Below are 50,979 nucleotides of genomic sequence, written 5' to 3'. Positions count from 1 at the left end.
GGCTCCGGCGCGGGTCGCCCACGACGCGTCCGGCGCCGCGACGGCGTCGGCCGCAACCCCCACGGCGGCGTCGGCCGCGGCGGCGGTCAACCACCGACCGGGCAGCTCGGCGACGCCGCGGACAGCAGCCACGCGGACGGGATCCTGTTCGTTCGGCAGGCGGGTGAGCCGGGTCAGCACGACCTCGACGACGGCGGGGTCGCGTGACCCGCGAGCGGCGGTCAGGAGCAGCGCGTAGCCGAGCGCCCGCCGCTCGGCCGTCGGCTCGCGGGTGACGGCGGCGAGCAGGGGTTCGGCTTCGGCGAACGGCAACCGGGCGACGTAGGCGAGGCGCTGGTCAGGGTGGTCGGCGACGTCGTGCCGTGCCAGGGCGGCGCGGGCCAGGAGGTGCCGCTCGGGCCACGGCAGGAGGTCCAGCACCGCCAGGTCGACCGCGCCGGTCGCCTCGCCGCGGGCGATCCGGTGGACGCCCACGCGGCGGTGCGGTGGGAGGTGCCGCAGGACGTTCCCCTGCGCGTGGCGGGCGGTGGCGGCGAGCAGCCGTCCGAGCAGGTCGTCCGGGAGGGCGGCGAGCGCGTCGACCAGCGCCCGCCCGAGACGTACGCCGGCGCCGGGGCGCAGCAGGAGGGCGGCCGTGCGCTCCGGGTCGTGACGGGCCAGGACGGCGAGGCGACCGGTGACGTGCGGCGGGAGGGCCACGCCCGGCGGGCAGCGTTCCAGGACGGTGAGGACCCGGTCCGGGGCGTGCGGTGTGCACGCGGCGAGGCCCGCTCCAAGCCGGCGGAGCTCGTCCGACCACAGCGCCCGAGGCGTCGCCGCCAGCGTCCGTTCGAGGTGGTCGAGCACGACACCGGGGTGGCGGTGGCCGAGGGCCGCCCACGAGGTCACGGCCCAGTCGAGACCGGCCAGGTGCGCCGCGACCACCTCGGGTGAGCAGGCCGGCAGGACGCCGGCCGCGGCGGGGTCGCCGAGGGCGGCGCGAACGGCGGGGAGCAGGGCGTCGGCCACCTCCGGCGTGCTGTCGCGTCGCACCGTCCGGATCATCGCCTGCCGACCGGCCCGGGACAGGCCGGGCAGCAGGGCCTCGAGCTCGCCCGCCGTGAGGCCCAGCCGGATCCCCACCACGAGCGCGTGGACCCGTTCGTCGGGTCCGCCCACACCGAGCGAGGCCCGCACGTGGTCGAGGTCGCGGACCACCCCGGCCATCAGCAGCGCACACCGCCGCTCGTACGCCCCACGAGTCAGCAGGCCGAGCAGCAACGTCTGCCACGACGGGCCGCCGATCTCACGGCGGGCGACCTCGACCAGCCGTCGTTGACGCTCGGGGAAGGGCAGCGGCGCGATCTGGCGCAGGAGGGCGTCGGCGTCCACGCGGGCCCACCCTGCCACCACCGTCGAACGACCACCGCCCGAACCGGCGGGTGCGATCTGTCCGGTTTGGGACGCGAGTCCGAACGCGTTCGGTCGAGACCCTGGTCTCGACGCGTGTCGAGGCTTAAGTTCCCGCCGTGGACAAACCCCCAGGCGCAGTGGAGCGCCCCTCCCGACGCAGGGCTCTCGCCCTCGTCCCCCTTCTCGTCGCAGGATCGGTCGCGGTCATCGCCGTGACGGCGCCGGCCGCCCAGGCGGCGCCCGCGCCGCCCGACCTCGGTCCGAACGTCCACGTCATCGACCCGTCGATGCCGCAGGCCGACATCCAGGCCGAGGTGGACGCCGTCTACACGGCGCAGGCCACCAACCAGTTCGGGGAACGCCGCGACGCGATCCTGTTCCTGCCCGGCACGTACGGCTCGACGGCGGACCCGCTGAACTTCCAGGTGGGCTACTACACCGAGGTCGCGGGGCTCGGCCAGAACCCGGACGACGTCGTGATCAACGGGTCGATCAACGTCTACAACCAGTGCGGCGACACCGGCTGCATCGCCCTGAACAACTTCTGGCGCTCGATGTCGAACCTGACGATCAACGTCACGGACGACCCGAACGACCCGCAGCACAGCGGGTGCTACAGCGGCGAGTTCTGGGCGGTGTCGCAGGCTTCGCCGATGCGTCGGGTCAACATCGTCCCGAACGGCAAGAACGTGACGCTGATGGACTACTGCACCCAACCGTCGTACGCGAGCGGCGGCTTCATCGCCGACTCCCGCATCCCGTCCACGGTGGTCAACGGGTCCCAGCAGCAGTTCCTCACCCGCAACAGCACGATCGGTGGCTGGAGCAACGGGGTGTGGAACGCGGTGTTCTCCGGGGTGTACGGCGCGCCCGCCGAGGGCTTCCCCACCGCCGACTCGAACTACTACACGACGCTCACCGCGTCGCCCGCCACCAAGGAGAAGCCGTACCTGTTCGTCGACGGCTCGGGCACCTGGCAGGTCTTCGTGCCCGTCGCGACGACCGGGACCACGGGCTCGACGTGGTCGTCGGCCAGTCAGACGCGCGGCCGGGCGATCCCGCTGTCGAACTTCTACATCACCAAGCCCGGCGACACCGCCGCGACCATCAACACGAAGCTCGCCAACGGCAAGAACCTCCTGGTGACGCCGGGTGTCTACGACGTGGACACGACGATCGCGGTCAAGCGCGCGGGCACGGTGGTGCTCGGCCTGGGCATGGCGACACTCACGTCGGACACGTCGGCGCCGACCCTGCGCGTCGGTGACGTCGCGGGTGTCGACATCGCGGGCCTCGTGTTCGACGCCGGCACCTCGTACTCCAGCGCGCTGCTGCAGGTCGGGACAGCGGCGCACAGGTCCGTCGCCTCGCGCGAGCTCGGCCCGACCGCCCTGCACGACGTGTTCTTCCGCATCGGCGGACCGCACGTGGGTCAGGCCGCGGTGAGCCTTCTCGTCAACAGCGACAAGGTGATCCTGGACGACATCTGGGCGTGGCGGGCCGACCACGGCGACGGCGTGGGGTGGACCACCAACATCGCCCCGACCGGCGTGGTCGTGAACGGCGACGACGTCACGGCGACGGGCCTGTTCGTCGAGCACTACCAGGGCTACGAGACGGTCTGGAACGGCGAGCGCGGCACGGTCGTGTTCTTCCAGAACGAGATGCCGTACGACGTGCCGAGCCCGACCGCCTGGACCTCCGACGGCCGGAACGTGGGCTACGCGGCGTTCAAGGTCGGCACCAACGTGCGGCAGTTCTCCGGGTACGGCATGGGGTCGTACAGCTTCTTCAACCAGGGGAAGGACATCAACGCCTCCCGGGCGTTCGCGACCCCGACCCGACCCAACGTGCGGTTCCACCACCTGCTGACGATCTTCCTCGACCCGGTCAACGGCAGCGGCAGCATCCGCCACGTCATCAACAACACCGGCGGCGCGTCGTCGGCGGCCAACCCCGGCACGCCGGTGACGGTCCTCGACTACCCGACGCCCGCCACCCCGGCGGCAGCGACCGGCTGACGGGGAGCGGTTCGGCCCGACGGCCGTGGTGACCGGGTCGGACCGGTCGCCACGGCCGTCGTCGTCTGCGGCGACGTGCCAGCACGGACCCGCACGCGGTGGGATGATCTGCCGGTCATGACGGCCGCGCCCCCGCCTTCCGCGATGCCCCTGGTCGGCGGGCTGGTGCTGCTCGTCGGCACGGGTTTCGTCGACGCGTACACCTTCCTCGCGCACGGCCACGTGTTCGCCGAGGCCATGACCGGCAACCTCGTCCTCACCGGCGTCGGCGTCGTCGACCCCACGGTGGTCCCGTTCTGGCGGCCGCTCGCGACGTTCGGTGCCTTCGTGGCCGGGGTGACGGTCGAGTGGCTGGCGCGCCGGCGGTTGCCCGGCCGAGTCCCCCAGGTCGCGACGCTCGCGGTGCTCGTCGTCGTGCTCGGGGTCGCAGGAGCCCTGCCCTCCTCGGTTCCCGACGTCGCGGTCTCGTGCGCGATCGCCCTCGCCGCCGGGATGCAGATCGCCGCCTTCGACCACATCGGGTCGGCGAAGTTCACCTCGACGGTCATGACGAGCAACTCCCGGACGACCGTCGCCTCGGTGCTGACCGCGGTGTCGTCCCGAGCCCGCGCCGACGCCCTGCTCGCCGCTCGCCTGGTCGGGGCGCTGCTCGCGTTCGTGGTGGGCGTGGTCGTCGGCGCCGTGGTCACGCAGGCGTGGGCCGGCCGCGCGGGCTGGGTCGCCGCGGCGCTGTTCGTCGTCGCGGGCGCCCTCTACCTCGCCGCCGACCCCGCGCCGCGCAAGCCGCTCGCGCCGGTCCGGTAAGCTCTCCGAGGCCGTTCGGCGGGACACCGCCCGCGGCCGAGCACGGTCCCCCGTAGCTCAATTGGCAGAGCATTCGACTGTTAATCGAAGGGTTACTGGTTCGAGTCCAGTCGGGGGAGCTTTCTCTTCGGCGCTCCGCCGCGGGCGCTGCTGCGACCCACGGCCGCCCCGTTCCGGATCGGTCGCGGCGGGCGTCCTACCGTGGCTTCGTGGATCTCGAACTGAGCGGCCGGGTCGTGCTCGTCGTCGGAGGCAACGGCCTGATCGGCTCGGCCGTCGTCGCGCGGCTGGAGGACGAGGGCGCGACGGTCGTCGTGGGTTCACGCAGTGCGCCGCGAGGGATCACGCTCGACGCGACCGACGATGCCTCCGTCGAGAGCGCCGTCGCCACCGTGCTCGCCGAACACGGTCGACTCGACGGCCTGGTGGTCACCGCCGCACCCAGCGCGCGGACCCTCGATCCGACCCGTCAGGCCGATCCCGCCCAGGTGATCGGCGCCGTCGACGTCAAGGCCATGGCGTTCCTGCGCATGGCCAACGCGGTGCTGCCCACCATGGTCGAGGCCGGCTTCGGGCGCATCGTCGGTGTCAGCGGACAGAACGCGTTCCTCACGGGCAACGTCACCGGTTCGGTGCGCAACGCCGCCCTCATCATCGCCGCGAAGAACCTCGCCGACTCCGTGGCCGGTTCGGGCGTCACCGTCAACACGGTGAGCCCGGGCACCGTGACCCCCACGCCGGCGAGCGAGGTCCGCCCCGGCGCGGGCGGCGAGTCGAGTCCGGAGCAGATCGCCGACCTCATCGTCTTCCTGGTCTCGCCCCGCACCGCGACCGTCTCCGGTGAGTCCATCGCGACCGGTCACCGCGTGCGCGGGGTCGTCAGCTTCTGACCGGTCCACGAAGGACGCGCTGAGCCACACGCGGTGCGCACAGCTGGCGGGACTGGTGTCAGCACCGTGCGCAGCCGGACGCCCGGGACGGGGTCGACGTCGTCGGGCGGCACCGTCCGGAGGCCACCATGTCACTGACCGGTGCGGGGTTCCTCGCGGTCACCGTCGCGCTCGCCGTGATCACTCTGGCGGCGTGCGTGCCGTGGGAGCAGCGGGCGCGTTGGCGGGTACTCGGCCTGGGCGTGGCCGGTGCGACCGTGACCACGGTCGCCGCCGCACTCGTCGTGAGCCGTACCGGCCTCGCCGACTGGGGACTGCCCTGGACGTTCGACATCTGGTTCGGGCTGGTCGTGCTGGGCGTCACCCTGGGCATCGCGGCGTGGCGTTGGGTCCGCCTGCGGCGGCTGGTGCCGGTCGCGGCCGTCGCGGCGACCGCGCTGCTCGCGGGCACGCTCGTCAACGCGCACTACGGCTACTACCCGACGTTGTCGACGGTGTTCGCCGCGCCGACGCACCAGGTCACCGCCGCGTGGGTGACCCACGAGCAACGTGTCCACGCCCACGTGCGCGAGGGCGTCGTCGAACCGGTCGACATCCCCGGGACCGTCTCGCACTTCCACGCCCGGACCGCCTGGGTCTGGTTGCCGCCGGCATACGTCGACGGCGCGCAGGCCGACCTGCCGGTGCTCGAGCTGCTGCCCGGCTCGCCGAGCACACCCACGACGTGGGTCCAGAGCGGCGGGGCGAACGCCACCGCCGACGCCTACGCGGCGCGCCACTCCGGGCTCGCTCCGCTGGTCGTCATGCCGGACTCGAACGGGTCCCTCACCGCTGACAGCGAGTGCGTCGACGGGCCGGACGGGCGGGTCGAGACGTACCTGACCGTGGACGTCCCGGCCTTCATGCACCGCGTGTTCGACAGCCAGACCGGCCCTCGCTCGATGGCGGTCGCCGGGTTGTCGGAAGGCGGCATGTGCGCGGCCGAGCTGGCGTTGCGTCACCCCACCGAGTACGCGGCGTTCGGCGACTACTCCGGCATCGCCGCGCCCTCGGTGCGTGACGTCGTGGCACCGGAGACCACCACCGCGGCGCTGTTCCACGGGTCGACCGCGGCGTACGAGGCCCACGATCCGGCGAACCTGTTGCGCCACCGGCACTTCCCGATGCTGTCGTCCTGGTACGAGTCGGGCGGTGAGGACGGCCCCGCCATGGCGGCCCTCACCGAACTCTCGGCCCTGAGCCGTGCCGCCGGACTCACGGTCCGCACGCACGTCGTCCCCGGGCAGGCCCACAGCTTCATCGTGTGGCGGGAGGCGCTGCAGTCGTCGTTCCCGTTCCTGACCCAGGCCCTGCGCATGCCGGCGGCCGCGTGAGCGTGCCCGCACGCACGGCCGGCGCCGGCCTCGCCACCGCCCTGGCCGCCGCGACGGCGCTGCTCGCCGGGTGCGCGAGCGGGACCGTGGCAGCACGCACCACGACGGCCCCGGCTCCCACGCCAGGGTCGACGTGGTCACCCACGGACGCGGTCGGTCCCCTGTTCGCCGCGGGGACCTCGCAACCGCACAACTGCACCGCCACGGTCGTGAGGAGCTCCTCCAGGGACATCGCGATGACTGCTGCACACTGCATCAGTGGCACGGCGGCGGGGTTGACCTTCGTGCCGGGTTACGACCGCGGGCACGAGCCGTTCGGGGAGTGGAATGTGGTCGGCGTGCAGGCGCCCGCCGGGTGGCGAGGCGGGGAGAACACCGACGACGACGTCGCGTTCCTCGTGCTCGCACCCCGGCAACGCGACGGTGCGACCGTCCACGTCCAGGACGTCAGCGGGGGCGTCGGCGTCGAGGTCGTACCACCGCTCGGACGCACGGTCACCGTGATCGGGTACCCGGCCGGCATCGACGACGCCCCGCTGCGGTGCACGACCCCGGTGGTCGAGCGGGCCTCGTCGCCGTCCGTCGACTGCAGAGGCTTCGCCTCGGGGACCAGCGGTTCGCCGTGGCTGACCGACTCCGACGGGTGGAGTGCCATCGGCCTCATCGGCGGCCGGCACCAGGGCGGCTGCCTCGTGGACCGGTCCTTCTCCCCCACCTTCGCCTCCGACGTGCTCGACGCCCTCGCGGCGGCGGAGCGCCCCGGCGCGTCCGAGGTGGTCCCGGCCGCGGGCGACGACGGCTGCTGAGCGCCGCGCGGAGAGAGCCGGGTCACGCCCTCACCGCGTGAGGATCCGCCGCCCCGAGGTGTCCAACACCCCATGTCGATCTCGCCACCGTCGGGACCGCATCGGTGGTGCGCCACCGTCGAGGTCACCGGCGACACGACCCAGACCCACGTGGCCACCCTGCTGCGTCAGACCGCCGGCCTGCTGGAGAACCTCGCGCCCGTGCACGTCCACGGCATCGCGATCAGCAGCCACGACGTCGTGAGCCGGCCGTCGGTGACGGCGGCGGTCTACTACTCGCGGCCGGAACCCGAGGCGTAGCAGCGGTCCGTCCGCGCGCGGTCGGGAACCCCACTCGACGACGGCCGGCGGGCCAGGCCCTGTGACGCAGGCCGACAGGTGTCCGAAGTCGACACCGCGATCGCGTCCGTGATGCCCAGTTCGCACCTAGGTTCTGCTGACCGGCGGCGACCACTCGGGTCGGCGCCACGGCTCGCGGATCGGTGTCATGCGCTCTCCCCGTCGGATCACCCCTCTCCTCGCCACGGCCGCGGCGCTCGCGGTCGTCGCCTCCGCCCTGGCCGCCACGCCCGCGGCCGCCGCACCGGCTGCGCCGGGCGCGCTCCCGGCCACGGCGGTGGCCCAGATCGACGCCCTCGCCTCGGCGAAGGCCCACCGCTCGCCGACCGACCGCAAGGTGTCGTCGCAACTGCTCACCGCGGCCACGCAGCGGGCGGGCAAGGCCCCGGCCGCAGGTGTCGGCTCGCTCGCCACCACGGTCACCCTGCAACCCGACGGCCGCACCCACGTGCGCGTGGCGCTCGCCGCCGGCGCCGACCGCAAGGCGGTCGCCGCGCTCGTGACCGCCCGGGGTGGAGAGGTGCGCGGCGTCTGGAGCGACTCGGTCGACGCCGACGTCCCGCTCTCGGCCGTCACCACCCTCGCTGCGTCCACGCTGGTCGCGCGGATCGACCCGGCCGACCGCGCCACGCTCGCCGACGCCGGCCCCGCGGCCCACAACCCGCTGCAGGCCCGCATCGCCCGGACCGCCGCTCCCACCCCCGGCCGGGCCGACGACACCACGGTGTCCGAGGGCGACACCAGCCTCGCGACCGCGCTCGCCCGCAGCCGGTACCACGTGGGCGGCACCGGCATCACGGTCGGCGTGCTGTCCGACGGTGTGTCCTCGCTGCAGCGTTCGATCGAGACCGGGGAACTCCCGGCCGACACGACGGTCCTGCCCGGCCAGCAGGGTCAGGGCGACGAGGGCACGGCCATGCTCGAGATCGTCCACGACGTCGCACCGAAGGCGAAACTGCTGTTCGCGACGGCCTTCGAGAGCGCCGACGGGTTCGCCGCCAACATCCGCGCGCTGCGCGCGGCGGGCGCCGACATCATCGTCGACGACGTCATCTACTACGCCGAGAGCCCGTTCCAGGACGGCCCGCTCGCGCAGGCCGTCAGCGACGTCATCGCCGACGGCGCCGAGTACTTCAGCTCGGCGGGCAACCAGGGCAACCTCGACGACCGCACCTCCGGGACGTGGGAGGGCGACTTCGTCTCCAGCGGCCAGAGCCTGCCGAAGTACGTCGGCAAGGCGCTGGACTTCGCGCCCGGTGCCGTGGTGCAGGCGTCGAACCCCCTGTCGGACTTCGCGGCCGGCACGGTGACCACGCTGTTCTGGGCCGACCCGCTCGGGCGTGCCAAGGACGACTACGACCTCTACGTGCTCGACGCGACCGGTCGGGTCGTCGCGATGTCGAACGACACGCAGGACGGCGACGACGACCCGTTCGAGGCGCTGCAGGTGCCGTACGACTCCGGGCTGCGCCTCGCCGTGGTCAAGTACGCGGGCGCCGACCGGTACCTGCAGGTCACCACCTTCGGTGGCCAGTTCACCAGCGCGAACGGGCTCACCGGGTACGCGACCGCGGGCGCGATCCGCGGTCACGCCGCCGTGCCCGCGGCCTACGCCGTGGCCGCCGCGCCGGCGGCGACGGCCCTGCCGTTCGCCGTCGCCCCGGGGGTGAAGAACCCGACCGGTCCGTTCCCCGGCAGCTACACCCGCACCCAGAAGTCCGAGGCCTTCAGCTCCGACGGTCCGCGTCGGGTCTTCTTCACCCCGGACGGTCGGGCGCTCACGCCCGGCAACACCACGACGACCGGCGGCCAGGTGCGTCAGAAGCCGGACATCACGTCGGCCGACGGCACTTCCAGCTCGATCTTCGGGTTCGACCCGTTCTTCGGGACCTCGGCCGCGGCGCCGCACGCCGCCGCGCTCGCGGCGCTGGTGCTGTCGGGCAACCCCGGCCTCAGCCCGTCCGGTCTGCGGTCGGCGCTGACCTCCAGCGCGATCGACATCGAGGACAAGGGCTGGGACCGCGACACCGGCTACGGCATCCCGACCGGCACCCGCACGCTCGCCACCACCGGTACCACCCCGCAGCCGCTGGTACAGGCGGGCACGCCGACGGTCGCGCCGGCCGGCACGACCCCGCGCTACCTGGAGCCCGGTGAGACCAGCAAGGTGCTGGTCCCGCTGACCAACAACGGTGACGGCGCCGCGGCGAACGTCAACGTCGCGGTGACCTCGACCAACTCGAAGGTCACCCCGGCGCTCGTGCAGGTCGGGTCGATCCCGGCGGGCGCGACGAAGAACGCCGCGGTGACCGTGACGGTGCCGCGGACCCTGCAACCGGGCGACCCGGTGGCGTTCGCCGTCACCGTGCGCTTCACCGGCAGCCTCTCACCGACGACGCACAGTGCAACGGTCGCCGTCGGTCGGCCAGCGACGACGCCCCAGACGTTCGCCTACACGGGACCGGTTGTGCCGATCCCCGACGGCGACCCGACGGGTGTGTCGGTGCCCCTGGTGGTCTCGGGGGTCCGGACGATCTCCGCGATCACGTTCTCCATCGACGGCACCGACTGCTCGACCGACGCCGGTGCGGGCATCCAGCACACGGCGGTCTACGACCTGGTGGCCCGTCTGACCGGCCCGGACGGCCGTTCGGTCTCGCTGTTCAACCGCATGGCGGGCTTCCACGGGCACAACTTCTGCCAGACGGTGCTGGACGACTCGGCTCCGACGTCGATCCAGAACGAGCCGGACTTCGACGCCCCGTTCACCGGCCGGTACCAGCCCGACGAACCGCTGAAGCCGTTCCTCGGCACCAACGGCGACGGCACGTGGACGTTCACCGTCCACGACGACGCCGCGGGTGACACCGGCGTGCTGCACGCCGTGAGCCTGCACCTGTCGGGGTACACCCGCTGACAGCACGCTCACCGCACGTCCGACGCCGCCCGGGTCCACGCCCGGGCGGCGTCGCCGTGTCCGGGGAGGGTCGGAGGGCCGGGAGGGTCGCAGATCCCGGGCGGGCGGCGCCACCCGGGGAGTTGCCGCCGGTGCTCGTGCTCCGACCGCACGCAGCGGGGCAGAGCACGAGCGGCACGGCCGGGGTGCCGTCGGTTCCGCCTTCCGTGCTCTGACCGCACGCAGCGCTGCAGAGCACGAGGAGCGCAGCCGACGTACGGCCGGTCGTACGTGTCGCGGGAACGACGATGCCCGGCCACCACCCCCGTGGGGGCGGTGACCGGGCACCGGTCGTGCGTGACGGTTACGCGGTGACGAGCGTCGCGTTCACGCCGGTGGTCGCCTGACCTGCGGTCAGGTGGACCACCGAGGCACCGTCGCGGGTCGGTGAACCCGTGGCGGTCGCGGCGTACCACTGCGTCGCGTAGCGACCGGTCGGGTCGACGAAGCCGACCTGGTAGTCACCGGGCGCGACCCCGTCGAACTCGTAACTGCCGTTCGTCACCGTGGCGACGGTGGCCGTCTCGGTGCTCGAGCCGACGGCATACAGGTGCACGCCGATGCCGGACACCGGGATCGTGAAGCGGAACGTCCCGAACGAGAGCACCGTCGTGGTGGTCCCGGTGAGGACGGCCGTGGTGGCGGTCGGAGCCTGGTTCAGCACCGTGATCGTCACCGACTGCGTCGGGTTCGGCGACAGACCGTTGTTGGCCGTGACCGTCACCGTGTAGCTGCCCCCGGACGCCGTCGCCGGAGTCCCCGAGATCGTGGCCGTGCCGTCACCGTTGTCCGTGAACGTCAACCCGGACGGCAGCGTGCCCGACGAGGTCAGCGCCGCCGGCGGGTAGGCCCGCGTCGCCACCGTGAAGCTGCCCGCCGTGCCGACCACGAACTGGGCGGTCGACGGGGAGGTGAAGACCGGCGCGGTGCCCACGTAGAGCAGCAGGGTCTGCTGGGTGCGGGGCGAGACACCGTTGCGAGCGGTCACGGTCACCGGGTAGACGCCCGCCTTGGCGGGGGCCGGGCCCGAGATCGTCGCGGTGCCGTTGCCGTTGTCCTCGAACGTCACGCCGGCCGGGAGCGCCCCGGTCAGGGTGAGCTTCGGCGTGGGCGAACCGTGCGTCGTCACCGTGTAGTTCACGGTGCCGCCGACCGGGAAGACCACCGACGGGTTCGAGGTGATCTGCAACGTCGCCACGTCGACCGGGAAGCTGGTCGAGGCCGACTTCCCGTTCAGCGTCACCGTCGCGGTGACGGTGGCGATGCCCGGACCGGCCGCCTTGAGCTTGCCGTTCTGCACGGCCACGACGGCCGGGCGGTTCGAGCTGTAGCTCACGGTCGTGCCCGCGGGCAGCGGCTTGCTCTGGCCCTTGGTCACGTAGCCGTACAGGCTCTGGTCGGTGGTGGACACCGTGAGCTGCGGGTCGATCGTCGTGTTGACGTCGAAGTACACCCGCTGCGCGATCTGCGCGGCCTTGTCACCGGTCTGGATCGGCTTGGCCGTGACGACGGTCGGCGTGGCGGCGAGCTTGCCCGTCACGGTGACCGCGGACGTCAGCTTGATGCTGGCGCTCGACGGCCCGACCTGCAGGCCGTACTTGCCGTTGTCGACGACGAAGGTGTTGCTGGCCTCGTCGAAGAACGCGAGCTTGCTCGCCGGCACGGAGAACGTGACGGTCTTGCTCTGGCCCGGGTTGAGGGTGATCTTGCTGAAACCCTCGAGCCGCTGGGCCGGACGCTCCGCCGACACCGGCGCGAACGGCGTGGTGACGTAGAGCTGCGGGACCTCGGACGCGACCCGGATGCCGTTGTTGCGCACCGTGGCCTTCACCGTGATGGTGTCGTTCGCGGTGACCTTGCTCTGCGACACCGAGATGTCCGAGTACCCGAAGGTGCTGTAGCTCAGGCCGTAGCCGAAGGGGTAGCTCTCCGGACCGTCGAAGTACTGGTAGGTCCGGCCCTTGGTGGTGGCGGTCGGGTGCAGGTTGTAGTCGGTGATCGCGGGGATGTCCGACTCGTTCTTGTACCAGGTGAACGGCAGACGCCCGGAGGCGTCGACCTTGCCCAGCAGGACGTCGGCGAGCGCCTCACCCTGCCGCTGGCCGTTGTAGGAGCTCCACAGCAGCGCGGGCGACGTCGCCTTGAACGGCGTGACGTCGACCTGACCGACGGTCTCGAGGTAGACGACCGTGCGGGGGTTGGCGGCCTCGGCCTGGCTGATCATCTGGGCCTGGGCGCCGGGCAGCGCGAGGCTGGTCCGGTCGTGGTCCTCGGCCGAGGTGCCGCCGTCGGTGCCGGCGACGACGATGACCGCGTCGTAGCCCTTGGCCCGGGCGATGGAGTCGGCGTCGACGGTGGTGAGGCTCGCCGCCGAGGTGCCGCCGGTGACGCCGGGCAGGTAGTCGACGACGGCGTCCGGGTTCACGGCCTGGACGGCCGACTTGATGCCCTGGTACGGGTCGACGTTGTTCGCCTGACCCGCGGCGGCCTGGATGCTCGAGTAGCCACCGGTCTGGATGCCACCGCTGGGGTGCCCGTAGTACCCCATGACCGCGATCTTGTAGGGCTTCCCTGCCGCCGGGACCTTCAACGGCAGGAGGGTGCCGCCCTTGGTCGGCTTGGCGTTGTTCAACAGCACGATGGCCTCGTCAGCGCTCTTGCGAGCCTGCGCGAGGCGCTCCGGCGTCTCGGTGATGGCGTTGTTGCTGTTGTTGGAGGTCCAGGTGACACCGCCGAGGCGCTTGCGGGCGGCCTGCACCCACGGCACCTGCGACTCGGCGTCGAACTCACCGGTCTCGATGCGCGCGGTGAACAGGCGCACGGCCGAGACGTCGACGTCGTTCTCGTTGAACGTGTCGGTCTCGGTCTTGATCTTCTGCGCGATCGCGGTCTCGACCGTGTTGCCGTAGCTGTACTGGTCGGAGTAACCCGCGTTGCAGTCGAGGTCCTCGCCCGCCGTGATGGCGTACGCGGTGCGGCCGTACTGGTCGACCGGCGTGGTCTGGTTCGGCGGGACCCACTGGTGACCGTGCTGGATCTCGTAGACGGCGTCGCAGTCACTGGTGAAGTACCCGTCGAAACTGAAGGTCTGGCGGGCGAGGGTGTCCATGAGCTGCACGCTCGCGGCCGCCGGCACGCCGTTGACCTCGTTGTACGAGCTCATGATCGAGCCCGGGTGGGCCTGCTCGACGATCTGGGCGAACTGCGAGGTGTAGTACTCGCGCAGGTCGCGCTGGCTCATCACGGAGTTGCCGTTGAGGCGGTTGACCTCGCTGTTGTTGGCCGCGTAGTGCTTGAGGGTCGCGATCGCCTTGTAGTAGCCGTTGCTGCCCGGCAGCATCTGGCCGTTCGCGTCCTGACCCTGCAGGCCGTTGACGTACTGCGAGGCGAGCGCGGCGGTGAGGTTGGGGTCCTCGCTCCACGACTCGTCGTTGCGGCCCCAGCGCGGGTCACGCGACAGGTTCACCGTGGGCGCGTAGAAGTCCATGTTCTGGGTGTTGAACGGCTGGACGTCGCGGGCCTCGTCACCGATGAGACCGGCCTCGGTGCGGACCAGCGTCGGGTTCCAGGTGCTGCCCATCGACAGGTCCGACGGGTAGCTCGTCGTGTTGGTGAGGGTGGTGGCGTTGCCCGACGGCGTGAGCGTCGAGGCGTTGACGCCGTGGTTGGACTCGTTCCACCAACCCCACGTCGCCACACCGAGGCGCGGGATCGCCGGCGCGCGGCTGCTGTTCATCTGCTGGGCCTTCTCGCCCAGGGTCATCCGGGCGACCAGGTCGGTCGCGCGCTCGACCGGGCTGTACGCCCGGTTGAGGTAGATCGGGGTGGCGGGGGCGGCAGCAGCGGCGGGGCCGCTCGCGGACGCCGTGGCCGCCACCGCGCCGGCGGCGAGCGTCACGCCCACCACCGCCGAGGTCCATCTGCGCATCGTCGCGCTCCTGTTGTCGGACCGACACGTGTCGGCCGGGGATCGGGTGGGGTGGACCGCGACGCGCGGTTCTCGGCGCCGGGATGTCCGGTCCGGACACTATGAGTCGCGTTTGTGCGAGTCAAGGATGAACTGAGTCCGATATGCCCTTGAGTTGTTGCGAGACTCGGCAGAAGTGGGACGGGGCGGGCTAGGCTCCGCCCCGTGTCCGACGATGCGGGGTCCCTCCCGGGCCTGCGCCTGCGCAACCGTCGGCAGATCCTCGAGGTCGTCCGGCACCGCGGGACGACCAGCCGCCCGGAGATCGCCAAGCGCACGGGTCTGTCCCCCACCACGGTGTCCACCCTCGTCGCGCAACTGCTGGCCGAGTCGGTGGTCGTGGAGCTGGCGGATCGCGCAGCTCCCACGGGCGGGGGCCGGCCGGCACGCCTGCTCGGGTTCAACCCGGCCGCGGGCGGCGCTGTGGGCGTCCACCTCGCCCACGACCACGTGCGCGTCGGGGTGACCGACCTCGGAGGCGCGGTGGTGGCCGAGCACGTCACCGACCTCGACGTCGACCACGAACCCGCCCGCACGCTGGCGGTCGTCGCCGACGAGGCGTTGCAGCTCGTCGACCGCGCGGGCCTGCGGCGCGACGGCGTGGTCGGGCTCGGGGTCGCGGTGTCGGCGCCGGTGTCGGTCGCGACCCACGTGGTCGACTCCGGCGTCATCCTGTCCGACTGGCAGCACGTCGACCTCGCGGCAGAGATCGCCGAGCGGACCGGGTTCACCGTCTCGATCGGCAACGACGCCAACCTCGGGGCCGTGGCCGAGCACCGGTTCGGGGCCGCACAGGACGTCGACGACCTCGTGTGGGTCATGGTGTCCGACGGCGTCGGTGCGGGTCTGGTGGTCGACGGCACGCTCTACGAGGGTGCGTTCGGGGGCGCCGGCGAGCTCGGCCACGTCACGGTCACGCCGGGCGGGTTCGTGTGCCGGTGCGGCAACCGCGGCTGCCTGGAGACCGTCGCGGGCGGCGCGGCGCTACGGACCGCGCTGACCTACACGCACGGCGAACGCATCACCCTGGCCGACATCATCGCGGCCGACCGTGCCGGCGACGAGCGGGCCGGGCGGGCGATGTCCGACGCCGGGGTCGCCGTCGGTCGCGCCCTCGCCCCGGTCTGCACGGTGCTGGACCCCGCGCTGGTGGTGATCGGGGGTGACTGCTCGGCGAGCGTCAGCCTGGTCGACGCCGTACGCCGCACCCTGGCCGACACCGCGACGCCGTTGCGACGTCAGGCGGTACCGGTCCGGGCGAGCGCACTGGGCGACCAGGCGGAGATGCTGGGTGCCGTCGCCCTCGCGACCCAGCGGATGACACTCGCCTGAGCCCGCCCGGACCGTTGCTGCATGCAGCGTTCGATCAGCGGCGCACGGTGTCGTGCTGGACGAACCGCAGGTACAGGAACAGGACGATGACGGCGCCGATGATCGAGCCGATGATGCCGGCCGGCTGGAAGAAGCCGTCCTGACCGTCCTTGTGGAAGATCACGTACCCCAGGAACCCGCCGACGAACGAGCCCACGATCCCGATGACGATCGTCATGGGGACGCTGATGTTCTGCCGGCCGGGGATCAGCAGGCGCGCGACCGCGCCGGCGATCAGGCCGATGATGATGAGACTGACGATCAAGCCGAGCATGGCGACCACCTCGTGTCCGCTGGAGGTCCGGACACGGGGTCGTGTCCGGCTGACCTCTCGAGCCAAACACCCCCGTGGGGGTGGTCGACACACCCCTGGGGGTGTGTCAGGGTCAGCTCGTGCCGGACAGCGGTCAGCCCATCCTCATCGCCCTGATCGACGACTACGACGTCGTCCTCACCGGTGTCGCCACCATGCTCGACCCCTACCGTGACCGGGTGCTGGTCGCCGAGATCGACGCCAACGCCGGGCTCGACGACACCGTCGACATCGCGTTGTACGACTCGTTCGCGCAGCCGGAGTCCGACCACGAGGAGATCGGCGTCCTCGTCCGCAACCCCCGCGCGCACAAGGTGGTCGTCTACACCTGGAACTTCCACCCGGACCTCATCGAGAGCGCGCGGGCGCAGGGCGCGCACGGCTACCTGTCCAAGACGATGCCCGCGGCCGAGCTCGTGGCGGCGCTGGAGGCCGTGCACGCCGGCGAGACCGTCGTGAGTCCGGCGCCGCCGCGTTCGCGGACGCCTCCGGGGCTGGACTGGCCGGGGCGCGGCGAGGGCCTCACCGACCGCGAGTCGGAGGTCCTCGCCCTCATCACCCAGGGCAAGAGCAACGCCGAGATCGCCGCGCTGATGTACCTGAGCCCGAACACCGTGAAGTCCTACATCAAGTCGGTCTACCGCAAGATCGACGCCGGCAGCCGCACCCAGGCCGTGCTGTGGGGCATCGACCACGGCTTCGCGCCGGACCACCACCGCATCGACCACTGGCGCGGCGGGCCGTGATCGTTGCTCAGGGCGTCGATCCGGCCGGGACCGCGTCGTCCGTGGCGCGCGACGGTCGGGTCAGGGACGTCACGACGAGGCGGACCACCTCGAGCTGACCGGCCGGCGAGAGGTGCACGCCGTCGTCGTCGAAGGTCGGCCCGGGTGCGAGTCCCGCGGTGAGGGCGTGCACGTCGAGGTACGGACGGCCGAGCCCACGCACGGCGTCGGCGACGGCCGCGACGTCGTCGGAGTCCCAACCCAGTGACAGGTCGGCGAAGAACTCCGCGGCCCGGCCGGGGTCGCAGGCGGGTGGGGTGAGCAGCACGAGCTCGCTGCCGAGCTCACCGGTCACGAGGTCGGCCAGCACCCGCAGGTTGCGGGCGGTCTCGCCGGGCGAGGCCATGGTCCGCCGGTGCCGTCGCCCGTGCCCACGGGCGTCGTTGGTGCCGAGCATGAGCAGGACGTGCGTCGGCGCCGCCTCCTCCAGGAGGTCGAAACGCTCGACCGCGTCGGCACTGGTGCTGCCGCTGACGGCGAGGTTGACGAACGCCGGGCTGCCGCCGCCGAGCCGGGCCCGGGCACCGGCGAGCAGCTCGAACCACCCCAGGCGGTCGGCGGAGATGGAGTCACCCACCGCCACGACCCGGTCGGTCGCGGCGAACGGCAGACCCCGCACCGCCGCCTCGAACGCGGCGTCGGCCACCAGGGCGTCGAGGTGACGGTCGCGTTCCTCGACGAGGGTGTGCCGCGCGGTCGCGACGTCCCACGCGCCGGCGCCCATCATCGCGGCGAGCAGCTCGTCGACCGTCCGGTCCCCCACCGGGAACCGACCCAGCATCGGCCAGCGTTCCGGATCCGTGTACCGGAGGAACTGGGCGCGCGCGGCTGAGGTCTGAGGTCGGGGCAGGGTCACCCCTTCACCGAGCCCTGCAGCAACGCCGTCACGAACCGCCGCTGGAACACCAGGAAGACCGCGAGCGTCGGCGCGAGGATGAGCAGCGAGCCCGCGCACAGCAGCGGGATGTCGGTGCCGTACTGCCCCTGGAAGGCGCCGAGTGCGCCCGCCATGGTCCGCTTGAGCGGGTCGTCGACCAGCACGATGGCCAGCAGGAACTGGTTCCACGTCCAGAGGAACAGCAGGATCGCGAGCGACGACAGCGCCGGGGTCGCCAACCGGATGTGCACCCGCCAGAACGCCTGCCACTCGTTGGCGCCGTCGATCTCGGCCGCCTCGGCGATGTCCGCGGGCATCGTGACGAAGTGGGCGCGCATCCACAGCACCGAGAACGGCATGAACAACCCGATGAGCGGCAGGATGATCGCCCACCGCGTGTTGAGCAAGCCCATGTCGCGGACCTGGAAGTACAGCGGGGTCAGGATCCCCTCGAACGGCAGCGTGAGGCCGAGGACGAACAGCAGGAAGACCCAGCGGTGCCCGGGCATCCGGACCTGACCGAACGCGTACCCGGCCATCGCCGCGAACAGCAACGACAACGGCACGACGCCGATCACGATGAGCGCGCTCGACCACAGCAGATGCCCCATCTTGGCCGCCTGGAACGCGTCGGCGAAGTTGCCCCACTGCGGGTCGTGCGGCCAGGACACCCCCTCGGGGTACGTGCCCGCCGGCTGCAGCGCGGTGAGGAACAAGCTGATGAACGGCACGATCGTGATGACCATGAGCAGGACGAGCAACACCCGCCCGAGCACGGCTTCTCGCCGGCTGACCCGCATCAGTCACGCTCCTTGGTCAGCCACTGGATCGGCAGGACGCAGATCAGGACGACGAGCATGAGCACGACCGCGAGGGCCGACGCCTGCCCGACCTCGCGCTGCGTGAACGCCAGGTAGAAGATCTCCAACCCCGGCACCATGGTCGAGTTGCCCGGCCCGCCCTGGGTGGAGATGTAGATGATGTCGAAGCTCGCCAGGGCAGCGATCACGGTGACCGTGACGGCCACCCCGATCTCCTGCCGGATGCCCGGCAGCGTGACGGACCGGAACTCGCGGAACCACCCGGCGCCGTCGAGCCGGGCCGCCTCGTAGAGCGCCGGGTCGATCTTGGTCATGCCGGCGAGCAGCAGCAGCGTGCACAGCCCCAGCAGGACCCACGCGCCGATGACCCCCACGGCGGGCAGGGCGAAGTCGAAGTCGCCCAGCCACGCGCGGGTGATGCCACCGAGACCGACCGCGCGCAGGAGCTGATTGACCGCACCGGTCGACGACAGCAGCCAGGACCACATGATCCCCGCGGCGACCAGCGGGATGACCTGCGGCAGGAACACGACGGTCCGGGCGACGACCGCGAGCCGGCTGGCCGCGATCTGACGGATGGTGGCGGCGATGAACAGCCCCAGCAGCACCGGGACGAAGCTGAACGCGACGATCAGCTCGAAGGCGTGCAGCACGGTGGCCCGCAGGTCGGGGTCGGTCAACAGGTTGCGGTAGTTCGCGAGGCCCACGTTGGTCGCCGGGCCGATGCCGTCCCAGTCGTAGACCGAGTACTGGAACGTGAGCACCAACGGCCGCAGCACGAAGATGGCGTAGACGACGATCGCCGGTGCGGCGAACAACCACCCCGACCAACGGCGGCGGGAGCGGCCCGAGCGGCGGGAGCGCCGCGCGACGTTCGCGCGGCGCTCCCGATCGCGGTCGGGAGACACGACCGGGACGACCGCCGGGAGCGGCGTCTCGGTGGACGGCCCGGTCATCGTCAGTTCCCGACCTGACTCTCGTAATCCTTCTGGACGGCGCTGAGCAGGTCGTCGCCGCTGATCTGACCTGCCACCAGCTTCTGCAGGTTCGGGGTCCAGCTCTTGGCGTAGATCGCCCCGGTCGCGTTGGCGATGAAGTCCATCGCCCCGTTGTCGGCGCCGATCTTCGCGCCGGCCGCGAGCGTGCTGGCGAGGACCGTGCCCTCCTTGGTGGCGGGCATGTAGGCGTCGGCCGGTCCCATCGGGTGCGAACCGCCGACGTTGACGTCGATCTCCCGCGCGGTCTGGTTCGTCGCGACCCAGTCGAGGAAGAACGCGGCGCAGTCGGCGTGCTTCGCCTTCGCGCTGATGCCCAGCGTGAGCGGCGCGGACATCGCACCCTGCTTGCCACCCGCCTCGGCCGGCGGCATGAGGAAGAACCCGGCGTTGCCCGGCATCTGCTTGTCGAGGTTGGCCGACTCCCAGTCACCGTCGAAGATGAACAGGCTCTTGCCGCCGATGAAGCGGCTCATCATCGTGGCGTAGTCCATCGAGTTGACGTCGCTCGCGAAGAACCCCTTCTGCACCCAGCCCTGCAGGTGTTCGGCCGCCTGCTTGTTGCTGTCGGTGTCGATCGACGCGCCGTCCTTCTGGAAGATCCAGTCGTTGATGGGGGTCGTCGAGCCGTAGGACGCCATGAGGTCCTGCAGCGGGAACGCGAGACCGCCCGTGGCACCGCCGTTGAACTGCGCGATCGGGGTGATGCCCGCGTCCTTGGCTTTCTGCAGCGCGGAGTCCAGCTCGGCGAGGGTGGTGGGCGCGGTCGTCATCCCGATCTGCTCGGCGAGCTTCTTGTTGTAGAACACGCCGGTCATGCTGAAGTTCAGACCCATCGCGTAGAGCGGGCCGCTGCCGCGGGTGCCGTCGTCGGCGATGCGCATCTGCGACAGCTGCGCGGCGGGCCACTGGTCCCACCCGAAGGCCTTGGCGTACCCGTCGAGGTCCAGGAGCAGCTTGTCCTTGACCAGCTCCGACACCTGCGGCAGGCGCATGAGGTCCGGCGGGTCGTCGGACAGCACGCGGGGCGCGTTCTGGGTGATGACCGCGAACTGGTCCTCGCGGGTGTTCCACGTGACGTTCGGGAACTGCTTGGTGAACTCGTCGGTGAGCGCCTTGTACAACGGGAAACCCGTTTCGAAGTAAGCGTCCATGGTGACCGGCGCGTCACCGCAGGTGGGCTTCTCGCCGGCCGCGAGCGCGGTGCTGCTGGCCGTCGGCCCGGAGTTGTCGCTGCCCGGCCCGCTGCACGCACTGAGCGCGAGTGAGGCGGTGACGGCGAGAACCGCCAGGGTGCCGACGCGGCGGCGTCCCCCGGTCGTCCGTGAGGTGAGGTGCATCGTTGCGGTGCCTCCTGGTGGCGGTTGCCGGGCGTCGAGGACTCGGCGCCCGGTCGAGCGGATCAGCGGTGGCCGGGCGAACCGGTCCCCGAGTCGACGGTGTGGTCAGCGCGGACGCGGACGTTGCGCAGTGCATCGATCACGGTGTCCTGCCAGGTGCGCGCCGGGGACCATGTCCCGGTCAGCGCGAGGGATCCGTGGACGGCGCCGGCCTGCTGCACGTGGGTGACCGGCACGCCTGCTGCCGACAACCGGGCCGCGAAACGGGTGCCGTCGTCCCGCAGCGGGTCGTGTTCGGCGGTGAGCACCGCGGCCGGGGGCAGGCCGGTGAGATCGTCCGCGAGCAGGGGCGACGCGAGCGGGTCGCGCGCCCGTTCCGGTGTGCCGAGGTAGAGCGCGGTGCACCACTCCATCTCGGCGAGCGTGATGCCGTAGTCGTCACTCACGCCCGAGGAGCGCATCGTGTCGAGGGTGAGATCGAGCGGGGGCACCTCGAGCACCTGCAGGCGGAGGGCCGGCCCGCCCTGGTCGCGGCACAACAGCGCCACGGCGGCCGCGAGGTTCGCACCGGCGGAGACCCCGCCGATCGACAGGGCGGACGCGTCGCCGCCGAGCGAGGAGGCGTGGGTCGCCGCCCACTGGAGTGCGGCGTGGGCGTCCTCGACGGCGGCGGGGAAGACCTCCTCGGGCGCGTAGCTGTACTGCACCGAGACCACGACGCACGAGGCTCCGACCGCCCGTTCGCGACAGGTGGCGTCGACGACCAGTTCGTCGACCGAGCCCAGCCACCACCCACCCCCGTGGAGGAACACATGGACCGGGTGGCCCGGCTCGGTGTCGGGGCGGTACACGCGCACGCGGGTCCGGCGGCCGGCGTGCGGGACGACGTGCTCCTCGACCGCGGCCACCGCCGGGCCGGGGGCACCGAACGTCTCGAACAGTTCGTCGGACGCCGCGAGGATCAGCGCGCGGCGGCGCTCGACCGGGTCGGTCTCGAGTCCTGCGTCGGGCTTGGTGTCGAGGAACCGCCGTACGACGTCGTCGAGCACGGCTGCCCCTCCCCACCACGTCCGGTCGACCAGCACGTCCGGCTGTTCGCGTGGGGCACAGACAACCCGGCCTCGGTCCGGGTTGTCAAGCGTTTCACTGAAAGCACTTTACAACGGTTGGGACTCAGGTCGTGGCGCGCTGGACGACCTGGACCTCGAGCACGACGGTCGTGCGCCTCGGCGGTTTCGTCGGGTCGGCGAGCAGCATCGCGAGGGCGACCCGGCCGGACTCCTCGAACGGTTGACGCACCGTGGTGAGGTCGGCCGCCGCGGCCGTCTCGCCGTCGTCGAAGCCCATGACCGCCAGATCGTGCGGCACCGTGAGCCCCCTCGCCCGGGCGGCGCGCAGCACCCCCAGGGCGAGGCCGTCGTGGTGCGCCATGACGGCCGTCGGCGGCTCGGGCAGGTCGAGGAACCGGCCGGCCGCGGCCGCGGCGTCAGCGGTCGTGTTCCCCGAGATCTCGACGTGCACCGCGCCGGGGCCACCCGCGGCCTCGGCCACCTCGCGGAATCCCGCGAGGCGCTTGATCGCCTGCGACTCGTAGTCGCTGACCTGCCGCTCGAGCAGGTACCCGAAGCGTCGGTGGCCGCGGGCGACGAGGTGTTCCGCGGCCAGGCGACCACCGGCGACGTCGTCGATGAGCACGCGGGGGAACAGGTCACTGTCGGCGTCGACGGCGACGGTCGGCAGCGCGCGTTCGTGCAGCCGTTGGGCGATCGCCGTCTCGATGGGGAGACCCATCACGACCAGGCCGTCGAGCCGGCCGTGGACCGGCATGCTCTCCAGGACCGGGGACGTGGCCGAGGCCGCGGACTCGTGGTCGAAGACCACGACGTCCACCCCGGCCTCGGTCGCTGCGGCCAGCACCCCCGCGAGCCGGCGCAGGTACGAGCCGTACGCGGTGAACGGCGCCATGACCGCGAACCGGCCGGTGCTGCGGCGGGCCTGGTGGGCCGCCTGCTCACTCGGGACGAACCCCAGTTCGTCGGCCGCGGCGAGGACGCGTTCGCGCGTGCGCTCGTTGACCCGCCCGGGCTTGTTGAGCGCGTTCGACACCGTCGAGATGCTGACGCCCGCCCGCTCGGCGACCTGGTAGATCGTGACCCGCTGCGTCACCGTCCGGTCCGCCCCGCCGCGGGGTGGGGGCACCTGCGGTCACGGCCGGTCACGTCGGCACCGTACCGGCTGGGGGCGCCCGCTACGCGGTGACGCGGGCGTCGGCCGGGTGCCGTTCGGCCGACCGCGAACGCCGCGCCGACCACGAGACCGCTGCCACCGCGAGCCCCGCCACGAGGTACATCAGCGTGGCGGGCCACCGGGAACGGAGGAGGTCGGCATCGACGTAGGCGGCGATGGTCGGCACCAACGCCACGAGCACCCACTCGTACCGACGCGCGACCACCGCGAGGGCGATGAGCAGACCCGCGTACCAACCGTAGGTCGGGGTCGCGACCAGGAAGGCGGCGCCGACCACCACGACGCCGGTCCGCGCGGGGTTGTCCGGGTCGGTGCGCCAGAAGGCCCACAACGCCACGGCGACGAGCACGAGCGCGCCGACCACGGTGTCGGCCGGGTGTGGGACGAGGACGCCGATGAGTTTGAGCCGACCGCCGGACGCGTAGCCCTCCTCGTCGAGGTAGCCCGGCAGGTACCCGATGACCGCCTTCCCGACCGCGACCACGTGCGGGACGTAGCTCAGCACCACCACGCCCAGCGCGGCCGGCACCACGACCCACGGCCGCCGCCGCGCGAGAGCCGCCAGCAGGAGCGCGGGGTACAGCTTCACCGCGGTCGCAGCACCGATCCACGCCCCCGCGCGGGTGTCGTGTCCTGCAGTCGCAGCGCGGACGGCGAGCAGCGAGAGCAGCACCGCGAGCCAGTCGATGTGGGCGTTGTTGCCGTACTCGGTGACGACGACCGGGCACCACGCCCACAGCGCGACGGCCCAGAGCGGTCGCCCGTCCCGCGCCAGCATCCGCCACAGCAGCACCGCCACCGCGACGGTGCCGAGCGCGGCGTAGACCTGGTAGGAGAGCGTCCCGCCGAACGACAGCAGGTTGAGGACGACGAAACCCGCCTCGGCGACCGGCGGGTAGATGGTGTTGACCGTCGGCCGGTTGATCGCGGTGCACCCGCCGAGGAACCGGTTGCCGCACGCGTCCGGACCGAACAGGAAGTTGTCGCGCAGGGAGGAGAGCTGCGGAGCCGACGGCGGGTACCGGTAGGGGTCGATGCCGTGCAGTTGCACCCGGCCGTCCCAGACATAGCGGAACATGTCCGAGGACGTCAGCGGTGGGTGCGCGATCGCTGCACACTGCAACGCGACACCGAACCCGATGACGAGCAGCACCGTGGCGCGCTCGTCGAGATCACACCGGCGCAGCAGCAGCACCGCTCCCCCGGCCAACAGCACCGACGCGCAGTACCAGACGACGTCACGGTGGGCGAGCGTCGACTGGAACAGCACCGCGGTCAGGGCGAGGTACGCCGAGAGCGTGGCCCCCAGCGCCCAGCGGTACCCCCGCGGTGTCACTGCATCAGCTCGGCGACACCTCGGCCGAAGTCACGGCGCGCGGTCCAGTCGAGCCGCTCGCGGGCACGGGAGGAGTCGGCCGTGATGTGCCGGACGTCGCCGAGGCGGTACTCGCCCGTGACGACCGGGGTCGGGCCGTTCGCTGCCGCGGCGAGCGCGGCGGCCATGTCACCGACGGTGCGGACGTGACCGGAGCCGACGTTGAGGCTCTGCACGCCGGGACCGGTGAGACCGGTCGCGGCGACGGTGGCGCGGGCGACGTCCTCGACGTGCACGAAGTCGCGGCGTTGACCGCCGTCCTCGAACACCCGGGGGGCGTCACCGCTCCGCAGGGCACTGGCGAAGATCGCGGCCACGCCGGCGTACGGGGTGTTGCGCGGCATCCCCGGCCCGTACACGTTGTGGTAGCGCAACGCGACGGCCGACCCGCCGGTGGCGCGGGCCCACGAGTCGGCGAACTGCTCCTGACCGGCCTTGCTGGCGGCGTACGCGTTGCGGGGGTCGACCGGGGCGTCCTCGTCGACGAGCACCGGTTCGAGCGGGCGGCCGCAACGCGGACACGGCGACTCGAACTCGCCGCGCCGCAGGGCGTCCTCGGGTCGGGGGGCGGGCGGCACCTCGCCGTGCACGGGGCACCGGCCGAGGCCCTCGCCGTAGACGACCATCGAGCTGGCCAGCACCAGACGCCCGACCCGCGCCCGGGCCATGCCGGCGAGCAGCACGGCCGTGCCGCGCACGTTGTGGTCGGCGTAGTCGGGCAGGTCCTGGACGTCGACCCCGAGCCCGACCTTCGCGGCCAGGTGGATCACGGTCTCGACATCACGGAGCGCGGTGTCCACCGCTGACGGGTCACGGACGTCACCGACCACGTCGTCGTCGCCGGGCGCGTCGGTGGCGACGAGGTCGAGCACCCGCACCTCGTGGTCCTGCTCGGCCAGGACGTGACGCACGGCCGTGCCGATGAACCCGGCACCGCCGGTCAACAGGATCCTCACGGTGCGGGCTTCCCCCGCCGCGCGGCTCGGTTCACCGCGACGGCGTAACAGACCGCCGACAGCAGGAAGAGCACCCCGGTGACCAGGAGCCACGTCGCCAGGTAGCCGGTGGTGGTCAGCGTGGTCAACGTGTTGACGGTGTCGGTGCTGAAGGCCCCGATCGAGGGCAGGAAGATCAGCAGCAGGACCCCCGAGATCACCGCCGGGAAGCGCACGTAGTTGATCCACGGCACCCGGACCCGCGTCCGGGTGTCGACCTCGACGACCGCACGGTCGGCCAGCGCGTAGAGGGGCAACAACAGCAGGTCGTGGCCCAGCAGGCCGATCGCGAACCACACCACGACACCGACGACGCGGTCCCCGAGCAGGAACCACGCCGCGTAGCCGCCGAGGGCGAAGGTGGCCAGCAGGACGAGCAGGCTCAGTGGGCTCCCGCCGTACCGGCGGCGGAACCCACCGGCGCGACGGGCACCCGGCGCGTCGTCGAGATCGTCGCGGGTGTCGCCGCGGTCGGTGTCACTCATGCCGTGAAGGTGAGTTCGCGGACCCACTTGGTGTTGTGGACCCCTGGGTTGTTCGGGACGATCACGCGGGCCGGGTAGCCGTGGTCGAGCGAGAGCTCCGCGCCGTTCACACGGAACGCGAGCAGGCTGTCCGGATCGGCGATCTGGTTGCCACGCAGGGTCACCCGGCCGTAGCCGCCGTCCTCGATCGACTGCACGAGAACGCTGGTGGCGGCCGGGTACCCGGCCATGCGCGCGAGGTCACGCAGCGCGATGCCCTCCCACTCCTGGTCACCGGACGACCAGCCCTCGACGCAGGCGATCGCCAGGTGCGCGGTGTGCTGTGGCAGCGCGAGCAGCTGTTCCCGGGTGAGGACCACGGTGCGCGAGCCCGCGATCGTCAACCGCCAGGTCGCGCCGGTCTCGGCCGCGGAGATGCCGACGGCCCGTGCGGTCTTGTTGATCTGGAAGCCGTTGGGGCCGGTGCCGGGATCGACCCGCCGCGGTGCGAGGACCGCTGCACGGCGCAACGGTCCGCCGACGCTCTGCCCGACCGTCACGACCAGGGTGGTCAGCGAGGCGGCTCCGACCAGTCCGATCGCGCCGCGTCGCGAGATCGTGGCCTTGGACGGCCGGGTGCTCACCAGCCCGGTGCCGGCGTCGTCGTCGGGTTCGGTCGAACGGGTCGGCGTGCGCAGCACCGTGCGGAGCGGACGTGCCCGGATCGAACGCAGCATGGTCGGGAACTTCAGCGTCACGTGCACGACGAAGCCCGCGATGAACACCCACGCGCCGTAATAGTGCAGCCGGTAGAAGGATCCCGGGAAGACATACCAGTACTGGATGTTCAGGATGCCCGTCACGAACTCGAAGACGACCCCACCGACGAGCATGACCAGGGAGACACGTTCGAGCGCCTTCAGCGGCGACGTCACCGGCGGCCACGCGAACAGCTTCGGGATGACGCTCCAGAGCTTGGCCAGGACGACCGGCACCAGCACGAGCCCGAGGGTGACGTGGGTGCCCTGCGTGACGCGGTAGAGCCAGGACGGCCGGGTCGGCCAGTGGAACAGCTGGAAGGTCAGGAAGCTGGTCGGGGTCCGCGAGTTGAACGGCAGATCCGGGTTGTAGGCGAGGAACGAGAGCAGGCCGGTGACGAACAGCACCGGGATGCCGACGAGCAGCAGCAGACCGAGGAACGACGTGAACCAGGGGCCGCGCAGCGGGCTGCGCCAGAACCCGGGACGGAACGGACCGCCGGGTCGGGGCGGGTTCCGCAGGGTCCGGAGTAGAGCCATCAGGGCCTCCTTCCGGGGTCCGGACGTGCAGCGGGGGCGATCGGAACGTACCGCTCCGACCGCCCCCGCGATGACGCGGACGAACTTACTTGGTGTTGACCAGCAGGGTCGCGACGCCGACCAGCAGACCGCCCTTGACGGCGTCGGTCTTGAAGGTCTGGTTGAGCAGGGTCGCGGCGTCGGGCGAGATCGAGACCTCGGTGCCGGTCAGGGTCGCGACACCCTGGTCGTCGACCGTGATGGGCTGCAGGGTGCTGCCGTTGAGGTCGAACAGCGTGGCGCCCTGGACAGCGACCTTGCCGTTGACCGAGACGTCACCCTTGAGGTTGGAGTCGTTGCCCGGGTCGATGACGAAGTTGGTGAGCTCGACCTTGGTGGAACCCGCGGTCAGCGAGAGGCCGCTGCCCTGGTGGTCGATCTCGCCCTGGACGTACGGGGTCACCGCGCCCTTGTTGTAGACGGTGACGTTGCCGCCGGTGATCGGGAAGGTGATCGTGCCGGTGGAGGCGTCCAGCGTGGCCGTGCCGACCGTGCCGGGCGTGAGGCCCAGCGACGTGAGGGCGTCGGTGAAGCCGGTGTCGAGCTTGACCGAGGTGCTCTTGCCGGTCAGCGAGTCGACCTTGGCGATGGGCGCGGTGTCGGCCGCGGCGCTGCTGCTGGAGCCGCCCGCGGCGGTGCTGCTGTCGCTGCTGCCACTGCTGCAGGCGGCGAGCGTGCCACCGAGCAGGCCGGCGGCGAGAACGGTGACGGCGATGGTGCGGAACTTCTGCATCTTGACTCCTATGAGGTCGTCGTCGATCGCATGATCGTGCGACCGCGTACGTCCTCTGCTTCGGCGCCCCACGCCCGGCGGTTCCACCCGACTCCATGTGTGACGCATGTGGGTAGCCTGATACCGATGTCTTCACACCGAGAGACCCTCGTGGACATCGTGCTTCCCTGCCTGAACGAAGCCGATGCGTTGCCGTGGGTCCTGCAGCGGGTTCCGCCGTCCGCACGGGCGATCGTGGTCGACAACGGCTCGACCGACGACTCGGTCTCGGTGGCACTGCAGCATGGTGCAACGGTCGTCGAGTGCACCCAGCGCGGTTACGGTGCCGCGTGTCACGCCGGTCTGCTGGCGGCGACGGCCGAGGTGGTCGCGTTCTGTGACTGTGACGCCACCCTCGACCCGGCCGACGCCGTGCTTCTGGTGACCGAGCTCACCGCGAGGCCGACGCTGGTCATCGGCCGGCGGCGGCCCGTCGACCGGGGCGCGTGGTCGCTGCGCAACCGCCTCGCCAACCGGGAGCTCGCCCGACGGATCCGCAAGCGGACCGGGGTGCGAATCGACGACGTGGGAGCACTCCGCGTGGCACGTCGGCAGGACCTGCTGGATCTGCGTCAGACGGACCGCCGATCGGGGTACCCCGTCGAAACAGTCGTCCGTGCGGCCGACGCCGGGTGGAACGTGGTGCAGGTCGACGTCGCGTACCGGTCGAGGAAGGGACGCTCGAAGGTGACCGGAACGTGGCGGGGCACCGCGCAGGCCGTGCGGGACATGAGTCAGGCGCTCCACCGGTGACCCGTGACACCCCCACCCTGATCGTCCTGGCCAAACGCCCGGTGCCGGGCGCGGTCAAGACCCGCCTGACACCCCCGTTCACCCCGGAGCAGGCGGCCGATCTCGCAGCCGCCGCGCTGCGCGACACCCTCCGCGCGGTCGGCGACACCCCGGCGCGGACCCGGCTGCTCTCGTTCCAGGGTGATCCGTCCGGCTGGTGCCCACCCGGTTGGACCCACGTGACCCAGCCCGACGGCGGGCTCGACGTCCGCATCGCCCACGCCTTCGCGGCGGCCGGTGACGGTCCCGCGCTGTTGGTCGGGATGGACACGCCGCAGATCACGCCCGCGTTGCTGCAGACGTTTGACCCCGACCGCTTCGAGGCCGCGCTCGGCCGGGCGACCGACGGCGGCTACTGGGCCATCGGGTTCCGTGACGCCCGCCGGGCTGCTGAGGCCCTGCCCGGGATCCCGATGTCGACCGCGTACACGGCCGACGCCCAGGCCACGCGACTGACAGAGCTCGGCCTGCAGGTCCAGGCGCTGGACGTCGTGTCCGACGTCGACACCGCGGAGGACGCGGCGCGGGTCGCCGCCGTCGCCCCGCTCTCGGAGTTCGCGAGCACCCTCGCGACACTCGCGGTCGGACTCCCGGCATGAGCGTCCTCGAGGTCACGGAGTTGTACGGCCTCGCCCTGCGGACCGGGGAACCGTTGCACTGGGTCACGACCGACGGCCGGACGGCGCCGCTGGACCTCGGCCGCTGGCGCGACGCTGCTGACGTCGTCGACCGCTCGGTGCTCGACCGGTGCCACGGTCCGGTCCTGGACATCGGCTGCGGGCCCGGCCGGATCGTCGCCGAATTGGCTGCGCGCGGCGTGGCCGCCGTCGGGGTCGACCTCAGCGCGCACGCGGTGGAACTGACCCGCGAACGCGGGGGCACGGCTCTGTGCCGCGACGTCTTCGCCCCGCTGCCCGCCGAGGGCACCTGGTCGACCGTCGTGCTGCTCGACGGCAACGTCGGGATCGGCGGAGACCCGCTGCGTCTGCTGCGGCGCGCCCGCGAGCTGGTCATGCCCGGCGGGGAGATCGTGGTCGAGACCGATCCCGACTCCGAGGCCGACGAGCGCCTGCTGCTCGGGCTCACCGTTCCCGGTGGCCGCTCACCCGGCCGGTTCCCGTGGGCGTTCGTCGGCGAGCGCGCCGTCCGCAGCTACGCCGCGGCGGCGGAACTCGACGCCGGCACCACGTTCACCACCGGTGGGCGGTCGTTCGTCACGCTGACGGCCCGGCCGGTTGCCGTCGGCGCGGCTGTCGCCGCCTGACCAGCACGATCGCACGGCCCGCGAGCCCGACGGCGAACACGCCCACGCCGCTGACGACGTTCACCCACGGCAGCGTCGCCACGAGCACCACACACCCGACCAGCCCGAGCGCGTTGAGCGCCCGCGGCCACCGGCGGTGCGTGGCGTCCTGGGTCGAGGCGGCCGCGTTGGCGACGGCGTAGTAGAGCAGCACGCCGAAGCTCGAGAACCCGATGACGTAGCGCAACGGCATCGTCGCGACCAGCACGCAGACCACGACGGCCAGGGTGATCTCGGCGTTCCGCGGCACCTGACGCCGTGGGTCGACGCCGGCGAGCCAGGTCGGCAGGTCCCGGTTGCGGGCCATGGCGAGCGTGGTCCGCCCGACGCCGGTGACCAGGGCCAGCAGCGCCCCGAGGCTCGCCACCGCCGCGCCGACCCGGGCCAGCGGCGCGAACCCCCCGACCCCCGCGGCCTGGGCGGCCGTGGCGAGCGGAGCCGTGCTGGTGGCGAGCCGCTCGGGTCCGGCAGCGGCGAGCGCGACCAGACCCACGGCGACGTAGACCACGACCGTGACGCTCAGCGCGCCGAGGACGGCCCGCGGGATCGTCCGCTCGGGGTCACGCACCTCCTCCCCCAACGTGGCGATGCGCGCGTATCCCGCGAACGCGAAGAACAGCAACCCCGCCGACTGCAGGACGCCGTACACCCCGCCCGCGCCGTGCCAGTCCCCGAGCCGAGCGGCCGAGGTCCCGGGCCCGGTGGCCACCGCGATCAGCAGGATCGTCAGCAGCGCCAGGGTGATCGTGACGAGCACGCGGGTCAGCGCGGCGGTGCGGGTGATGCCGCCGAGGTTCAGGGCCGCGAGCGCGAGAACCGCGATCACCGCCACCACCCGCTGCCACCACCCCGGCCCGCCGACGTACGAGCCGAACGTCAGGGCCATGGCCGCGCACGAGGCGGTCTTGCCGACCACGAAGCCCCACCCGGCGGTGAAGCCCCACCAGTCGTTCAGCCGCTCCCGCCCGTAGACGTACGTGCCGCCGGACGTCGGGTACTGCGCGGCCAACTGTGCCGATGCGGCAGCGTTGCAGAAAGCAACGATGGCCGCGATGACCAGACCGATGAGCAGTCCGACCCCCGCCGCGGCCGCCGCGGGCGCGAACGCCGAGAACACCCCGGCCCCGACCATCGAGCCCACGCCGATGACGACCGCGTCCCGCAGGCCCAGCCGCCGTGCCAACGCTCCCCCGGACACGCGCCCATCCTGACGGACCGGGTGCGGTCCGCGACGCCGGGCTCGGATCTCGCGTCGCGCGACTCGGCCGGCTGACCTACGGTCGCCCGAGACGACCGACTCCCCCGGCGGTCGCCCGACGGACGGATCGACGTGACCGACTTCCTGGAACCCCCCGTGATCGGCGTGAACCGCTGGCGGCGGTACGGCCACGACCGGGCGTACGTCAGCCTCGGCGAGGCGAAGCTCGGGCACCGAGACCTGAGAACGGGTGCGGTGGTCTCCGAGAACCCGGCGCATCGCGACACCGTCGAGGCAGCCACGGCCGCGCTCTGGCAGGAGTGTCGAGCCGCGCAGTACGCACCTCGCCATGCGTCGACGGCCACGCCCCCGGCCGACGCGGCTGCTGCCGCCACAGCGGAGCGCCCACCCGCTCCGTCGGACGCCGCGTCAGCGCCGGATCGCGATCTGGCCGCGAACCCGCCGGGCGCGGCGGTGCACGCGCGAGCGAAGCAACTGCGTGACGCCGCGCCGGTGCGTACCCGTGTGGCGCGCGTGCTGGGCGTCAAGACCGACGAGCGAGCGTGGCGGATCGGCGGCGACGCCGAGGAGGCGGTCGCCAGACGATTGGCACGACTCGGACCCGGGTGGCGCGTGCTGCACTCCATCCCCGTCGGAGAACGCGGTAGCGACATCGACCATCTCGTCGTCGGACCGGGCGGCGTGTTCACGGTCAACGCCAAGAACCACCCGGACGCCGCCGTCTGGGTCCGGGGCGACACGGTCAAGGTCAACGGCGTCTCCCAGCCCTACGTCCGCAACAGCCGTCACGAGGCGACACGGGCGGGACGCCTGCTCACGGCCAGAGCCGGCTTCGACGTCGAGGTACGCGGAGTGGTCGCGATCATGGGGATGGAACGGGGCTTCACGGTGGTGGAGCAGCCGCGCGACACCGTGGTCATCGTGCCGCGACGGCGCATCGCTGATCACCTGGCCGCGCTGCCCACTGTTCTCGGCCAGCCCTCGATCGCCAGGATCTTCGACGTGGCCCGGCACCTCGCGACCTGGCAACCGGCCACCGTGACATGGTCGGACAGCCTGCTCTAGGCACCTCCGTGGAACCACGTCGATGCCCCGGCGCGCGAGGTGCGACCACGTCGTCGCGGGTACCACCGGTCCGTGACCCGACTGCTGCTGGCGCAGGACGTGTTCCTGCTCGCCCACGACGACGAGTCCGGCAAGAACACCGCGAGCCTGGCGTTGCAGGGGGCGCTGGCCGGCGCGCTGCTGCTCGATCTGGTTGAGCGCGACCTGGTCGTGGTCGGGGACGACTCGGTGCGGGCGACCGACGCGGTCACGGACGACCCGCTGCTCGCACGGGCGCAGCAGGTGGTGCGTGAGCAGGACGAGCCGCGCCGGGTCGGGTGGTGGCTGTCGACGCTGCCGCGCCGGCTCAAGCCGCTGGACCGGACCGTCGGTGAGTCGCTGGTCGAGCGCGGGATCCTCGGCGAGGAGCAGGGCAAGGTCCTCGGCATCTTCTCCACGACCCGGTGGCCGGAGCTGGACCCGGAGCCGGAGCGGCAGCTCCGGGCCGAGCTCGCGGACGCGCTGCTGCAGGAGACCGAGCCGACTCCCCGGGTGTTGCTGCTCGCCGGGTTGCTGTCGCACTACGGGATGGTGGACCGGCTGTTCGAGAAGTCCGACCGCAAGCGAGCGCGGACTCGCGCCGGCGAACTCGCGGAGCTCGCCGAGTCGAGCGACGCGGTGTCCCGGGCCCTCGGGGAGTCCGTCCGGGCCGCTCAAGTGGCGTTGCTCGCCGCGACGGTGGCGACCAACGCGGCGTCGAGGACGGCCTCCACCAACTCCTGACCCGCCGCGGGCCACCCACCGCGGACGATGGACCACTGGCCCGGATGGGTACCGTGCGGGGATGAAGCTGTCCTTCCTCCTCGGCGCCGCCGTCGGCTACACCCTCGGGGCGCGGGCCGGGCGTGAGCGCTACGAGCAGATCGTGTCGGCCGCCACCAAGCTCAAGAGCAGCCAGACCGTCCAGTCCACCGCCGGGGTCCTGCAGGCGCAGGTCGACGAACTGGCGGGCAAGGTTCGGGAGGTCGTCGCCGGCCGCTCCCACGAGCCGGCCGCCCCGCAGGGCGTGAACGGCTACCACCGGTAGGGCTCAGATCTGCGGGAGCTTCGCCGCTTCCTCGGCGGTGAACCGCGCGATTGCGTTCTCGAGCTGGTAGCGCACCATGACGTTGTCCGGTGTCGTGCCCTCGAGGCGCGCCCACCAGGTCAGGCCGTCACGACCCGGGATCCGGCGCGCGACGATCCGCGCCTGACCGCCGACGACCGGCACGATCTCGCTGCGCACCACGCTGGCGTCGACACGGCGCTTCACCTGCCGCGGGACGTCGCCGGGCTCGACCAGCGGCAGCGCCGCCGGTGAGCGGTCGACCAGCACCAGGTCGTCGACGAGGTCGGCTTCGACCACGATGAGCACGCCGTCGCGCCAGACGGCCTTGTCGACCCGCTCCCACGGGATGCGGCGCATCGCCGCGGGATCGTCGCCCGCGACCGGCCACCACAGACCCCGCACCGACGCCACGACGTAGCGGTCCCCCGCGACGGTCGCCCAGGCGACCACTCGGTCGTCGCGGTCGACGGCGGCGATCATGGACGTCACGGTGGAGTCGAGCTTGCGGCGCTTGAACATCACGAGGCCCCGATCATGCGTTCGCGCAACACCCGGCGGTGCTTCTCCAGGGCAAGCAGTTCCGCGAACGCCTTCTGGTGGCCGTCGGGGTCCTCGAGCGGGTTCATGCGCTGCACGCGGGACTTCACCGTCGCAATCTGCCGGTCGAACACCACCGCCTGCAACGCGTCGAGCTGGGCCTGCACGTACGGCTCGACGTCGAAGGTTGGTGCACGGTGCAACGGTTCGACGCTGGCGGCGATCGCGACGCGCTTGACGGGGTCGGGCAGCAGTTCCACCGCCCCGGCGCCGGCGTCGACCAACGCGGCCGTGCCGCCCGCGGCGGCGATCGCCGCGACGAGCGCGCGGTGGTCGGGGACGAGGAAGGCCTCCGGCGGCAAGACGTCGAACGACGGCCCGGCGACCCCGGGGTGCTGCATGACGACCTTGAGCACCTCGCGTTCGAGGGTCACCGTGGCGTCGTCGACCACCCGCTTGGGCGCCGGGCCACCCTGCGCGGAGTCGCGGCCCGACCGCACCATCGCGACGACCCGGTTGGGGTCGGGCAGCCCGACCAACCCGGCGAGGCGGACGGCGTAGGAGTCACGGACCGCGGTGTCCTTGATCTGCTTGACCAGCGGCACGGCCCGCACGAGCGCTCCCTCGCGACCCTCGACGGTGTCGAGGTCGAACCGGCCCACCGTGGCGCGCAGCACGTACTCGACCAGGGGGATCCGGGAGGCGATGAGGTCGCGGACCGCGACGTCGCCGCCCTTCTGCCGCAGGTCGTTGGGGTCCAGGCCGTTCGGCTCGATGGCGACGAAGGTCTGGCCCATGAACTTCTGGTCGTCCTTGAACGCGCGCTCGGCGGCCTTCATCCCGGCTTCGTCGCCGTCGAAGGTGAACACGACCTGGCCGGTGTAGGTGTCGGAGTCGAGCAGCATCCGGCGCAGCATCGCCACGTGTTCGTCACCGAACGCCGTGCCGCAGGTGGCCACCGCGGTGGTCTCCCCGGCGAGGTGGCAGGCCATGACGTCGGTGTAGCCCTCGACCACGACGGCCTTGTGCTGACGGGCCATGTCCTTGCGCGCGAGGTCCAGGCCGTAGAGCACCCGTGACTTCTTGTAGAGCTCGGTCTCCGGGGTGTTGAGGTACTTGGCCTCGATCGGGTCGTCATCGAACAGGCGGCGCGCGCCGAAGCCGACGACGTCGCCGCCCGCCTCCCGGATCGGCCACAGCAGCCGGCGGCGGAACCGGTCGAGCAGGCCGCGTTGCCCCTCGCGGCTGACGCCCGCCGCCACGAGGTCGGCCGGGGCGAAGCGCTTGGCCAGCAGGTACTTGGTGAGGCCGTCCCATGCGATCGGGGCGAAGCCACACCCGAAGTGTTCGGCCGCCGCCTCGTCGAAGCCGCGCTCGAGGAGGAAGGTGCGGGCGATCTCGGCGTCGGGGGTGCGCAGCTGCTCGGCGTAGAACGACGCGGCCAGCGCGTTGATCTCCAGCAGCCGCGGCCGCTGCGCCGCCGCCTTCGCCCGCTTCGGGTCGACCGGGCCGTCGACGTAGCGCAGCTGGATGCCGGTCTTGGCGGCCAGCCGCTCGACGCTCTCGGTGAAGCCGACGTTCTCGGTCTCCATGACGAACCGGAAGACGTCGCCGCCCTTGCCGCACCCGAAGCAGTGGTAGAAGCCCTTCGCCGGCGAGACCTGGAACGACGGCGACTTCTCGTCGTGGAACGGGCACAGGCCCTTGAGGTTGCCGCCGCCGGCGTTGCGCAGGGCGACGTGCTCACCCACGATGTCGGCGATCGGGTTCCGGTCGCGGACCGCGGCGACGTCCTCGTCACGGATCCGGCCTGGCACGGCGCCGAGTCTAGGCCGCGGGCCCGGTCGGCCCCACGGGTCGGGCACGGGCCTGTGGAAAACCCGTCGACACCCCCGGGCCTCCGGGCGTAGGAAGGACGCGTCCTGTTCCCGGCGGAAGGCCCCCCGTTGTACCTCTGAAGCGCCCCGACCGTTCGTCGTCGCGTGCCGTTTCCGGAGGTTCTCCGTGTCCACACCCGCCCCTGCCGTCGTCGTCACCGACCTCGGCTTCTCCTGGCCGGACGGCTCCCCCGTCCTCTCCGGGTTCTCCACCACCATCGGCGCCGGCCGCTCGGGACTCGTCGGCGTCAACGGCAGCGGCAAGTCCACATTGCTGCGCCTGATCGCCGGCGAGCTGACCGCCGCCACGGGGTCGGTCGCCGTGCACGGCCGACTCGGCTACGTGCCGCAGCGCCCGCCCGCAGGCACCGGTGACAGCGTCGCCCGGGTGCTCGGCGTCGAGGCCGCCCTGACGGCGCTGCGGGCCATCGAGGCCGGTGACGCGTCCGAGCGGCACTTCGCCGCGGTCGGTGACGACTGGGATGTCGAGGAACGCGCCCGGGCCACCCTGGACCGGCTCGGGCTCACCGCCATTGAACTCGACCGTTGCACCCAACAACTGTCCGGCGGCGAGGCCGTCCTGTTGCGGCTGGCGGCGGAACTCCTGCGTGCACCGGACGTCCTGCTGCTCGACGAGCCGACCAACAACCTCGACACCGAGGCCCGCGAGCGGCTGTACGCGGCGGTGCGCGGGTGGGCCGGAACCCTCGTCGTCGTCACTCACGACCGGGAACTGCTCGGCCTGGTCGACCGTATCGGCGATCTGCGCGACGGAGCCGTGCGCTGGTACGGCGGGGCGTGGGACGACTACCGCGCGGCCGTCGCCGCCGAGCAGGAGACCGCGGAACGCCAGGTCCGCGCGGCCGAGGACGACGTCCGCCGCCAGGAGCACGAGCTCGCGGCGGCCCGGGTCGCGCTCGACCGGCGGGCGCGGTACGGACAGAAGATGTGGGACACCAAGCGCGAACCCAAGATCGTCATGGGGGCGCGCAAACGCGATGCGCAGGTGTCGGCCGGCAAGCACCGGACACTGCACAGCGGCAAGGTCGACGAGGCCCGGGCGCGGTTGCGCGAGCGGGAGGACGCGGTGCGCGACGACCCGTCCATCCGCGTCGACCTCCCGGACTCCGAGGTACCCGCCGGGCGCACCGTGCTGACCCTGCGGGGGCTGGTGACCCGCGCGGGCCCGGTGCCGGACCTCGACGTGTTCGGCCCGGCCCGGGTGGCGGTCACCGGACCGAACGGCGCGGGCAAGACCACCCTGCTCGACACCGTGGTCGGTCGGCTCGCCCCGGTCGCGGGTGAGGCGCGCGTCGCCGTGCCGTGGCGCTACCTGCCCCAGCGGCTCGACGTGCTCGACCCCGACCGGTCGGTCGTCGAGAACGTCGCGGCGGTCGCGCCCGAGGCCACCGTCCAGCAGATCCGCGACCGGCTCGCACGCTTCCGGTTCCGCGGCGCCGCGGCCGAGGCCCGGGCGGGCACGCTGTCCGGTGGCGAACGGTTCCGCGCGGCGCTCGCCGCGCTGCTGCTGGCCCAGCCCACACCCCAGCTGCTGGTCCTCGACGAGCCGACCAACAACCTCGACCTCGCGAGCGTCGCCGCCCTCACCGACGCGCTCCACGCCCACCGCGGCGCGCTGCTGGTCGTCAGCCACGACCGGGCGTTCCTCGACGACCTCGCCCTCACCCGCGAGATCTCGCTGGATCCGCCGGAGACTCCAGGAGTCCTAGCGTCGCTGTAGGAGGCTCGCAGCAGCGCTCAGACTCCAGGAGTCCGGTGCGGGAGGGTCAGGGGGTGGCGAGCAGGCGCGCGTGGGTGGCCCGGGCGGCGGAGTCGGTCATGGTGGCGACCTGGTCGACGACGAGACGCAGCCGGCCGTCGTCGCTCGCCGCCTCCCACGCCGGGCGCAGGGCGGGTGCGACGCCGTCGGGGCCGCGGGTGACGAGCAGTTCGACCAGCTCGACCAGCAGGCGGCGCTCGTCGGCCTTGAGCGGCTCGACCTCCGGGCGTTGCATGACGTAACGCAGCGCCACCGCCTTGAGCAGCGCGCACTCGGCGACGATGTCGCTCGGGACCTCGAAGGTGCCGGTGTAGCGGGTGAGCTCGTGCGACGACGCCGCGACGGCCGCGCCGACGAACCGGCCGGTCAGCTCGGAGGTGGCCCGCTTGGCCGCGGACAGGGCGCCGAAGGAGCGGCCGACGCCCGCGAGGTCGACCAACGCCGGCAGGGCCAGCAACCGGTCGAGGACGGGTTCGAGGTCGAGGACGCTCACGCCGTCGAGGAAGTGCGCGGCGGCCAGACGGCACAGTTCCTGGCGGTCGGCGAGGGTGAGGGTGTCGAGGCGTATCAGGCCGCTGTGCACGCCGTCCTCGAGGTCGTGCACGGAGTAGGCGACGTCGTCGGCCCAGTCCATGACCGCCGCCTCGGCGCACCGCGCCCCATCGGGAGCGCCCGCCCGCATCCACTCGAACGCGGGCAGGTCGTCGGCGTACACGCCGAACTTGCGGCGCCCCGCCTGCCGCTGCCACGGGTACTTCGACGCGGCGTCGAGCACGGCGCGGGTGAGGTTGAGACCCGCACCCTCCACCCGGGCCTCGAGGCGGGTGAGCACGCGGAAGGTCTGGGCGTTGCCCTCGAACCCGCCGATGGCCGCGGCGACGACGTCGAGCGCGTCCTCGCCGTTGTGGCCGAACGGCGGGTGACCGAGGTCGTGGGCGAGGCCTGCGGCGTCGACGACGTCGGGGTCGACCCCCACCGCCTCCCCCATCTCACGGGCGATCTGGGCGACCTCGAGGGAGTGGGTGAGGCGGGTGCGCGGGAAGTCGTCCTCGCCGGGCGCGACGACCTGGGTCTTGTCAGCGAGGCGCCGGAACCCGTGCGAGTGCAGGATCCGGGCGCGGTCACGCGCGAACGGGCTGCGGCGCTGTTCGCGCTCGCCGACGGCGCCACGCTTGGCGGGTTCGGCGACGAGCCGGGCGCGCGCGGCGTCGTCGTAGGAGGGGACGGTCAGCTCAGACCTGCTCGTCGACCCACTCGACGAACCGCAGCAGGCTGTCGATCCACGAGCCCACCGCGTACTTCAGCTGGGCCCGCGTCGCGCCCAGTTCGAAGTCCTGGCACTGCTCGGCGCAGATGCCGACCATGCCGTCGTCGGGCAGGACGCTGTACGCCTTCGGCGAGAGCTTGGTGCGGTTCCAGTCGTCGAGCATGACGATCAACGCCGTGCGCGACTCCACCGGGAAGCGGCGGTTGAGGTAGGCGCGGGCCTGCAGCACCTCGCCCTGCTGGCCGTAGGAGAAGAAGTACACGCTGTACTTCTCCCACCGGACCACGAGGTCGCCGTCGTCGTCGATGCCGTGCGTCAACCCGAACTCGTCGAGGATCTGCTGCAGCAACGCGGTGGTCGGCAGCACCAGCGTGCTGCCACCCGGGCGCGTGCCCCGCGACTCGGTGCTCGGCGAACTGAGCGTGGACAGGTCGGACCGGGCCGCAGGCGTCGCCCGCTGCCCCCGCCACCGGAACATGTCCCCGACCCTACCGACGTGCGTCGGGGTCCGCCCTACGAGGTCACGTGGCTGTCGCCGTGCTCCAGCGTCGCCCGGCCGGCCTCGAGCCGCGCGACCGGGACGCGGAACGGCGAGCAGGACACGTAGTCGATCCCGACCTTGTCGAAGAAGCGCACCGACTCGGGGTCGCCGCCGTGCTCGCCGCACACCCCGGCCTTCAGCCCCGGCCGCATCGAACGGCCCTTCTCGACGCCGATGCGGACCAGCTCGCCGACGCCCTCCTCGTCGATGGACTCGAACGGGCTGACCCCGAAGATCCCCTTCTCGAGGTAGTGCGAGAAGAACGCGGCCTCGACGTCGTCGCGGGAGAAGCCCCAGGTGGTCTGGGTCAGGTCGTTGGTGCCGAAGGAGAAGAACTCGGCGGCTTCGGCGATGTGGTCGGCGGTGAGCGCCGCGCGGGGCAGCTCGATCATGGTGCCGACGAGGAAGTCGAGGTGGGCGCCGGTCTCGGTCCGGACCTCGCGGGCGACCTGGATGATCGCGTCCTTGACGCTCTCCAGCTCCTGCACGGCGCCGACCAGCGGCACCATGATCTCCACGCGGGGGACCCCGCCGGCGCGCTGACGTTCCGCGGCCGCCTCGAGGATCGCGCGCGCCTGCATCTCGAACAGCCCGGGGATGACGAGGCCGAGCCGCACGCCGCGGAGCCCGAGCATGGGGTTCGACTCGTGCAGGGTCTTGACGGCCTGGAGCATGCGCAGGTCACCCTCGCGGGCCTCCCCGCGCGACTCGGCGACGGCCACCCGCACCGAGAGCTCGGTGATGTCGGGCAGGAACTCGTGCAGCGGCGGGTCGAGCAGCCGGATGGTGACCTGCAGGCCGTCCATGGCCTCGAAGATCTCGACGAAGTCGCTCTTCTGCAGCGGTAGCAGCTCGGCGAGCTGCGCCTCGCGCTCCTCGTCGGTGTCGGCGAGGATCAGCTTCTCGATCATCGGCCGACGGTCACCGAGGAACATGTGCTCGGTGCGGCACAGACCGATGCCCTGTGCACCGAAGCGGCGGGCGCGGGCGGAGTCGTCGGCGTTGTCGGCGTTGGTGCGCACGGCCATGCGACGGACGCCGTCGGCGTGGCGCATCATGCGGTCGACGGCGCGGACCAGTTCGTCGGCGCCGGAGTCGCCGGTGTCGACCGAGGGGTCGAGTTCACCCTCGAAGTAACGCACGACCGGGCTGTCGACCACGGGTACCTCACCGAGGAAGACCTCGCCGGTGGTGCCGTCGATCGAGATGACGTCGCCCTCCTGGACCTCGACGCCACCCTTGGCCCGGAACTTGCGGGTCTTGGTGTCGACGTCGAGGGATTCCGCGCCACACACGCAGGTCTTGCCCATGCCGCGGGCGACGACGGCCGCGTGCGAGGTCTTGCCACCTCTCGACGTCAAGATACCGTTGGAGACGATCATGCCCTCGAGGTCGTCGGGGTTGGTCTCGCGGCGGACGAGGATGACCTGCTCGCCGGAGCGGGTCCACTTCTTCGCGGTGTAGGTGTCGAAGACGACCTTGCCGGTGGCCGCGCCGGGCGACGCGTTCATGCCCTTGGCGATGAGCTTCTTCTCCACGCCGTCGTCGAAGCGTGGGAACATCAACTGCGAGAGCTGCGCGCCCGTGACGCGGGTGAGCGCCTCGTCCATGTCGATGATGCCTTCGTCGACCAGCTGGGTCGCGACCCGGAACGCGGCGGCGGCGGTGCGCTTGCCGACGCGGGTCTGCAACATCCACAGCTTGCCGGACTCGATGGTGAACTCGATGTCGCAGAGGTCCTGGTAGTGACCCTCGAGCGTCGCCATGATCTCGAGCAGCTGGTCGTACGACTTCTTGTCGATCTGCTCGAGGTCTGCGAGCGGGACGGTGTTGCGGATACCCGCCACGACGTCCTCACCCTGGGCGTTCTGCAGGTAGTCGCCGTAGATGCCCTGAGCGCCGCTGGCGGGGTCGCGGGTGAACGCGACGCCGGTGCCGGACTCCATGTCGAGGTTGCCGAACACCATGGCGACGATGCTGACGGCGGTGCCGAGATCGGCCGGGATGCGTTCCTGGCGGCGGTACAGCACGGCACGGTGGCTGTTCCACGATTCGAACACGGCCTTGACCGCGAGGTCCATCTGCTCACGCGGATCCTGCGGGAACTCGCGGCCGGCGTGCTTGACCACGACCTCCTTGTAGGTGTCGACGAGCTTGCGCAGGTCGTCGGCGTCGAGGTCGAGGTCGTTGGTCGAGCCCTTGGCGGACTTCGCGGCCTCCAGGGCGTCGTGGAAGTGCTCGCTGTCGACGCCCATCACCGTCGAGCCGAACATCGACACCAGCCGGCGGTAGGAGTCGAACGCGAACCGTTCGTTGGCCGCCTGGCTCGCGAGCCCACGGACCGACTGGTCGTTGAGCCCGATGTTGAGGACCGTGTCCATCATCCCGGGCATCGAGAACTTGGCACCGGAACGCACCGACACCAGCAGCGGATCGTCGGACTGACCGAGCTTCTTGCCCATCGTCCGTTCGAGGGTCGCGAGGTGTTCGTCGACCTCCGCGGCGAGGCCGTCGGGGTTGCGACCGGACTTCAGGTAGGCCTGGCACGCCTCGGTGGTGATGATGAACCCCGGTGGGACCGGCAGGCCGAGGTTGGTCATCTCGGACAGGTTCGCGCCCTTGCCACCCAGCAGGTCCTTCTGGTCCTTGCTGCCCTGGCTGAAGTCGTAGACGAACGTCGGCATGGGGCGACGTTAGAGCCCGCAAGCGGTTGCTGGCGTCGTGCAAGGGTGGGTGTCACACCCCGTGAACGTCTCACCCGGCGACGTCACAGGCCGGCGTCACCCGCCGCTGTGCTCGGTCTCCGCGCCGAACGGGACGCTGCGGTCGTGCCGGTCGGCGAGCCATCCCTCGGGCAGGACGACAGCGCGTTCGGTGCTGGTGCGCCCGCGCGGTTGCCCGACGACGGACTCCGGGTACGGCGCGGTGTGGTCGAGCTGCGCCAACAGGTCGTCGAGTTCGGCCAGTGAGCTGATCTGCGCCAGTGCCTTGCGCAACTCACCGCCGGCCGGGAAACCCTTGAGGTACCAGGCGATGTGCTTGCGGAACTCGGTGCAGCCGCGCTGCTCCCCCGCCCACGCCGACAGCAGTTCGGCGTGCCGGCGCATCGTGGCCGCGACCTCGCCGAGACTCGGCCGGGCCCGCCATGAGGACCCGGCGAACGCGGCCGCCAGGTCGGCGAACAGCCAGGGGCGTCCGAGGCACCCACGCCCGATGACGACGCCGGCGGCACCGGTCTCGGCCAGCATGCGCAGGGCGTCGTCGGCCTCCCAGACGTCGCCGTTGCCCAGCACCGGCACGTCGAGCAGGTCGACGAGGTCGGCGATGGCGTCCCAGTGGGCGTGGCCGCTGTAGAACTGCGCGGCCGTGCGCCCGTGCAGCGTGACGGCGGCGACGCCCGCCTCCTGAGCCCGCAGCCCGGCCTCGCGGTACGTGAGGTGTTCGGGGTCGATGCCCATGCGCATCTTCACGGTCACCGGCACCCGGCCGTCGGCTGCCTGCACCGCGGCGGTCACGACGTCGGAGAACAGGTCGATGCGCCACGGCAACGCCGATCCCCCGCCCTTGCGGGTCACCTTGGGCACGGGGCAGCCGAAGTTGAGGTCGACGTGGTCGGCGAGGTCGCGCTCGACCACGATCCGCACGGCCTGGGCGACGACGGCCGGGTCGACGGCGTACAGCTGCAGGCTGCGGGGTGTCTCGACCGGGTCGAACTCGATGAGCTGCATCGTCTTGGGGTTGCCCTCGACGAGCGCCCGCGAGGTGATCATCTCGCTGACGTAGAGGCCCTGGCCCTGCTCACGGCACAGCACACGGAACGCGGTGTTGGTGATGCCCGCCATGGGCGCGAGCACCACCGGCGGATCGGCCACGACGCCCTCGGCGAGGCGCAGCGGCGCGACCACCGGGGCGGGGGCGAGGGCTGTCACCCCTCCTTTGTACCGAAGGGGTTCCGACCCGCCCTACTTCTCCTCGAACTGACGCCCGCAGATCAACGCGTCGCCGTCGAGCGATCGCAGCACCGCCTTGTAGTCCAGCGTGGTGTCGCTGCCGTCGTCGAGGGTCACCGCGAGGTCGTACTCGAGCGATCGGGCGCCGCCGTCGGTGTCGGTGCCGAGGTAGCTGCTCTTGTCGAAGTCGATGGTGAAGCCCGCCTCGGAGTCGGTGTCGGACAGCTCGTTCTCGAAGTCGTCGCGGTACTCGGGGCAGACGTAGTCGAGCGCGCCGTCGATGTCGCCGGCGTCGGCCGCGCCCCAGAACGCGCCCATGGTGTCGCGGGCGTCGGCCTCGCTGGGCGGGTCCGTGTCGTAGTCGCCGCTCGGGGAGTCGGTGCTGCTCGGGGAGTCGGTGGAGCCGTCGGTGGGGTCGTCGCTCGAGTCGCCTGTGGCGGTCGGCGATCCCGTCCCGAAGTCCGGCGACGAACTGACCGGGGTCGGGGTCCCACTGCCCTGGCCGACCGGCTTGTCGTCACCGGAGAACGCGCCGGTGGCCGCGGCGACGGCCACGCCGCCTCCGCCCAGCACGACGAGGACCACGGCGACGATCGCGACGATGCGGCCGGTGTTGCTCTTCTTCGGGGGCGTGGCGCCCGGCGGCGGGCCGAAGGGGCCGCCGTAGCCGCCCGAGCCGTAGCCGCCCGAGCCGTAGCCGCCCTGGTCGGCGGCGGGCTGGCCGTACCCGGACTGGCCGTACGCGGGCTGGCCGTAGCCGGGCTGGCCGTAGGACGGTTCCGGGGTGCCCGGCTGTCCGCCGTACCCGGGCTGCTGTCCGCCGTACCCGGGCTGCTGTCCGCCGTACCCGGGCTGCTGGCCGCCGTAGCCTGGCTGCTGCTGCCCGTAGCCCGGCTGGGAGCCGTAGGCGGGCGGACCGCTGGAGCCCGGCTGCCCGTACCCGGGTCCCGATCCGTACGACGGATCGCCGTACCCGCCCGACTGCCCTGGCCCGCTCATGCGCCGTCCCCTCCGCGTCCACCGCCCCGCGCTCGCAGGGTCGAGACCGTGCCCGTACCGGACTCGTACCGGCTCACGGTAGAGAAGGTTCCCCCCGGACGACACCTGAACCACGTCCTGGGACGCGATCGGGCAACGGGCCGCGCCGCGACCGCCGGGCCTCGACCCGACGGACGACCAGTTCGAGCAGGACCGCGAGCGCCCACCCGATGAGGATGTCGGTGACGTAGTGCTCGGCGGTGTAGACCAGCGTGAACGCCATGGCGAGCGGGTAGACGGCCAGCAGCACCCGCCACCCGCGACGCACCCGCGGCCACAGGAACAGCGTGACCAGCAGGGTGATCCCGGCGTGCAGGCTGGGGATGGCCGCGACGAGGTTGACGCTCGCCTGCCCCTTGTGGAGCAACTCGCCGGCCGTCCGCAGGTGCAGGACGCCGAAGCCGCGGCCGGACAGCCGTTGGACCGCCACCGCCGGGTCCGCGGTCGCGGTCTCGTACGGGCCGAGCAGGCCGTTGCCCTCGACCCCTCGCGGTGCCCACGCGTCCATGCACGGCGGGTGCGAGGGGTGGTCCGCGACCTCGGCGACCGTGCACTGCGAGGCGGCCCACGGTGGAGCGGCGGGCATCGCGACGAACACCACGACCCCGAGGAAGCTCAGGGCGACGAACCGGACGGCGAAGCGCCGGAACTCGGCGCGGCCGCGCAGCCACAGCCGCCCGGCGAGCAGATAGGGGACGAAGTAGAAGGACAGGTAGACCAGGCTGACGCCGCCCTCCCACCACGGCGGGCGGCCCTGCTTGAGGTGCTCCTGCAGCCAGGTCGTGGGGACGCTGCCGAACCCGACGACCCGGTCGACGTCGACCTGCCAGAGCCACTGGGTCGGCGCCCCGACCACAGCGGCGAGCCCGCGGGTGTAGTCGTAGAGCACCAACACCGCCACGAACGGCAGCCAGTCGACGAGCACCGACCACAACGGGCGCCGGCCGAGGCTCCAGACCAGCAGGCCGACCACCGTGATGACGATGATCGTCTCGCGGTCGAGCGGGATGCCGTTGCGGCTGACCCAGACCGCCGTCGCCGCCGCCCAGACCGCCACCGCCACGCGCCGCCACCACACCAGCCGACGTACGGGCGCGCCGTCGCGGCCACCGTCCGGTGGCTCCGCGGACGCCTCCCGTTCACCGGCCGGGTCGGTGTCCACCCCGGACTCGGACACGACCACGACGGGTCAGCCCGGCTCGGGCGCGAGGTCGGTGGCGCCGTCGGCCACCCGGCCGGGTTCGGCCGTCACCAACTGCTCGAACCCGCTGACCGCGCCGTCGGCGAGGTAGAACAGCGGGGTCGCGGTCATCTTCACCTCGGCATTGCCGAGCGCCCGCCGGTACGACCCGACGGTGTCCCACTCGGTGACCAGCACCCAGGCGTCGGCGTCGTCGGTGGCCCGGCCGAGGCTGCCGCGCACGAACCCCGGGCGGCGCGAGAGCACCTCGAGCGACGCCTTGCCGAGGGCGCGGAGGTCCGCGCCCGCGTGCGGCGGGGCGAGGTGGACAACGGAGAGCACGGGACGCGCCTACGCCGTGCCGAACCGGCGCTCGCGGCCGGCGAAGTCGAGGCAGGCGTCCCAGAGGTGACGGCGGTCGAAGTCCGGCCACGGGGTGTCGACGAACGCCAGTTCGGCGTAGGCCGACTGCCAGAGCAGGAAGTTGCTGGTGCGCTGCTCGCCGGACGAGCGGACGAACAGGTCGACGTCGGGGAGGTCGGGTTCGTCGAGGTGGGCCTGGATGGTCCGCTCGTCGATCTTGGCCGGGTTCAGCTCGCCGGCCGCGACCTTGGCCGAGATGGCCCGGACGGCGTCGACGATCTCGGCCCGCCCGCCGTAGTTCACGCAGAACTGCAGGGTGAGCCGGTCGTTGTCGCGGGTGTACTCCTCGGCGTCCTCGAGTTGGTCGATGACGCTGCGCCAGAGCCGCGGCCGGCGTCCGGCCCAGCGGATGCGGACGCCGAGCGCGCCGAGTTCGTCGCGACGACGGCGGATCACGTCCTTGCTGAACCCCATGAGGAAGCGGACCTCCTCCGGGGTGCGGCGCCAGTTCTCGGTCGAGAACGCGTAGGCCGACACCGTGCCGATGCCGATCTGCATCGCGCCGTACAGGACGTCCATGAGGGCGGCCTCGCCGGCGCGGTGGCCCTCGGTGCGGGGCAGACCACGGGCCTTCGCCCACCGGCCGTTGCCGTCCATGACGACCGCGACGTGACGCGGGACGGTGCCCGGCGCGAACTCCGGGGGCTCGACGCCGGTGGGGTGCGGCGGAGGGTCCGGCCAGCGGACGCGGGACCCGGTTCCGACCTGCACGGCCCTACGGTAGCGAGACGGCCGCGACCACCGGGGCGGGCGCGCGGTCGACGTGCGGCAGCGAGCGCAGCCCCCGCTCGAGGTGCCACTGCAGGTGGGCCGCGATCAACCCGCTCGACTCGCGGCGGGTGGTGCTGTCGGTGGCGTCGGCCGCGGGCCAGTCGCCGCCGAGCAGCGCGACCATGAGGTCGATCGCGGCGGGGGCCGGGCGCGGGGAGCCGGCCGGGCGGCAGGTCGGGCAGACCGCACCGCCCGCGGCGACGTGGAACGCGGCGTGCGGACCCGGCGCGGAGCACACGGCGCACTCGGTGAGGGCGGGTTCCCACCCGGCCCAGCTCATGGCCCGGATGAAGAAGGCGTCGAGTACCAGACCCGGCGCGTGCTCGCGTTCGCCGAGGACCCGCAGCGCGCCCAGGGTGAGCAGGTAGAGCCGCAGGGCGGGTTCACCTTCGTCGGTGAGCCGTTCGGCCGTCTCGAGGATGGCCGAGGCGGTGGTCCAGCGGCTGTAGTCCGAGGCGAGCCGGGCCCCGTAGGGGTGGATGGACTCGGACTGGGTGACCAGGTCGAGCGGGCGGCCGCGCACCGGGATGTTCATCGGGTCGGTGAGCCGGGTGTGCAGTTGCACGTCGACGTGCGAGCCGGGTTCGAGGCGGGCGCCGTGCTTGCTGGTGGTGCGCCGCACGCCCTTGCCGACGGCCCGGATGCGGCCGTGGGTGCGGGTCAGCAGGGTGATGATGCGGTCGGCCTCGCCCAGCTTGTGGACGCGCAGCACGACCGCCTCGTCACGGTAGAGCGGCACGGTTCCCATCGTCCCACGCAGCGGTGTCCGGTCCGGGCTGCCGCGCCCGGTCCCGGAGGTGGCGGCGGACCGCGGCGAAGGTCGCGAGGCCCGCGAGCGCGCCCAGCGCCGCGGCGGGCCACGGGATGCGCAGCGCGACGTCGGCTCCGACGTGGTCGGCGACCAGGCCGATGACCGGGGCGATCACGCCCGCCCCCACGTTGAGGCCGGTGTTGACCCAGGCCATCGACTCGGTGAGCCGCTCGGGCGGGGTGATCCGTTCGGCGGTGCCGAAGCTCGCGATGAGCATGGGGGCGGTGGCGAGCCCGACGAGGAACAGCAACGGCGCGAGCACCCCGACGTCCGGCACGAGGTACAGCAGCACCGGCATGACGCCGAAGACGAACGCCTGGTCGCGCAGCCGGGTCTCGACCGGCCGCCGCCACCGCACGGCGCCGTAGAGCAGACCCGCCACCCCGCTGCCGAACGCGAAGCAGGCGAGCACCGCGCCGGACCACGAGTCGTAGCCCGCCTGACCGACGTACGCGATCGTGGCGACGTCGACGCCGCCGAGCGTCATCCCGACGAACGCGAGGGTCGCGACGACCAGCAGGATCGGGCCGGTCGGGATCGGCGGGCGGGGGGCGTCGCCGTGGGTGACCACGGCCTCGCCGCCCGGCGCGAGACCGAGACCGACGGCGCCGGCACCCGCGAGCACCGCGATGAGCACGAACGACGCCAGCGGGTCCAGCTGGGTGGCGACGACGCTGGCGACGATCGGTCCGGACACGAAGATGACCTCGTCGAGCGTCGACTCCAGCGAGAACGCGGTGGTCAACTGCTCCCGCCGGCCGCCGAACACGCCCGCCCAGCGGGCGCGGACGAGCGCGCCGACCGACAGGTAGGAGAAGCCGATGACGACGGCGACGGCCAGCAGGACCCAACGGGGCTGATCGGTGAGGACGGCCGCGATCAACCCGGCCACGGCCGCGGTGTGGATGCTGGTCCAGAGGGCCAGCACCGGGCGTTGCCCGCGGCGGTCGGCCGAGCGGCTGAGGACCGGACCGCCCACCGCCGCGCCCGCGATGTAGGCGCCGGTGAGGTAGCCGCCGAAGGCGTAGTCGCCGTCGCGCAGGGAGATCAGCAGCACCAGGCTGACCGGGTACATGGACAGCGGCAGCCGCATGACGAACGCGCTGAGGCAGAACCGCAGTGCGCCCGGCGCCTGCAGCACCGAGCGGTAGGGCGTGAACATCAGGAGCCCGGTCGTCCCATCAGAACCCCCCCACTAGAAGCCCAGTCGGTCCAGCTTCTTGGGGTCACGCTGCCAGCCGGCCATGACCGCGACGTGCAGGTCGAGGTGCACCCGGTGGCCGAGCAGCACCTCGATGTCGCGGCGGGCGGTGATGCCGATGTTCTTCAGCTTGCTGCCCTTGGCGCCCAGCACGATCGGCTTCTGCGACGACCGCTCGAGGTGGATGGTCGCGTAGATCTTGGTGAACGGTTCGCCGCTCGCCCGGGTGTCGTCGATCATCTCCTCGACGGTCACGGCGATGGAGTGTGGCAGCTCCTCCCGCGCACCGGCCAGCGCCGCCTCGCGCACCAGTTCGGCGATGCGGGTCTCGACGCCGTCGTCGGTGACGTCCTCGGGCGGGTAGAGCAGGCCGCCCTCGGGGAGCTGGGCGATGAGCAGGTCGCGCAGCAGGTCGACCTGTTCGCCGCGCACCGCTGACACCGGCACGATCTCGGCGAAGTCACCGAGCTCGGAGACCGCCAGCAGCTGGGTGGCGACCTTCTTCGGGGCGGTGGTGTCGATCTTGGTGACGATGGCGACCTTGGGGACCTTCAACGCGGCGATGGCCTCGGCGATGTAGCGGTCGCCCGGCCCGACCTTCTCGTCGGCCGGCAGGCAGAACCCGACGACGTCGACCTCGGCCATGGTGTCGCGGACGACGTCGCCCAGGCGCTGCCCGAGAAGCGTGCGCGGTCGGTGCAGGCCCGGGGTGTCGACGACGACCAGCTGGCCGACCTCGGTGGTGCGGATGCCACGGATCGCGCGCCGGGTCGTCTGCGGCGCGGGGCTGGTGATGGCGACCTTCTCGCCGACCAGGGCGTTCATGAGGGTCGACTTGCCGGCGTTCGGACGACCCACGAACGCGCAGAACCCCGACCGGAACCCCTCTGCCACCACGGGTCCATGGTCCCACGCCCATACTGCCGCCGTGGACGACGTCGTCGAGCGCCTCCGGACGGCGGGCTGCGTGTTCGCCGAGGACGAGGCCGCGGTGCTGCGCGAGGCCGCCGCCGACCCGGCGGAGCTCGAGACCCTCGTCGCCCGCCGCGTGGCCGGGGAGCCGCTGGAGACCGTCGTGGGGTGGGTCGAGTTCGCCGGTCGCCGGTGGATCGTCGAGCCCGGGGTGTTCATCCCGCGCGCCCGCACGGTCGTCCTCGTCGAGGCCGCGCTGGAGCTGGTCGACGACGGTGACGTGCTGGTCGATCTCTGCGCGGGCGTCGGGGCGATCGGCGGGGCGGTCGCCGCGGCCCGACCGGGTGTGGTGGTCCACGCCGCCGAGCTCGACCCGGTCGCGGTGGACTGCGCACGACGCAACCTCACGCCGTTCGGCGCCCACGCCTGGGCGGGCGACCTGTTCGACGCCCTGCCGGCCGGGTTGCGCGGCACGGTCGACGTCGTCGTCGCGAACGCGCCCTACGTGCCGACCGATGCCATCGCCACCATGCCGCCGGAGGCGCGCGACCACGAACCCCACGTCGCCCTCGACGGCGGTCCTGACGGCCGCGACGTCGCCCGCCGCATCCTCGCGGCCGCGCCGACCTGGTTGCGGCCGGGCGGCCACCTGCTCGTCGAGACCGGCGAGGTCCTCGCCGACGGCCTTGCAGACCTCTTCGAAAGCGCCGGCCTGCTCGACGTCACCGTGCTGCACGACAACGACCACGACGGCACCGCCGTGGCCGGACGGACCCACGCGCAAATCTCCGACTGAACCTCGACTCGAACTCGAGGCGCGGACCGGCGATCCCGTCGACCCTCCCGCCGACGCTCGCAGATTGCACCGCGGGAACGGTTGTGGTCTGTCGGGACATCGCTGACAGGTTTCTGTCGGGACATCGCTGACAGTCATGATCGACTAGCCGGTGGTGGGGCGAGGTCGGCGGGCGCGGTAGTCATGGTC

The 50,979-nt window shown here is 72.2% G+C and carries 44 protein-coding genes, 1 tRNA gene and 1 pseudogene; 18 read left to right on the top strand and 28 right to left on the bottom strand.

The genetic code is table 11. From position 1 onward, the window contains the following. Positions 1–1,371 (bottom strand): annotated as a pseudogene (locus ACXR2U_RS17660) (hypothetical protein); the annotation flags it as partial. A 233-nt stretch (positions 1,372–1,604) separates the two neighbouring features. Here ACXR2U_RS17660 and ACXR2U_RS17655 point away from each other — a divergent pair. The 8 genes from ACXR2U_RS17655 to ACXR2U_RS17620 all read left to right on the top strand — a co-directional run bounded on the left by ACXR2U_RS17655 (position 1,605) and on the right by ACXR2U_RS17620 (position 10,542). Then, entirely contained in the window at positions 1,605–3,413 is a 1,809-nt protein-coding gene (locus ACXR2U_RS17655) for an adenylyl cyclase (RefSeq protein WP_458826378.1), read from the top strand. A gap of 117 nt (positions 3,414–3,530) precedes the next feature. Beyond that, a complete protein-coding gene (locus tag ACXR2U_RS17650; protein WP_458826377.1) occupies positions 3,531–4,217 on the top strand; it encodes a YoaK family protein in 687 nt (228 codons plus the stop codon). A gap of 46 nt (positions 4,218–4,263) precedes the next feature. Next, positions 4,264–4,336 (top strand) — tRNA-Asn (locus ACXR2U_RS17645). A 90-nt stretch (positions 4,337–4,426) separates the two neighbouring features. Continuing rightward, complete coding sequence (locus tag ACXR2U_RS17640) at positions 4,427–5,107, top strand: SDR family NAD(P)-dependent oxidoreductase (RefSeq protein WP_458826376.1); 681 nt, start codon at positions 4,427–4,429, stop codon at positions 5,105–5,107. 128 nt (positions 5,108–5,235) lie between these two features. Then, positions 5,236–6,480 carry an alpha/beta hydrolase gene (locus ACXR2U_RS17635; RefSeq protein WP_458826375.1) on the top strand — a complete coding sequence of 415 codons (1,245 nt, stop codon included), beginning with the start codon at positions 5,236–5,238 and terminating at the stop codon, positions 6,478–6,480. After that, positions 6,477–7,286 carry a trypsin-like serine peptidase gene (locus ACXR2U_RS17630; protein ID WP_458826374.1) on the top strand — a complete coding sequence of 270 codons (810 nt, stop codon included), beginning with the start codon at positions 6,477–6,479 and terminating at the stop codon, positions 7,284–7,286. Before ACXR2U_RS17635 ends, ACXR2U_RS17630 begins: the two co-directional genes overlap by 4 nt. A gap of 72 nt (positions 7,287–7,358) precedes the next feature. Next, positions 7,359–7,586, top strand: coding sequence for a hypothetical protein (locus ACXR2U_RS17625; RefSeq protein WP_458826373.1), 228 nt, complete (start codon positions 7,359–7,361; stop codon positions 7,584–7,586). 187 nt (positions 7,587–7,773) lie between these two features. Continuing rightward, entirely contained in the window at positions 7,774–10,542 is a 2,769-nt protein-coding gene (locus ACXR2U_RS17620; protein WP_458826372.1) for a S8 family serine peptidase, read from the top strand. A 343-nt stretch (positions 10,543–10,885) separates the two neighbouring features. Here the strand turns inward: ACXR2U_RS17620 and ACXR2U_RS17615 are convergent, their stop codons facing one another. Then, a complete protein-coding gene (locus ACXR2U_RS17615; protein ID WP_458826371.1) occupies positions 10,886–14,509 on the bottom strand; it encodes a glycoside hydrolase family 3 C-terminal domain-containing protein in 3,624 nt (1,207 codons plus the stop codon). 204 nt (positions 14,510–14,713) lie between these two features. Between ACXR2U_RS17615 and ACXR2U_RS17610 the strand changes: the two genes are divergently transcribed. Continuing rightward, positions 14,714–15,880, top strand: a complete 1,167-nt coding sequence (locus tag ACXR2U_RS17610; protein ID WP_458826370.1) for an ROK family transcriptional regulator — start codon at positions 14,714–14,716, stop codon at positions 15,878–15,880. 34 nt (positions 15,881–15,914) lie between these two features. Here ACXR2U_RS17610 and ACXR2U_RS17605 read toward each other — a convergent pair whose 3' ends face one another. Next, the gene (locus tag ACXR2U_RS17605; RefSeq protein ID WP_458826369.1) at positions 15,915–16,193 is read right to left on the bottom strand and encodes a GlsB/YeaQ/YmgE family stress response membrane protein; all 279 of its coding nucleotides are present in this window, start codon (positions 16,191–16,193) and stop codon (positions 15,915–15,917) included. Positions 16,194–16,387: 194 nt separating this feature from the next. Here ACXR2U_RS17605 and ACXR2U_RS17600 point away from each other — a divergent pair, with 194 nt between their 5' ends. Beyond that, the gene (locus ACXR2U_RS17600; protein ID WP_458826381.1) at positions 16,388–16,978 is read left to right on the top strand and encodes a helix-turn-helix transcriptional regulator; all 591 of its coding nucleotides are present in this window, start codon (positions 16,388–16,390) and stop codon (positions 16,976–16,978) included. 7 nt (positions 16,979–16,985) lie between these two features. On the opposite strand, the gene ACXR2U_RS17595 is transcribed toward ACXR2U_RS17600, so the two are convergent. The 11 genes from ACXR2U_RS17595 to ACXR2U_RS17545 all read right to left on the bottom strand — a co-directional run bounded on the left by ACXR2U_RS17595 (position 16,986) and on the right by ACXR2U_RS17545 (position 28,201). Next, positions 16,986–17,873, bottom strand: coding sequence for an SGNH/GDSL hydrolase family protein (locus ACXR2U_RS17595; protein WP_458826368.1), 888 nt, complete (start codon positions 17,871–17,873; stop codon positions 16,986–16,988). Further along, the gene (locus ACXR2U_RS17590; RefSeq protein ID WP_458826367.1) at positions 17,870–18,694 is read right to left on the bottom strand and encodes a carbohydrate ABC transporter permease; all 825 of its coding nucleotides are present in this window, start codon (positions 18,692–18,694) and stop codon (positions 17,870–17,872) included. The genes ACXR2U_RS17595 and ACXR2U_RS17590 overlap by 4 nt, the downstream gene beginning before the upstream one ends. Then, complete coding sequence (locus ACXR2U_RS17585) at positions 18,694–19,671, bottom strand: carbohydrate ABC transporter permease (protein ID WP_458826366.1); 978 nt, start codon at positions 19,669–19,671, stop codon at positions 18,694–18,696. The genes ACXR2U_RS17590 and ACXR2U_RS17585 overlap by 1 nt, the downstream gene beginning before the upstream one ends. 2 nt (positions 19,672–19,673) lie before the next feature. Further along, on the bottom strand, positions 19,674–21,050 hold the full coding sequence (locus tag ACXR2U_RS17580; RefSeq protein WP_458826365.1) for an ABC transporter substrate-binding protein: 1,377 nt from the start codon (positions 21,048–21,050) through the stop codon (positions 19,674–19,676). Between the two features lie 62 nt (positions 21,051–21,112). Next, a complete protein-coding gene (locus ACXR2U_RS17575; RefSeq protein ID WP_458826364.1) occupies positions 21,113–22,135 on the bottom strand; it encodes an alpha/beta hydrolase in 1,023 nt (340 codons plus the stop codon). Between the two features lie 88 nt (positions 22,136–22,223). After that, complete coding sequence (locus ACXR2U_RS17570) at positions 22,224–23,216, bottom strand: LacI family DNA-binding transcriptional regulator (RefSeq protein WP_458826363.1); 993 nt, start codon at positions 23,214–23,216, stop codon at positions 22,224–22,226. Positions 23,217–23,298: 82 nt separating this feature from the next. After that, positions 23,299–24,633 (bottom strand): glycosyltransferase 87 family protein, encoded by a 1,335-nt coding sequence (locus ACXR2U_RS17565; protein ID WP_458826362.1) that lies wholly within the window; start codon positions 24,631–24,633, stop codon positions 23,299–23,301. Further along, positions 24,630–25,628: an NAD-dependent epimerase/dehydratase family protein gene (locus tag ACXR2U_RS17560; protein WP_458826361.1), complete on the bottom strand. Its 999-nt coding sequence runs from the start codon at positions 25,626–25,628 to the stop codon at positions 24,630–24,632. The genes ACXR2U_RS17565 and ACXR2U_RS17560 overlap by 4 nt, the downstream gene beginning before the upstream one ends. Next, positions 25,625–26,152, bottom strand: coding sequence for a hypothetical protein (locus tag ACXR2U_RS17555; RefSeq protein WP_458826360.1), 528 nt, complete (start codon positions 26,150–26,152; stop codon positions 25,625–25,627). The genes ACXR2U_RS17560 and ACXR2U_RS17555 overlap by 4 nt, the downstream gene beginning before the upstream one ends. After that, on the bottom strand, positions 26,149–27,429 hold the full coding sequence (locus ACXR2U_RS17550; RefSeq protein WP_458826359.1) for a molybdopterin-dependent oxidoreductase: 1,281 nt from the start codon (positions 27,427–27,429) through the stop codon (positions 26,149–26,151). The genes ACXR2U_RS17555 and ACXR2U_RS17550 overlap by 4 nt, the downstream gene beginning before the upstream one ends. An 85-nt stretch (positions 27,430–27,514) precedes the next feature. Continuing rightward, on the bottom strand, positions 27,515–28,201 hold the full coding sequence (locus ACXR2U_RS17545; RefSeq protein WP_458826358.1) for a hypothetical protein: 687 nt from the start codon (positions 28,199–28,201) through the stop codon (positions 27,515–27,517). Positions 28,202–28,327: 126 nt separating this feature from the next. Between ACXR2U_RS17545 and ACXR2U_RS17540 the strand changes: the two genes are divergently transcribed. Genes ACXR2U_RS17540 through ACXR2U_RS17530 form a run of 3 tightly spaced genes read left to right on the top strand, consistent with a single transcriptional unit; the run spans position 28,328 to position 30,296 of the window. Further along, positions 28,328–28,993 (top strand): glycosyltransferase family 2 protein, encoded by a 666-nt coding sequence (locus ACXR2U_RS17540; protein WP_458826357.1) that lies wholly within the window; start codon positions 28,328–28,330, stop codon positions 28,991–28,993. Continuing rightward, entirely contained in the window at positions 28,990–29,631 is a 642-nt protein-coding gene (locus ACXR2U_RS17535; protein ID WP_458826356.1) for a TIGR04282 family arsenosugar biosynthesis glycosyltransferase, read from the top strand. Before ACXR2U_RS17540 ends, ACXR2U_RS17535 begins: the two co-directional genes overlap by 4 nt. After that, on the top strand, positions 29,628–30,296 hold the full coding sequence (locus tag ACXR2U_RS17530) for a class I SAM-dependent methyltransferase (protein WP_458826355.1): 669 nt from the start codon (positions 29,628–29,630) through the stop codon (positions 30,294–30,296). The genes ACXR2U_RS17535 and ACXR2U_RS17530 overlap by 4 nt, the downstream gene beginning before the upstream one ends. Here ACXR2U_RS17530 and ACXR2U_RS17525 read toward each other — a convergent pair. Continuing rightward, a complete protein-coding gene (locus ACXR2U_RS17525) occupies positions 30,247–31,533 on the bottom strand; it encodes an APC family permease (RefSeq protein WP_458826354.1) in 1,287 nt (428 codons plus the stop codon). The genes ACXR2U_RS17530 and ACXR2U_RS17525 overlap by 50 nt on opposite strands. A gap of 132 nt (positions 31,534–31,665) precedes the next feature. Between ACXR2U_RS17525 and ACXR2U_RS17520 the strand changes: the two genes are divergently transcribed. The 3 genes from ACXR2U_RS17520 (at position 31,666) to ACXR2U_RS17510 (ending at position 33,685) form a co-directional block, all read left to right on the top strand. Next, the gene (locus ACXR2U_RS17520; protein ID WP_458826353.1) at positions 31,666–32,619 is read left to right on the top strand and encodes a nuclease-related domain-containing protein; all 954 of its coding nucleotides are present in this window, start codon (positions 31,666–31,668) and stop codon (positions 32,617–32,619) included. A gap of 72 nt (positions 32,620–32,691) precedes the next feature. Next, positions 32,692–33,381 (top strand): GOLPH3/VPS74 family protein, encoded by a 690-nt coding sequence (locus ACXR2U_RS17515; RefSeq protein ID WP_458826352.1) that lies wholly within the window; start codon positions 32,692–32,694, stop codon positions 33,379–33,381. Positions 33,382–33,442: 61 nt separating this feature from the next. Beyond that, on the top strand, positions 33,443–33,685 hold the full coding sequence (locus ACXR2U_RS17510) for a hypothetical protein (protein WP_458826351.1): 243 nt from the start codon (positions 33,443–33,445) through the stop codon (positions 33,683–33,685). 3 nt (positions 33,686–33,688) lie between these two features. Here the strand turns inward: ACXR2U_RS17510 and ACXR2U_RS17505 are convergent, their stop codons facing one another. Together ACXR2U_RS17505 and dnaG are read right to left on the bottom strand one after the other, a co-directional pair. Continuing rightward, positions 33,689–34,225: a hypothetical protein gene (locus tag ACXR2U_RS17505; protein WP_458826350.1), complete on the bottom strand. Its 537-nt coding sequence runs from the start codon at positions 34,223–34,225 to the stop codon at positions 33,689–33,691. Then, entirely contained in the window at positions 34,225–36,060 is a 1,836-nt protein-coding gene (gene dnaG / locus ACXR2U_RS17500; RefSeq protein ID WP_458826349.1) for a DNA primase, read from the bottom strand. The genes ACXR2U_RS17505 and dnaG overlap by 1 nt, the downstream gene beginning before the upstream one ends. Positions 36,061–36,247: 187 nt before the next feature. Here dnaG and ACXR2U_RS17495 point away from each other — a divergent pair, with 187 nt between their 5' ends. Next, the gene (locus ACXR2U_RS17495) at positions 36,248–37,861 is read left to right on the top strand and encodes an ABC-F family ATP-binding cassette domain-containing protein (protein ID WP_458826348.1); all 1,614 of its coding nucleotides are present in this window, start codon (positions 36,248–36,250) and stop codon (positions 37,859–37,861) included. A 46-nt stretch (positions 37,862–37,907) separates the two neighbouring features. Here the strand turns inward: ACXR2U_RS17495 and ACXR2U_RS17490 are convergent, their stop codons facing one another. From ACXR2U_RS17490 to era, 11 genes are all read right to left on the bottom strand, one after another. Continuing rightward, positions 37,908–39,131: a deoxyguanosinetriphosphate triphosphohydrolase gene (locus ACXR2U_RS17490; RefSeq protein WP_458826380.1), complete on the bottom strand. Its 1,224-nt coding sequence runs from the start codon at positions 39,129–39,131 to the stop codon at positions 37,908–37,910. Between the two features lies 1 nt (position 39,132). Then, positions 39,133–39,645 carry a YbjN domain-containing protein gene (locus ACXR2U_RS17485; protein ID WP_458826347.1) on the bottom strand — a complete coding sequence of 171 codons (513 nt, stop codon included), beginning with the start codon at positions 39,643–39,645 and terminating at the stop codon, positions 39,133–39,135. A 35-nt stretch (positions 39,646–39,680) separates the two neighbouring features. Further along, positions 39,681–42,392, bottom strand: coding sequence for a pyruvate, phosphate dikinase (gene ppdK, locus ACXR2U_RS17480; RefSeq protein ID WP_458826346.1), 2,712 nt, complete (start codon positions 42,390–42,392; stop codon positions 39,681–39,683). Between the two features lie 96 nt (positions 42,393–42,488). Next, positions 42,489–43,613, bottom strand: a complete 1,125-nt coding sequence (gene dusB, locus ACXR2U_RS17475) for a tRNA dihydrouridine synthase DusB (protein ID WP_458826379.1) — start codon at positions 43,611–43,613, stop codon at positions 42,489–42,491. Positions 43,614–43,670: 57 nt separating this feature from the next. Beyond that, positions 43,671–44,657 carry a hypothetical protein gene (locus ACXR2U_RS17470; RefSeq protein WP_458826345.1) on the bottom strand — a complete coding sequence of 329 codons (987 nt, stop codon included), beginning with the start codon at positions 44,655–44,657 and terminating at the stop codon, positions 43,671–43,673. Between the two features lie 73 nt (positions 44,658–44,730). Further along, positions 44,731–45,858, bottom strand: coding sequence for a phosphatase PAP2 family protein (locus ACXR2U_RS17465; RefSeq protein ID WP_458826344.1), 1,128 nt, complete (start codon positions 45,856–45,858; stop codon positions 44,731–44,733). Between the two features lie 27 nt (positions 45,859–45,885). Continuing rightward, the gene (locus tag ACXR2U_RS17460) at positions 45,886–46,218 is read right to left on the bottom strand and encodes an antibiotic biosynthesis monooxygenase family protein (RefSeq protein WP_458826343.1); all 333 of its coding nucleotides are present in this window, start codon (positions 46,216–46,218) and stop codon (positions 45,886–45,888) included. Positions 46,219–46,227: 9 nt separating this feature from the next. Further along, positions 46,228–47,010, bottom strand: coding sequence for an isoprenyl transferase (locus ACXR2U_RS17455; RefSeq protein ID WP_458826342.1), 783 nt, complete (start codon positions 47,008–47,010; stop codon positions 46,228–46,230). A 4-nt stretch (positions 47,011–47,014) separates the two neighbouring features. Then, positions 47,015–47,809 carry a DNA repair protein RecO gene (gene recO, locus ACXR2U_RS17450; RefSeq protein WP_458826341.1) on the bottom strand — a complete coding sequence of 265 codons (795 nt, stop codon included), beginning with the start codon at positions 47,807–47,809 and terminating at the stop codon, positions 47,015–47,017. Beyond that, complete coding sequence (locus tag ACXR2U_RS17445) at positions 47,793–49,043, bottom strand: MFS transporter (protein WP_458826340.1); 1,251 nt, start codon at positions 49,041–49,043, stop codon at positions 47,793–47,795. Before ACXR2U_RS17445 ends, recO begins: the two co-directional genes overlap by 17 nt. A 33-nt stretch (positions 49,044–49,076) precedes the next feature. After that, entirely contained in the window at positions 49,077–49,979 is a 903-nt protein-coding gene (gene era, locus ACXR2U_RS17440) for a GTPase Era (protein WP_458826339.1), read from the bottom strand. Between the two features lie 31 nt (positions 49,980–50,010). Between era and ACXR2U_RS17435 the strand changes: the two genes are divergently transcribed. Continuing rightward, the gene (locus tag ACXR2U_RS17435) at positions 50,011–50,790 is read left to right on the top strand and encodes a putative protein N(5)-glutamine methyltransferase (RefSeq protein WP_458826338.1); all 780 of its coding nucleotides are present in this window, start codon (positions 50,011–50,013) and stop codon (positions 50,788–50,790) included. The last annotated feature ends 189 nt before the right edge of the window (positions 50,791–50,979 follow it).

Source organism: Jatrophihabitans sp. YIM 134969, from assembly GCF_054456675.1.
The sequence above is the reverse complement of the archived record's forward strand: the minus strand, read 5'-3'. Positions and strand labels throughout refer to the sequence as shown.

What these genes read in the sequence shown, in the direction of transcription:
- ACXR2U_RS17650 (WP_458826377.1), top strand. Translation starts at nt 3,531, where the DNA reads ATGACGGCCGCGCCCCCGCCTTCCGCGATGCCCCTGGTCGGCGGGCTG.
- ACXR2U_RS17635 (WP_458826375.1), top strand. Translation starts at nt 5,236, where the DNA reads ATGTCACTGACCGGTGCGGGGTTCCTCGCGGTCACCGTCGCGCTCGCC.
- ACXR2U_RS17625 (WP_458826373.1), top strand. Translation starts at nt 7,359, where the DNA reads ATGTCGATCTCGCCACCGTCGGGACCGCATCGGTGGTGCGCCACCGTC.
- ACXR2U_RS17620 (WP_458826372.1), top strand. Translation starts at nt 7,774, where the DNA reads ATGCGCTCTCCCCGTCGGATCACCCCTCTCCTCGCCACGGCCGCGGCG.
- ACXR2U_RS17615 (WP_458826371.1), bottom strand. Translation starts at nt 14,509, where the DNA reads ATGCGCAGATGGACCTCGGCGGTGGTGGGCGTGACGCTCGCCGCCGGC.
- ACXR2U_RS17605 (WP_458826369.1), bottom strand. Translation starts at nt 16,193, where the DNA reads ATGCTCGGCTTGATCGTCAGTCTCATCATCATCGGCCTGATCGCCGGC.
- ACXR2U_RS17600 (WP_458826381.1), top strand. Translation starts at nt 16,388, where the DNA reads ATGCTCGACCCCTACCGTGACCGGGTGCTGGTCGCCGAGATCGACGCC.
- ACXR2U_RS17590 (WP_458826367.1), bottom strand. Translation starts at nt 18,694, where the DNA reads ATGCGGGTCAGCCGGCGAGAAGCCGTGCTCGGGCGGGTGTTGCTCGTC.
- ACXR2U_RS17585 (WP_458826366.1), bottom strand. Translation starts at nt 19,671, where the DNA reads ATGACCGGGCCGTCCACCGAGACGCCGCTCCCGGCGGTCGTCCCGGTC.
- ACXR2U_RS17580 (WP_458826365.1), bottom strand. Translation starts at nt 21,050, where the DNA reads ATGCACCTCACCTCACGGACGACCGGGGGACGCCGCCGCGTCGGCACC.
- ACXR2U_RS17555 (WP_458826360.1), bottom strand. Translation starts at nt 26,152, where the DNA reads ATGAGTGACACCGACCGCGGCGACACCCGCGACGATCTCGACGACGCG.
- ACXR2U_RS17550 (WP_458826359.1), bottom strand. Translation starts at nt 27,429, where the DNA reads ATGGCTCTACTCCGGACCCTGCGGAACCCGCCCCGACCCGGCGGTCCG.
- ACXR2U_RS17545 (WP_458826358.1), bottom strand. Translation starts at nt 28,201, where the DNA reads ATGCAGAAGTTCCGCACCATCGCCGTCACCGTTCTCGCCGCCGGCCTG.
- ACXR2U_RS17540 (WP_458826357.1), top strand. Translation starts at nt 28,328, where the DNA reads ATGTCTTCACACCGAGAGACCCTCGTGGACATCGTGCTTCCCTGCCTG.
- ACXR2U_RS17530 (WP_458826355.1), top strand. Translation starts at nt 29,628, where the DNA reads ATGAGCGTCCTCGAGGTCACGGAGTTGTACGGCCTCGCCCTGCGGACC.
- ACXR2U_RS17510 (WP_458826351.1), top strand. Translation starts at nt 33,443, where the DNA reads ATGAAGCTGTCCTTCCTCCTCGGCGCCGCCGTCGGCTACACCCTCGGG.
- ACXR2U_RS17505 (WP_458826350.1), bottom strand. Translation starts at nt 34,225, where the DNA reads ATGTTCAAGCGCCGCAAGCTCGACTCCACCGTGACGTCCATGATCGCC.
- ACXR2U_RS17485 (WP_458826347.1), bottom strand. Translation starts at nt 39,645, where the DNA reads ATGTTCCGGTGGCGGGGGCAGCGGGCGACGCCTGCGGCCCGGTCCGAC.
- ppdK (WP_458826346.1), bottom strand. Translation starts at nt 42,392, where the DNA reads ATGCCGACGTTCGTCTACGACTTCAGCCAGGGCAGCAAGGACCAGAAG.
- ACXR2U_RS17470 (WP_458826345.1), bottom strand. Translation starts at nt 44,657, where the DNA reads ATGAGCGGGCCAGGGCAGTCGGGCGGGTACGGCGATCCGTCGTACGGA.
- ACXR2U_RS17445 (WP_458826340.1), bottom strand. Translation starts at nt 49,043, where the DNA reads ATGTTCACGCCCTACCGCTCGGTGCTGCAGGCGCCGGGCGCACTGCGG.